Source organism: Flexivirga oryzae, assembly GCF_014190805.1.
Classification (GTDB): domain Bacteria; phylum Actinomycetota; class Actinomycetes; order Actinomycetales; family Dermatophilaceae; genus Flexivirga; species Flexivirga oryzae.
Genome location: NZ_JACHVQ010000003.1, coordinates 114,985 through 171,522, shown reverse-complemented (window position 1 = coordinate 171,522; position 56,538 = coordinate 114,985). Strand labels below are relative to the sequence as shown.

Here is a 56,538-nt window from a genome sequence, read left to right as displayed (position 1 = left end):
CTTCCCAGTGCCCGGCGACGGACCGGTCGGCGGGGTCGAAGCCGCGCTCGTGGACTGAGAGCATCGGCTGCGCGAAGCGGCGTCGCGCGCGGACCTGTCGTGCTTGCCCACGCCGGTGATCACGCCCGGTCCGCAGCGGCGAGGCAGCTGGCTTACGCGCGATCTCCGATCCCAGGCGGTAGATCGCCTGGTAGATTGTCTCGGTGGCGACGCGACGGCTCGGGTCGTCGGGATGTGCCCGTCGCAGTGCCCGGCTGATCTGCTGAGGACTCCACCGCTCCCTGAGCCGCTCGATGACATACGCTCGCAGGAGCCGGTCGGTTCGTAGCTTGAGCGGGTGTTTCCGGCGCCGGCGCGCAGCAGCCAGGGCGTGGGCGTGGAAGGGCCGGTACTGGCCCGAGGTGTGCAGGTTGCGTCGTAGCTCGCGGCTGATCGTCGACGGTGACCTGCCCAGCTCCTTCGCGATGGCCGCCGGACCCAGCCCGCGGCTGGCTAGCTCGGCGATCTGAATCCGTTCCTGCTCAGACAGGAGACGAGGTGAGATGGTGCGCGAGACGAGTGGTTCAAGCGGTGGCACGACCTTGACCGTGCCATCCTTGCGCCGCACGACCGTGCCGTTCTTCCAGACGTTGGCCGTCGACCTGCTGACACCAACTTCGCGATAGGCCGCGGCCACGCTCGAGCCTTGCGCGAGGAGCTCAAGGAACCGGCGCCGCTTCGCGGCCATCGGCCGACGACCTGGCCTCTTGGGAATGCGACGAGACGACATGCGAGGACTCCTTCGTGGTGGTCCTCGTTGCTATGGTCGCTGGAAACCACCCCGTTGCTATGGCCTCGTTTTCAAGAGTCGTCGACACTTCTCATGACCAGCGGGCGCACGGTCTGCCGCAGGACCTCAATGGGCTGATCCGATAAGTGCTGACCGGCCGCCCGTCACCAGAACCGAGACTGCCAAAAGTAGCCCGGCGAAAGCCATTAGATTCGGCTGACTTGCTCTCAGCGCGAACGTAACGCAGATGCCGCCGAGGTGCGGACCAGCCGCGTTCGCGCAGCCCTGGTTAAACTGGCTCGGCCGTCAAGCCATCTGCGGCAGTGGGGGCTTTAAGTCAGGCGCGGGCCTAACGGCGTTGGCGCAGCAGGGCGTCCGCCGGCGATGGAAGCGCCGGCGTCACGATAGGTACGTTGCGCTAATGAGGACGCCTCGTCGTCTCGGATGATGGTGCGGCAGGAGTTGATTGGTCGAACTGCGAGGCCAGGATGACGCCTGCATGCACGACGTGGGCCGTCATGGCCCTCGCTGCGGCCTCGCCGTCGCCGACGCGCAGCGCTTCGATGATGTCGCCGTGCTCGTTCACGGCGGCATTGGTCCATCCTGTGACCTGCGGGAAGAGCTGCCCCGGGGCCATGTGTGACACAGTCTTGAGGAACCAGCGCATCCGGGAGCTCGGGACGACGGTGGCGATGGCGTGATGAAACTGGAAGTTGAGTTCGGCGACGCGCTGGTGGTCTCTCTTGGCGCCCGCTTCCTCCAGTTCGGCCTGGATCGCGCTGAGCTCGTCGACACCGGAGGCGGCGAAGTGATCTGCGGCGCGCCGCGTGAGCTCCCCCTCGATCTGTCCCTGGACCCAGTACATGTCCGCGACATCTTGTGCTGAGAAGGCACGGACCATGAAGCCGCGCCGCGGGATGAGCTCGACGAATCCCTCGGCTTGGAGCGTGAGCAGCCCCTCTCGGACGGGCGTGATGCTGATGTTAAGCAACTCCGAGATGCGGTCGATGCGGATGAATTCCCCCTCCCGCACCTGACCCGTCAACACCAACTGTCGGACGTGGTCGGCCACGTCGTCGGGCAGGGTGCTCCGACGGGCGACGGATGCCGAGGTAACGGGCACGGGTCCTCCAGGGGCCGGTGATGACCGAGCCAGCATAACTGACGATTGATAATCGATCATGCATGATCTATGGTCTGTGACCGAGGACACCTGTCAGGGATCGAGGAGCTGATGAGACCACTACGCGACGAGTCGCGAAGTTTGACCGCGATGCTGGCCGCCTCCGTGGAGCGAGCAGGCGAGCGAACCGCGCTGATCGAGGACGGCATGCCCACCACGTACGCGGAACTCGCCGATCGTGCGCGTCGCCTCGCGGCCGGGCTGGGCCACGCGGGGATCGGGCGCGGCGACGCCGTCGCGGTCTGGCTCCCGAACCGGACCCAGTGGGCGGAGCTGGTCTTCGCCGCGGCCCATCTGGGTGCGGTCGCGGTCGGGGTCAACACCCGCTACCGCTCCCGAGAGCTGCTCCATGTCCTGAGGGAGTCGGGTGCTCGGGCCCTCGTCGTCGAGCCCGGATTCAAGGGCATCGACTTCGCTGGCATGCTGGCCGAGGCCGCCGCGGTCCTGCCCGACTCGCTACGCCTGCTGATCAGCGTCGGGGGAGGCTCCCTGCCTCCTGTCGACGCGGCTACCGCGGACTACGAGACGTTGTTCGACCCCGGTCTGCCGGATGCGCCGGACGTCTCGGCGCCGGGGCTGCCGGTCAGCGCATTCAACTCCTCGGGCACCACAGGCGCGCCCAAGCTGGTGATGCATACGCAGGGCGGAATCGTGGCGCACTCGGTGGCCGTCGCCGACGCCTTCGGCTACCGCGCCCCGGGCACCACGGTCCTGGCGGCGCTGCCGATGTGCGGCGTGTTCGGCTTCAACACGGTGCTGGCCGGGCTGGCCGCCGGCGCGGCCGTGGTCCTGCTGCCGGAGTTCAGCGCAGACGCGACGGTGGCGACGATGCGCGAGCACCACGTCACGCACGCCAACCTGGCCGACGAGATGCTTCGCCGGATCTTGGACGTGCCGGGGGCGCTCGCGAGGTTGCCCGAGTGGCGGGAGTGCGGGTTCGGCGCCTTCACCGCCCTCGACCCCCGCGCGTTGGCCGAGGCCGGCGAGGCCGCGGGCAAGAAGTTCTTCCAGACCTACGGCTCCAGCGAGGTGCTGGCCGTGATGACCTACCCCGCGCCCGGCGCCGACGTCGAGCGCCGCAGCCTGGGCGGAGGCGTGCCCTGTCATCTTGACGTCCAGGTGCGCGTGCGTGACGAGAACGGGCGTCTGTGCGGGCTCGACGAGCCCGGGGAGATCGAGATCAAGGGTCCCAACGTCACGTGTGGCTACTATGGCATCGACGGGATCCCGGATCTCGACGAGGACGGCTACTTCCACACCGGGGACCTGGGCAGGCTGGTCGCCGACCGAGACTTCGTCTACCTCGCCCGGGCCGGCGATGCCCTGCGCCTGGCCGGCTTCCTGGTGAGCCCACGCGAGATCGAGGCCTATCTCGAGGAGCAGGACGGCGTCGACGGGGCCCAGGTCGTCGGTGTCGACGTGGGCACGGACACCGTGCCGGCAGCCTTCCTGACCGCGCGACCGGGCGCCGAGATCGACGTCGACGCCGTGCTGGCGTCGGCCCGCCGAGACCTCGCCCGGTTCAAGGTGCCGAGGCTGGTGGAGGTGCTCGACGAGTTCCCGATCACCCGAGGCACCAACGGCGTCAAGATCCAACGTACGTCGCTGCGTGAGCGCGCGCGGCTCGCCTGGGAGACCCGCCGTGCGACGGAGACGGCCCGATGAGCACCATGATCGCCCACCGGATCACCGGCTTCGGGGGGCCCGAGGTCCTCGCCGAGCACCGGGTCGACGTCCCGCAGGTGGGGCCGGGCCAGCTGCTCGTGAAGGTCGCCTACTGCGGTGTGTGCCGTCACGACCTGCTCACCCGGGCCGGAGCGTTCCCCCGTGCCCTGGTGCCGGTCACGCTGGGTCACCAGGTGAGTGGCTGGGTCGCGGCCACGGGGCCCGACGTCCGTGACTTCGCGGTCGGAGATCGCGTGATGACGATGATCTTCACCGGATGTGGTCGCTGCCGCCGCTGTGCGGCGGGCGAGGAGGCCCTGTGCGAGGAGCAGACGCCCCAGTTCCTCGGCGAGGACCGCGACGGCGGCTATGCCGAGTACGTCGTCGTCGAGGCGCGCACGAGCCTGACGGTGCCCGCGACGATGCCGTTGGCCGAGGCCGCGATCATGACCTGCACCCTGGGGACCGCCTACCACGCGGTCGTCGGGCGTGGCGGCGTCCAGGCCGGCGACCTGGTCGTGGTCACGGGGGCCAGCGGAGGAGTCGGGGTCCACGCGATCGAGGTGCTCGCCATGCTCGGCGCCCGCGCCGTGGGCGTGGTGTCGAGCGGGGCCTCGGTCGGGCCGGTGCGTCAGGCGGGCGCCGTCGACGTGATCGTCTCTCCCGACCGACGGTTCTCCGGCGAGCTGCGCCGTCGGTACGGGCAGGCCGACGTCGTCCTCGACGTCGTCGGCGAGCCCACGCTCAACGAGTCGTGTCACGCCGTGCGCCCGGGCGGGCGGGTCGTGGTCATCGGGAACGTCAATGGTAGGCACGCGCGCATTCCTCCGGCGTACCTGATCCTCAAGGAGATCGCGTTGGTGGGCACCAAGTCCTGCAGCATCGCCGAGATGAACGAGGTGCTGAGCCTGGTTGCCGGGGGCTCGTTGCGCGCCCGCGTCGACACCGTCGTGCCGCTGGCGCAGTGCCGCGCGGTCCATGAGCGGATGGAGGCCGGCGAGAACCTCGGCCGCATCGTGCTCGAGGTGGCGGGGGAGCAGCGGTGAGCCTGTACTTCGAGGACCTCGAGGTGGGTCAGCGCTACGTCTCGCTGGCCCGCACGGTCACCGAGACCGACCTCACCGTCTTCTCGATGATGTCGGGTGACTGGAACCCGATTCACTCGGACGTCGAGTTCGCCCGCCGCACGCCTTCGGGCCAGCGCCTCGTCCATGGCGTGTTCGGCATCGCCCTCGTCACCGGCCTCATGGACCGTGCCGGCTGGTTCGCCGACTCGGCGGTCGCGATGCTCAGCATCGACGACTGGCGGTTCGTCAAGCGGTTGCTCATCGGGGACACGTTGCACTGCGAGATGGAGATCAGCTCGCTGCGGCTCACCTCCTCCGGGACCACCGGCGTGGTCGGACGCACCTTCCGGCTCATCAACCAGGACGACGACGTCGTCCAGGAGGGCCGTTGTCCGGCCCTCATCCGTCTTCGCGCGGCCTGAGGCCGCCGCCAGGATCCTCGAAGGAGAGGACAATGGAACGTCTGCAGAACTTCTTCACCGACATCATGCGGAAGTACATGCCTGACCCGCTGGTGCTCGTGATCGGCCTGACCTTCCTGACAGCCGTGCTGGCGATGGTCTTCGAAGGCACTGGGCCGCATCAGATCGTCACAGCCTGGGGTGACGGCTTCTGGAACCTGCTCGAGTTCGCCATGCAGATGGCCCTCGTCCTCGTCCTGGGCTATGTGCTGGCCAAGACGAGCGCGGTCGATCGGCTGCTGGAGCTGATCGCGTCGAAGGTTGACTCGCCGCGGGCGGCGATCGTCATCGCCACCCTCGTCGGCGGTATCGCCAGCTACCTCAACTGGGGCTTCGGTCTGGTCATCGGCGGGGTCATCGCCAAGAAGCTGGCAAGCCGGGTCAGCGGCGTTCACTATCCGCTCATCATCGCCTCGGCGTACAGCGCCTTCACGCTCTACGGACTCGGGCTGTCGGCCTCGATCCCGGTCGTCGTCTCCACGCCGGGTCATCCGCTCGAGAAGGAGATGGGCGTCCTGCCGCTGGCGAAGACCATCTTCTCCTGGCAGATGCTGACGCTGGCCGTCGTCGTTCTGATCGTGCTGATGGTCCTGATGCCGATGATGCACCCGCGCGACCCGCGCAAGATCGTCCCGATCGCCGAGGAGCAGCGCGACGACCGGCCGACCGGTGTGCCGCGTCCTCAGGGCCGGCTCGAGGTCGCCGAGCGACTCAACCACAGCCGGCTGGCGGGCTATGCGATCGGCGCGCTCGGGGTCGCCTACCTGGTCATGTACTTCGTCGACGGCGGCAATCTCAACATCAATACGGTCAACTTCACCCTGCTCTTCGTGGGCATCCTGCTGTGCGGGACGCCGGCGACGTACGTGGACAAGCTCCGCGATGGGATCACGACGGTGTCCGGAGTCGTGCTGCAATACCCGTTCTACGCGGGGATCATGGCGATCATGGCGGTCTCCGGCCTGGTCGGCTCGATCGCCAGCGGGCTGACCTCGGTCGCCAGCGCCGACACCCTGCCGGTCGTCAATCTGCTGGCCTCGTGGGTGATCAACTTCTTCGCGCCTTCCGCGGGAGGGCACTGGGTGCTGCAGGGGCCCTTCGCGATCGAGGCCGCGCACCAGCTGGGCAGCCCCGTGCCGGTGAACACGATGGCCGTCATGCTCGGCAACGCCTGGAACGACATCATCCAGCCGTTGTGGCTGATCCCCGCACTGGCACTGTCCAGGCTGCGGCTGAAGGACATCATGGGCTACCTGGTCATCGCGATGATCGTGGTCGGGGTCCTCTACGCCGCAGGCCTGTTCCTGTGGAGCATGGGGAGCTGAGGGGCCATGACCATCCGACCTCAGGGAGCTGCGCCGGCGGCCTCAGCGAACACCGTTCCGGATCGACACGGACCGCTCAGCGGCCTGCGGGTCGTGGAGATCTCCAGCTATGTTGCGACACCCCTGTGCGGCATGACCCTGCATCAACTCGGGGCCGACGTCATTCGGATCGAGCCGTTGGGTGGCGCGCCCGACCGCACGCGGCTGCCCCGCTCCGCTCAAGGCGCCAGCCTCTACTGGAACGGGCTGAACCAGGGCAAGCGGGCGTTGGCCGTCGACATGAGCCGGTCGCAGGGCCGTGAGCTGGTGCGCGACCTGATCTGTGGCACCGGAAGCTCTGTCGACGACCCTGGCGGCGCCATCGCGCTGGCGAACTCCGAGCGCTACCACGACCTCACTTACGACGGGCTCGTCGAACGCCGCCCGGATCTGGTCTACGCGTTGTTGAGCGGGCGCCGTGACGGTGGCTCGGCCGTCGACTACACCGTGCAGGCGAGCACCGGATTCCCCACGCTGACCGGACCCAAGGACTCGGTGGTGCCGAGTAACGGGGTCATTCCGGCGTGGGACATCGCTGCTGGGCTCTACCTCGCGACCGGCATCTTGGCCGGCGTGCACGGCCGCCGCGAGACGGGACGTGGCCGGCATCTCACGATCGCCTTGGAGGACGTCGCGCTCTCCTTGGCCGGTGCGCTGGGATACATCGCGGAGTCCCAGCTGAGCGGGGTCCAGCGCGGCCCCTCGGGCAACGACGTCTTCGGCACCTTCGGTCGGGACTTCATCACCGCCGACGGCGTGCGCTTCATGGTGGTCGTGCTCACCGACCGGCATTGGCACCGGCTGCTCGACGGGATGGGACTCGTCGATGCGATGACTGCCGTGGAGAAGGCGGTCGGCGCGGACTTCAGCGAGGAGGCGGAACGCTACCGCTGCCGACAGGTCATCGGCGCGCTGCTCGGGGACTGGTTCGAACGGCACTCCTGGAGCGAGGCTCAGGTGGTGCTGTCTACCTCTCGTGCCCTGCATGCGCCCTACCGGAGCTTCGACGACCTGGCCGCGGACGGCGCCGCGTTGCTGCGTGCGAACCCGCTCTTCGCCGAGCTGGAGCAGCCGGGCGTCGGCCGTTACCTCGCGCCCGGCGGGCCCCTGCGCATCGATGATCGGCAGGTGCCACCCGCGCCCGCGCCGCGCGTCGGCGAGCACTCCGACGAGGTGCTCGCCGGTCTGGGCCTCGACCCCGATCGACTCGCCGCACTGCATCGCGACGGGGTGATCGGTTGATGAGCAGGCTGGACAGCGGCCGGACCTTCCTCTTCGTGCCGGGTGATCGGCCCGAGCGCTTCGCTAAGGCTGTTGCCGCTGGGGCGGACGTGGTGGTGGTCGACCTGGAGGACGCGGTGGCGCCCGAGGCGAAGGAGAGCGCTCGGGCGGCGGTGGTCACCTGGCTGGGGTCGTTGTCGTCAGAGGCGGCTGCGGCCGTCGTCGTACGGGTGAACGCGGCGGGCACGCCGTGGCACGAGGCCGATCTGGAGGCCGTCGCGGGTCGGGCGGGCGCGGTGATGATGGCTAAGGCGGAGGCCGGTACGCCGCTCGCCGCGGCGGGCCGCCGCGTGCCGGTGATCGCGCTGATCGAGACCGCGACCGGGGCCCTGGACGCCCGGGCGATCGCGGCGACCGAGGGCGTGGTGCGGCTGGCGTTCGGCAGCTTCGACCTAGCTGCCGAGCTCGGCATCGACCCGCTCGACGCGCAGGCACTCGTGCCCAGCCGCGGCGCGCTCGTGCTGGCCAGCGCCGCCGCCGGGATCGCCGGTCCGATCGACGGCGTGCACGCCGCGATCGACGACGTCGAGGCGCTCACCGCCGAGGCCGACGCCGCTCGCCGGCTCGGGTTCGGGGGCAAGCTCTGCATCCATCCGAGGCAGGTGGCCGTCGTCGATGCTGTGCTGCGTCCGAGTGCGGCCGACGTCGCCTGGGCCAGGTCGATCCTGGACGCCACCGCCGTCGCACACGAGGGTGGCGTCGCGACCGTCGACGGGCGGATGGTGGACAAGCCCGTGATCGACCGGGCCACCCGGATCATCGCCGCCGCCGCGCGGAAGGAGGACGCATGAGCCAGCTCACCGCCGACGAGGAGCAGATGGTCGCCCTCGTTCGGGAGTTCGTGGACGAGAAGGTCAAGCCGAATGTCCGCGGCTTCGAGGAGAGCGACACCTATCCGGAGGCCTTCATCGAGGAGATGAAGGAGTTGGGCTTCTTCGGCCTCCTGGTGCCGGCCGAGTATGGCGGCGTCGAGGTGAGCATGGCGGCGTTCGCGCGGGTGACCGCGGAGCTGGCGCGGGGCTGGATGAGCCTGGCCGGGGCGATCGGCGGGCACGCGGTGATCACCTATCTGGTCAAGACGTTCGGCACGCCCGAGCAACAGGCCGCGTATCTGCCGCGGTTGGCGAGCGGCGAGCTCCGCGCGACGATGGCGCTGACCGAGCCCGGGGGTGGCTCGGACCTGCAGAGCATGAGCACCTACGCCACCCGCGAGGGTGACGACCTGGTCATCAACGGTGCGAAGACCTGGATCTCGAACGCCGCCCACTCCGGCCTGCTCGGGCTGCTGTGCAAGACCGATCGTGACGCGAGCCCTGCCCACCGGGGGATGAGCGTGATCCTGGTCGAGACGGGCGGCTGGGAGGGCGAGCACGGGCCCGACCCGGCCGGCTATGAGGTGTCGGCGAAGATCCCGAAGCTGGGCTACAAGGGCGTCGAGGCCTGCACGCTGTCCTTCGACGGCATGCGGGTGCCGGCCGCCGCCGTACTCGGGGGCGAGCCGCACCAGGGTTGGCGCCAGATGATGCGCGGCCTCGAGGTCGGCCGCATCCAGGTCGCCGCCCGCGCCCTCGGCGTCGGCCAAGCCGCGCTGGAGTCCGCGGTTGCCTACGCCCAGCAGCGAGAGTCGTTCGGGAAGCCGATCTGGAAGCACGAGAGCGTGGGCAACCTGATCGCGGACATGGCGACGAGGATGCGTGCGGCCCGACTGCTGACCCTGGACGCGGCCGAGCGGCTCGATGCCGGCAAGCGCGCCGACCTGGAGGCCGGGATGGCGAAGCTGTTCGCCTCCGAGACCGCGATGCAAGTCGCGCTGGACGCGATGCGGGTGCACGGCGGCTACGGCTATTCACGCGAGTTCGACGTCGAGCGCTACTTCCGCGACGCCCCGCTGATGATCCTCGGCGAGGGGACCAACGAGATTCAACGCAACGTGATCGCGGCGCAGGTCATCGCCCGCGCCGCCAAGAAGGAGAGCTACTAGAGATGGGTGCAGGCATGGGTTTGCTGGAGGGCCGGACGGCCGTCATCACCGGCGGCGCGCAGGGCCTCGGGCTGGCGATCGCGAAGCGGTACGTCGAGGAGGGCGCCCGCGTGGTGCTCGGCGACCTCGACCTGGCCGCCACCGAGGCCGCCGCCAAGGAGCTGGGCGGAGACGACGTGGCCCGGGCGGTACGCTGCGACGTCACCGACTTCGGCCAGGTCAAAGCGTTGCTGGAGGCTGCGGTAGATGCCTTCGGATCGCTGGACATCATGGTCAACAACGCCGGCATCACTCGCGACGCGACGATGCGCAAGATGACCGAGGACGAGTTCGACCAGGTCATCTCGGTGCATCTGAAGGGGGCCTGGAACGGCACCAAGCTGGCCTCACTGATCATGCGCGAGCAGGAGCCGGTCGACGGGCGCAGGGGCGTGATCGTCAACATGTCCTCGATCTCGGGCAAGGTCGGGATGATCGGACAGACCAACTACTCCGCTGCCAAGGCGGGCATCGTCGGCCTGACCAAGGCCGCAGCCAAGGAGCTCGCCCACCTCGGAGTGCGGGTCAACGCCATCCAGCCCGGGCTGATCCGCAGCGCAATGACCGAGGCAATGCCGCAGAAGGCTTGGGACTCCAAGCTGGCCGAGATCCCGATGGGTCGCGCCGGGGAGCCGGATGAGATCGCCACGGTGGCGCTCTTCTTGGCCAGCGACCTGTCGTCGTACATCACCGGCACCGTCACCGAGGTCACCGGCGGGCGGCACCTCTGACATGGGCGGCACCGGAGCCGCGCACGGGTGGCGCCCCCACGTCGTCACCGACGAGGCAGTGGCTGAGGCTGCGCCGGTCGCGGCCTTTCAGGCACTCCTCGATGACGGGCTGCCGCTGCTGCGGGCCGGGGATCCGCTGCCGCCGCTGTGGCACTGGCTGGCGCTGCCTATCTGGCCCCGGTCCTCGGCCCTCGGGGCGGACGGTCACCCTCGGCGCGGTGGTTTCCTGCCTCCGATCGAGCTGCCGCGGAGGATGTTCGCCGGCGGGGAGATCATCCTGCACGCGCCGATCCCGATCGGCTCCTCTGTACGTCGGGGGGCCGAGGTCATCGGTGTGGAGCACAAGCAGGGCCGCTCGGGGGCGTTGGCCGTGGTCACGACCCGGACCCGGCTCCACGTCGGCGACACGCTCTGCCTCGAGGAGCGACAGGACCTGATCTACCGCTCGGCGCCGCCGCGCGATCCGGATGTGCCGCCCGCGCAGCCGGCCCCGCCGATGCCGGTCGAGCCGGTCGTGCCCGCTGCACCACTGGAGAAGGTGGCCGAGCACGACGGCGGGGGAGAGTGGGTGCTGCGGACCGACCCAACGCTTCTGATGCGGTTCAGCGCCGCCACCGCGAACCCCCATCGAATCCACTACGACTGGCCCTACGCGACCGGAGTCGAGGGCTATCCCGGCTTGGTGGTGCAGGGTCCGCTGATGACGCTGCTGCTCGCCGAGGCTGCACGCCTATCGGGTTTGGCCGACGTACGCAGCCTGACGCACCGCAACGTTGCGCCGCTCTTCTGCGGCGATCCGGGCCGGCTGTATCTGGCCGCAGACCCGGACGCGCCGGGGACGCATCTTGCTCACCTGGTCTCCGCGGAGACCGTCCGAACCAGCCTGTCCATCGCGACCGGCTCCTGAGGAAGGAACACCCATGAACGGCATTCGCGACGTCGTGATCTGCGAGCCGATCCGCACCGCCATCGGCGGTTACGGCGGCATGTTCATGTCCGTCACCGCCACCCAGCTCGGCGTGGCCGCGCTGAGGGGCCTGCTCGAGCGCACCCAGCTGCCGCCCGACGAGATCGACGACGTCATCCTCGGGCACTGCAACCCCAACGCCGAGGCGCCGGCGATCGGCCGCGTGGTCGCGATGGACGCCGGTCTGCCCGTCACGGTCGGCGGCCAGCAGGTCGACCGGCGCTGCGGCTCGGGCCTCCAGTCGGTGATCAACGCGGTCATGCAGGTCGCCTCCGGCGGCAGCGACCTCGTCATCGCCGGCGGCGCCGAATCGATGAGCAACGTCCCCTTCTACTCCCTCGACATGCGCTGGGGTGGCGCCCGCACCGGCGTGAGGATCCACGACGGCCTGGTCCGGGCCCGACAGACCGCGGGCGGCGAGGCCTATCCCGTCCCCGGCGGCATGCTGGAGACCGCGGAGAACCTGCGCCGCGACTACGGCATCACCCGCGAGGAGCAGGACGAGTTCGCGGTGGCCTCCCATCGCAAGGCCGTCGCCGCACAGCGCTCTGGCGCGCTCGCCGAGGAGATCGTCCCGGTGACGGTGAGGACGCGGAAGGGCGAGGAGGTCATCACCATCGACGAGCATCCCCGCGCGGAGGCCTCGGTCGAGACTCTCGCGAGACTGAGGCCGGTGCTGCTGAAGAGCGACCCGGAGGCCACCGTCACCGCCGGCAACGCCTCCGGTCAGAACGACGCCGCCTCGATGGCGGTCGTCACCACCGCCGAGAAGGCCGAACGTCTCGGCCTGAGCCCGTTGGTGCGCCTGGTCAGCTGGGGCCTGGCCGGGGTCCAGCCCAACCGCATGGGCATCGGCCCGGTGCCGGCGACCGCGGGCGCACTGGACCGCGCCGGCATCACGCTGGACGAGCTCGACGTGATCGAGCTCAACGAGGCCTTCGCCGCTCAAGCCCTCGCCGTGCTGCGGGAGTGGAAGATCGACGTAGCCGACGAGCGGCTCAACGCCCGCGGATCCGGCATCTCCCTCGGTCACCCGGTCGGGGCGACCGGCGGCCGGATGCTCGCCACCCTGGCTCGCGAGCTGCACCAGCGCCAGGGCCGCTACGGCCTGCTGACCATGTGCATCGGCGGCGGTCAGGGTCTGGCCGGCGTCTTCGAGCGGGTCTCCTGATGGGTGCCCGTGTGATCGGATCGGTAGCCGAGGCCAAGGCACTGGTCGGCCAGCCGCTCGGCACCAGCGCGGGGCTGCTGGTCGACCAGGCCCGCATCGATGCCTTCGCCGAGGCCACCGGTGATCACCAATGGATCCACGTCGATCCCGAGCGGGCCGCGTCCGGGCCGTTCGGGACGACCATCGCGCATGGCTACCTCACGCTCTCGCTGGTCCCGGTACTCGCGGCGGAGATCTACTCCTTCGGCTTCGGCTCGGCCCGGCTCAACTACGGCAGCGACAAGGTCCGCTTCCCGCAGCCCGTAGCGGTCGGCTCGACCCTGCGCGCGACCGCCGAGTTCACCGAGGTACGCCGAGGGCCGCAAGGCACTTTCATCACCACCCGATCCACCGTCATCGCCGACGGCGCCGTGAAGCCCGCCTGCGTGGCCGAGACAGTCACTCTGGTCGTGGGAGACGCCTGATGGTGCTGCACGTCGAAGACCAGGCAGGCGTCCGCACGTTGACGCTCGACAGCCCGGGAAAGAAGAACGCGTTGGACGCCTCGACGCTGCTGACGCTGCGCGATGTGCTCCTGGAGACCGGAGCCGACGAGAGCGTCCGGGTGGTGCGTCTGCAGGGCGCCGGGGAGGACTTCTGCTCCGGATCCGATATGACGGAGGCCCGCGCCGCACACCCCCTGCGGAGGCTGCGTCGGTTCAACGAAGCAGTGGAGGCGCTCGTCGACCTGCCGCAGCCGGTGGTGGCTCGAGTGGACGGCGTGGCCGTCGGTGCGGGGCTCAGCCTGGCCTTGGCCAGCGACCTCGTCGTGGCGTCGAAGCGCGCCCGGTTCTGCGCCATCTTCACCCGTCGTGGGATGTCGCCTGACGCCGGCTGCTCGTGGTTACTGACCCATACGGTGGGGCTGCTTCAAGCCAAGCGGCTGACCCTCCTGGCCGACATGGTGGGTGCACAGGAGGCTCTCGCACTGGGACTGGCCACCTATGTGGTGGAGCCGGCTGACCTCGACCTCACCGTCGAAGAGTTGTGCGGGCGGTTGGCCGCTGGGCCGCCGATCGGGCTGGCCCAGAGCAAGGCGCTGCTGAATCGGTCCGCCCACGGGAGCTTGCACGACGTCTTATGGCAGGAGGCTGCAGCTCAGACGGTCAACTTCGCCACCGACGCACCCGACGCCATCGCCGCATACCGGAATCGCACCGAGCCCAGCTTTGGAGGCACCTTCCGTGTCGACCAGACCCAACCCTGAATCAATAGGCGCTACCAGACGTAGGAGAGGAAGCTATGACCCGTCTTGCTCAGACCGAGGATCTCACTGATATTCAGCAGGAGATCCTCAAGGCTGTCCACCAGTTCGTCGAGGACAAGATCATCCCTGTCGCGCAGGAGCTGGAGCACTCTGACACCTATCCGCAGGAGATCGTGGATGGTCTGAAGGAGCTGGGTGTCTTCGGTCTGACGATCCCGGAGGAGTACGGCGGCCTGGGTGAGTCGCTGCTGACCTATGCGTTGGTGGTCGAGGAGATCGCCCGCGGCTGGATGAGCGTCTCCGGCGTCATCAACACGCACTTCATCGTCGCCTACCTGCTGATGCAGCACGGCACCGAGGAGCAGAAGAAGAAGTACCTGCCCCGGATGGCGACCGGCGAGGTGCGTGGCGCGTTCTCGATGTCGGAGCCCTCCCTGGGCTCGGACGTCTCGGCCGTCTCCACGAAGGCGACCAAGCAGGACGACGGCTCGTATGCGATCACCGGCCAGAAGATGTGGCTGACCAACGGCGCCTCCTCGACGCTGGTCGCGTTGCTGACCAAGACCGACGAGGGTGCTGAGTCGGTCTACAAGAACATGACGACCTTCCTCGTCGAGAAGGAGGCCGGGTTCGGCGAGACCGCCCAGGGCGTCACCGTGCCGGGCAAGATCGAGAAGATGGGCTACAAGGGCGTCGAGACGACCGAGCTCATCCTCGAGGGTCACCAGATCGCCGCCGACCAGATCCTGGGCGGGACCCCGGGCAAGGGCTTCTTCCAGATGATGGACGGTGTCGAGGTCGGCCGGGTCAATGTCGCCGCCCGCGCCTGTGGTCTCGCGATCCGCGGCTTCGAGCTCGGGATTGCTTATGCGCAGCAGCGCAAGACGTTCGGCAAGATCATCGCCGAGCACCAGGCGATCTTGTTCCGGCTTGCGGAGATGGCGACCAAGGTCGAGACCATCCACGCGATGATGGTCCGTGCTGCTCGCCTCAAGGACAGTGGTGGCCGGGTCGATGTCGAGGCAGGTATGGCGAAGATGCTGGCCTCGGAGTACGCGAACGAGGTGGTTGAGGACTCCTTCCGCATCCACGGCGGCTACGGCTATTCCAAGGAGTACGAGATCGAGCGGCTGATGCGTGAGGTCAAGTTCATGCTGATCGGTGAGGGCACCTCCGACATCCAGAAGATGATCATCGGCCGCCAGCTGCTCAAGGAGTACAAGGCCTGACCACCGGCCAGATGGGGGAAGCGTCAATGCGCAGAAAGGCCCCGAACCGGACCGTCTTCAAAGCGAGGCGGTCGGGTACCAGACATCGTCTGGCGTCCGCCGGTGAGACGCCGGCCAGCGGGCCTGCCTATGCCGTCGCGGGCAGGCACCGGTAGACTGAGATGGCCGGTTGGAGGCGACTCAGACGGCAGAGGGGGAGCAACTCCCCCTTGAATAAGTTCGGCGGAAGATCTAGGGGCTCCACCCCGGATCAGTCGAATCAGACAACAACAGTCGTGGTGCCCACCAAGGTGGCACACCCCTGGCGAGACGGCGTGCAACGGGAGCCAACGGGACCTCGGATTCACGCTCAGAACGGCGAATTCCGCCGGTCTGAGCGTGCAAATCCACTGGTTCAAATCCCCCCTCGCGCACGTTTGGTCCCGGGTCGAGACATCCATCGGATGTCACGACTCGGGACTTTTTGTATGTCGTGCCGCCACTTCCCGACCGCTCCCGTTTCGGCGATCCGGGCAAGGTGTCGGCATACGCGACTGCCGCGCTGCGGCGACAACTCGAGCGGGACGGCGTCGAGGACCTCATCGACGAGTTGGTCGAGGTCAACGGACCGTTGGACGCAGCCGCGATCGCTCGGTACGTCGATCAGTGGCGTTGAGCCGATGGCTCGAGCCCTGATCCTGGACTCCGAGGCTGTCGCCGCCCTGGCCCAGCGACGTCAGGGTATGGCGGAACGGCTCGCGGCCGCGCAAGAAGCCGATCATCGCGTGGTGATCCCCACGGTGGTGCTTGCCGAGGTCGCCACGGGCGCGCTGACGGATGCTGCGATCTGGCACGTGCTCGGCAAGATCCCCACGGTCGACCTGCCCGAAAGCGTTGAGATGCGTGCTGGCACGCTGCGCTCCCGCGCCGAGCGCACCCGTCGCAAGAAGCGTGACCTCACGGTCGACGCGATCGTCGCTGCAACCGCGGTCGAACTCGCACCGTCGGTCGTCCTCACCGCGGACAGGTCCGACCTGGAACTCCTGACCGATGGATTCGACGTGAAGGTCTCGCCTGTGTGATTCAGGCGCCTTCGGGTGCCAGCACGATGTCGAAGCGCACCCGGCTCCAGGTGCCGTCGACGTCGCGGCCGTCGGGGGTGGGGGTGCCGGCGGGTTGGGTCGCGAAGTCCTTGATGAGGGAGTCCTTGACGCCGAAGACGGTGTCCTTCTTCCCGATCGGGTCGCCGGTGGGGAAGATGTGGGTGACCAGGGTGCGGTGGCCGTCGTGGGTGACCATGAAGTGCAGGTGGGCTGCGCGCAGCGGGGAGCGGCCGACGGCGGTGAGCATCTGCCCGACCGGGCCGTCGTCCGGGATGGGGTATGGCGTGGGCGTCAGCCCCCAGAACCGGTAGGACCCGTCGGGTTCGCTGAACAGGTGCGCCCGGGCGGCACGCTTGCCGACGTCGTACTGCACGTCATACATGCCGTCCTCGTCGGCCTCCCAGACCTCGATCTTCGCCCCGGCCAGCGGGTTGCCGGTGGTGTCGGTGACGGTTCCTTCGACCCAGCACGGTTCGCCGGGTGCGCCGAACGACATGTCCTCGCCGTTGTTGATCTCCGGTGACCCGTCGACGAAGAACGGTCCGAAGACCGTTGCCTCGGTGGCGTTCTCGTAGGCGGTGTTGTTGATGTTGATGGTCTGCATCGACGCACCCAGCACGTCCGAGAGCAGGATGAACTCCTGCCGCACGTCGTCGGTGATGTGCCCGGCGCGGGTGAGGAAGTCGATCGCGGCCGACCACTCGTCATCGGTCAGCCGCACGTCCCGGATGAACGCGTGCAGGTGCCGCACCAGCGACACCATCACCTGCTGCAGCCGCGGGTTGCCGCACTCGTCGAACGACGAGACGACGTTGCGGACCAGCCGGTCCTCGACGGCCTGCTGTTCGGGGCTGATCGGTGCGTGCTCGGTGGTGGTCATGCGCTCTTTCCTTCCCAGGCCGCGCGCAGCAGCGCGGTCAGGTTCTGTTCTCTTCGGTCAGGGGGGTGGGGTTGTTCGCGGGTGCGGCGGCCAGGATCGGCGCAACTGCCTTGGGTATGCCGTCCTGCGGCATCCCGTAGTCCCGCAACGCGGTGGGCGCGTCGACGGCGGCACGCAACGCGGCCAGTCCGGCGACCGCGGTATCGGTGCCGATCGCGGCGGCGATGCGCCGCTGCGCCTCGGGCGCGTTCGGTGCGTTGAAGGCCAGCACGTGCGGCAGCACCACGGCGTGGGTCTGCGCGTGCGGCAGGTTGAACATCCCGCCGAGCACGTGGCAGATCTTGTGGTGCAACCCGGATCCGGCGGACGCGAACGCCACCGCGGCCAGGTACGCCCCGTACAGGGTGTTCTCGACACCCGCCACGGACGCGCCGTCGCGGGCCACGACAGGCAACCCGTCGGCCAGGCCGCGGATGCCCTCGCCGGCCAGCGCCGCGTCGATCGGGTCGGCGCGCGGCCCCCACATCGCGTCCACGCCGTGCGCCAGCGCGTTCAGCCCGGAGGCGACGGCCAGGTCGGCGGGAAGGGAAGTGAGCAGGCTCGCGTCATACACGATCGAGCGCGGCAGCACCCGGGCGTCGACGCCGGTGGTCTTGGTCTCGCCCTCGGTCAGCCCCCACACGTTGGTGGCCTCCGACCCGGCGTACGTGGTGGGCACGGCCACGATCGGCAGCCCGGTGGCCAGCGCCACCGCCTTGCCCAACCCGGTGGTGGATCCGCCGCCGACCGTCACGATCGCGTCCACTCCGGCGTCGGCCGCGGCGGCCCGGGCGCGCTCGCCGACCGGCACCGGCACGTGCATCACCACCTCGTCGTGCCGCACCGCGACCGGGATCCCGGCCGCGATCGGGTCGGCCAGCACCGCCTCCCGCGCCGACGCGATCAACATCACCCGCGAAGCCTCCAGCGCCGCCACCTCCGCAGCCACCGCAGCAGCCGCATCCGAAGGCGCGAAAACCACACGCTGACCGAGTGATTCGTGCGTGAACCGCAGCATCAGGACCTCCCCAGCAACATCCGGAGCGCGGAGCCCAGCTCGGCCGCCGGGTCGTCCGGCAGGCTCATCGCCCGCCACGCCACGTGTTTGTCCGGCCGCACCAGCAACACACCGCTCTCCTCGATCTCGCGCAGCTTGGACCAGTCGTAGTAGAGGTCGGTGACCTCGCGACCGGGGCCGATCAGCACTGTTTCCAATGTGATCCCGAGCTCCGCCGCTACCTTCGCGGCCGCGTCCGCCCAGGCCTGACCGGCAACGCCGGTCAGCAACGTCCACCGGCTGTACGGCGCCAGGTCGAGCAGCGCCTTCTTCTCCACGTTGTTGCCGACCCAGGCGTGCGGCAGATGCGCACCCGGTGACGTCGACATCCGGTAGTAGAGGTCCGCGTCGTCGGTCGGCGCCGGTCGGGTGCCGTCGGAGACGATCGCGCCAGACTCGTAGAACTGACCGAGTTCGACTCCGTGCGCGTTGAATTCGTAGTTCTTGGTGTCCATCGCCTTCACGAGCGCGGCCCGCTTGGCGGCGCCCTCGGGGGTGTTGGCCTTGCGCTCCTCGATCGCCGCGGCCATCTGCTCGCCCGCCAGGCCGACGACACCCAGCGCTTCGAAGATGTCGACGAACTCCCGTGCGGACTTGTTGGCACGCGTCACGATCCGCCGGGCGACGGGGGCACGTTCGGCCGAATACGACTCCAGTAGCGTGGGATCCGCTTCTCCGCGCAGGACCGCGGCGATCTTCCAGGCCAGGTTGTAGGAGTCCTGGACCGAGGTGTTGGAGCCCAGTCCGTTCGACGGCGGATGCCGGTGTATGGCGTCACCGGCCGCGAACACGCGCCCCCGCTGCAGGTGCGTCGCATACATCTCGTTGACGCCCCACAGCGAGTAGCCGGTGATCTCCGGCTCCAGCTCCGGCATACCCAGCAGATCGCGCACGATCTTGGTGGCGGCCGCGTCGTCCAGCGTCGGCGGCTCCTCGTTGATGTCGTAACCCCAGACGATCAGCCACTCGTCCCACGGCCGCACCATCCGGACCAGGCCGGTGCCGATGCCGCCGACGTTCGACCCCGGCTGGATCACCCAATACAGCACGCTGGGGCGGTGATCCACGAGTGCGGAGATGTCCGCCTTGAAGGTGATGTTCATCGATCCGGCGATGTCCATCCGGCCCTCGTAGGGCAGGTCGATGTCCGCGGCGACCATCGAGCGGGCTCCGTCGGCGCCGATCAGGTAGCGCGACCGGATGCTGTACTCCTGCCCGGTCAGCCGGTCACGCACCCGGGTGGTGACACCGTCGTCGTCCTGGGAGTGCGACAGGTATTCGGTGGAGAACCGGCTCTGCGTGCCGCGCACCGTGGCGTTGCGCACCAGGATCGGCTCCAGGTAGGTCTGCGGGATGTCGACGGTCAGGCACGGGCTGGCGAGGCGGTAGTCCGCCTCACGGTCCGGCCGGGTGCCCCAGGTGTGGATGCGCCCGATCTCCTCCCCGGCGATCGCGGTGCAGAAGACGGTGTCGCCGACCAGCTCGTGCGGTGTCGCGTCGGCGAGCACCTGGTCCTCGATGCCCATGTCCCGGAAGATCTCCATCGACCGCTGGTTGGTGATGTGGGCGCGCGGTGTGTTCGCGGTCCAGCGGTACTTGGTGATCATGATGTTCGCGACCCCGAGCGTGGACAGGAAGAGCGCCGCCGAGGAACCCGCCGGACCGGAGCCGACGATCAGGACGTCGGTGTCGACCACGTCGGAGTCCGGCAGGTCCGTCGCGGCCAGGCCGTCATCGAAGGTGGGCATTCGTCATACCTTCCGATCCGCGCCGGGCCGGTGCCCGGGCTGTACTCCGAAGTGTGCTGTGTCACAGACGTGGTCGGCGAGGACTACGAGCAGGTATGGCGGAAACGGGAACCTCAGTCCCCCGCAGTCCGCCGGACCGAGCCGGCGGAGACGCCGAAGCGCTTCTGGAAGGCCTGCGAGAAGTGCGCCGGCGACGCGAACCCCGCGGCGCGGGCGGCATCAGTCGTGGAGTGCACCGAGCCGGCGACCAGGATGCTGCGGGCCAGCTCCAGCCGCCTTCCGCGGATGTACTGCGGCAGCGAGACCCCGGTGGCTGCGAAGATCCGGGACAGCTGGCGCTCGCTGATGCCCGTTGCCGCGGCCACGGTGCCGGCGGACAGGGCCCGGTCGGCCAGGTGCTCCTCGATGTGGGCGCGTGCCATCGCCCGGTGCCGGACCTCCGGCGCCGTCGCGTCACCGGCCGCGAGCAGGCCGACCAGCTCCAGGACACCCAGCTCGTCGACCGACCTGCTGCCCGCGGTGCGGATCGCGGCGACGGCGGTGCGGGTGAGGGCGTGCGCGGCGGGGTTGTCCCGCGCGCTCAGCAGCGACACCTCGCCCGCGACCTCGACACCGAGGGACTCGCGCAACTCCGACCGGCTCACTTTGACCGCGAATTCGCTGACCCCGTGGCCGAGTTCGCGCTCGAAGGGTTGGTCCGCGTCGCACACGATCACGTCGCCGCGCCGGATGATGCCGCGGTGGCCGTTGCTGGTGAACCTGTTGTCGGCGCCCAGCCCGACATACACCGCGATCGAGTCCGTGGGGAAGCGCTCGACGAGCTCAGCCGACCGCGACACGTGGTGCGGGCTGCCGGTGATGGTGGCGATCTGCAGGCGCGGCAGCACCAGGTTGGTCTGTTTCGCGCGCAGCGGCTCGGTGTCGCGGACCTCGCAGGCGAGCGCGATCAGTGACTCGGCGTTGTAGGCCTCCCAGCGCCGAACCTCGTCGCCGAACCCGGACGCGGCATACGATCGGAACGTCTGCCTGGGCGCCGCCGGCACACCACGCGTGCTCATAGGTTTTCAGGGTCGCACATGCGACCGGGGTGGACCAGGTCGCCGACCGGCGGCCAGCCGTATGGCGGAAGGATCGACGTGATGTCCGACTCGACCTACAGCGGCGGGGAGCAGGCCGAGGTCGACCTCGACGCACTCACCAAGGACCGCGAGCGCATCAAGCGCCGGTTCCTGCAGGAGAACCCGCCGCAGACCCGGGGACGCGGCAATCACCACACGGCACAGATCAGTTCGGACGTCGAGCGCACCTGCGCCTTCTGGCAGGACCTGCTGGAGATGCCGCTGACCGAGATGTTCGAGAACCGCGACCTGCCCGGCTCGACGCACTTCTTCTTCGACATCGGCGCGGGCAACCTGATCGCCTACTTCGACCTGCCCGGCGTCGACGTCGGCGCCTACCGCGAGGTCCTCGGCGGCCACCACCACATCGCGATCTCGGTCACCAAGGAGAACTGGGACTACCTGCGCGCCAAGCTGGACGACGCCGGGGTGCCCTACCAGGTGGCGTCGCGGGACTCGATCTACTTCCGCGGTCCGGACGGCGAGCGGCTGGAGTTGCTGGCCAACCGGCTCGGGGAGATGTACGGCACGAAGGTGCTGTGAGCAGTCGCTGACCGGATGATTGCAGAGCTGCTAACCGGATGTTTGCAGGCTGTTCAGCGCTGCTGGATCGGCTCGGCTGAGCGGGCGCGGCTCCAGGCACACACGCACAGGGCGCCGACCGCGCGCAGGTAGGTGATGGTGAGCGGACCGAAGGGTTCGTCGGAGTGCCGGTGCAGGCCCATCGCCCCGACGACGGCGTCCCCGCTGCGCAACGGGACGAACAGGTAGGTGCCGGGCAGCTCGGCCCGCGTCAGCTGCGCCGTGCCGGGGAAGCGCGGCGCCCGCGCCGGGCGCAGCTGCAGCGGCTCGGTGGAGCCGAGCGCGCGGACGGCGCCATACCCGGAGTCGACCAGCTGCAGCTCCCGCGCGGCGTCCTCCCACGCGGCGCTGAAGCCGCGGTGCGCGACCAGCTGCAACCGGTCGTCCCGCAGCAGGTGCAGGCCCGCGGCGTCCACCGTGCCCTCGGTGATCAGTGACTCGATGACTCGCTGGGCGGCCTGCGCGGCGTCCGGCGCGGACGCCAGCTCCTCGCATCGGCGGGCGAGCCGTTCGGCGAGCAGCAGGTCGCTGCTCGCGTCCGCCGGCGGCCGGTCCTCGCGCTCGCCGAGCTCGGTGACCTGCGCCCCGAACCGGTAGCCGGTGCCGCGCACCGACACGATGAGCCGTGCGTCCGTGGCGCGCTCACCGAGCTTGCGGCGCAGCCGCATCACGTTGATCCGCAACAGGTTCGGCCCGGCATCGTCACCGGCCCAACCCCACACCCGGGCGACGATGCGGTCGCTCGGGACGGCCCGCCCGTCGGCCTCCATCAGGCAGACCAGCAGTTTGAACTCGGTCGCCGTCAGCGCCAGCGGCTGCTGGTCGAGGGCGGCCTCGTGCTGCCACAGGTCGATGCGCAACGGCCCCGCGGCCAGGTAGCGCGCACCGCTGTCCGAGCCGCCCGCCGCCCGGCGGACCAGGGCGAGCAGCCGACCGCCGAGCTCGGCCGGCCGGATCGCCGGCGCGGCCACGGTGTCGGCGCCGGCGCGGAGCAGGGCGATGGTCCGATTCGCGCTGAAGGCGCCCAGGACGAGGACCGGTGCCCGGGTTGCCGCCCGGACCCGCTCGATCAGCTCCGGGTCGGGCGGGGCGGCTGTCGAGCCCACCACCGCGACCGCGGCCGGCCGGTTGACGGTCAGCGACCAGGCCAGCTCTGCCGCGCTGCTGACCGCGAAGGTGGACCAGGCCAGCCCCGCGGCCGCCTGCTCCACCAGCAGCTGGTGCGTCGGCACGACCCCGGCGTGTGCGTGCGGCCCGCGCAGCGCCACGATCGCCAGCCGCCGGTCGGGCACCGGGAAGACCGACACCGATCCCCTCGCGTCAGGCATGCCGCACCGTCCCTTCGCGTCAATTATGTCATTCACATGTCATAACCGGGTGATTCCGGCTGTATGACGCGGAGTATTCCTAGCCTGACGTGTCAGGAACACCCGCCCGTGCCCTGCTCGAAAGGACCCATCGATGCCGTATTACCGCTCCGTCGGTTCCGTGCCACGGACCCGCCATACCCAGCACCGCGCCGCCGACGGCTCGCTCTACTACGAGGAGCTGATGGGCGAGGAGGGCTTCTCCTCCGACTCCTCGCTGCTCTACCACCGCAGCATCCCGTCGTCGGTCCGGGAGTTCCGCGTCTGGGAGCTGCCCGACCAGAGCCTGGTCCCCAACCACCCGCTGAAGCCGATGCACCTGAAGCTGCACGAGCTCTTCCCCGCGGGCACGACCGGTGTCGACGCGGTGACCGGGCGCCGGCTGGTGCTGGGCAACGGCGACGTGCGCCTGAACTACGTGGTCGCGGATACGCCGAGTCCCCTCTACCGCAACGCGATCGGCGACGAGTGCCTGTATGTCGAGGAGGGTGACGCGGTCGTCGAGACCGTCTTCGGCGACCTGGACGCACACCAGGGCGACTACATCGTCATCCCGCGTGCGACCACGCACCGCATCGTGCCGCGCGGCACGGTCCGGATCTACGCGATCGAGGGCAACAGCCACATCGGCCCGGCCCGGCAGTACCTGTCCAAGCACGGGCAGCTGCTGGAGCACGCCCCCTACTGCGAGCGCGACCTGCGCGGGCCGGGTGAGCCACACCTGGCGGAGGCCCCGACGGGCTCGACCACCGAAGGCGTCGAGGTCTACGTCAAACACCGCGTCGAGGGGCTGCCCGGCGGCATCGGCGGATCCGTCCACGTGGTCCCGGACCACCCCTTCGACGTGGTTGGCTGGGACGGTTGTCTCTATCCCTTCGCCTTCAACGTGGAGGACTTCATGCCGATCACCGGCAAGGTGCACCAGCCGCCGCCCGTGCACCAGGTCTTCGAGGGTTTCAATTTCGTGGTCTGCAACTTCGTGCCGCGCAAGGTCGACTACCACCCGCTGTCGATCCCGGTGCCCTACTACCACTCCAACGTCGACTCCGACGAGGTCATGTTCTACTGCGGCGGCGACTACGAGGCGCGCAAGGGCTCCGGCATCGGCAACGGCTCGATCTCGCTGCACCCGGGCGGCCATTCGCACGGCCCGCAGCCGGGCGCGTACGAGCGGTCCATCGGCGTGGAGTACTTCGACGAGCTCGCCGTCATGGTCGACACGTTCCGGCCGTTGCTGCTCGGCGAGGGTGCGCGCGCCGCCGACGACGGCACCTACGCCTACTCGTGGTCGCAGGGACAGCAATGAGCATCTTCGACCGGCTGCTCGACGACGCCGCGGTCTTCCCGCCCGGGAATCTCCCTCTGGCGGAAGCAGTTCCGGCACACGGGCGCCACGAACACGCACCGTATGCCGGGGTCGTCGGCGCCTTCGTGCTCGCGGCCCGCGACCTGGATGCGCTCGCGGCGTGCACGGCGTCCCTGCCGCCCGGATCGCTGCCCCTGTCGATGACCGTGCCACTCGCCGGCGTGGGTGCCGCGCTGGCGCGGGCCGCCGCGATCCCCGCGGTCCGGTTGGTGGGGCTCGAGGTGGCGCTCGGCGGAGGCGATGCAGCATCGGCTGTCGTCGGTGCGCTGTCCGGCGTCCCCGACGACCTCGAGGTGTATGTCGAGCTGCCGCGTGACGCACGCCGTGACGCCGTCGCCGCGGTGCTGTCCGGGACACGCCTCCGCGCCAAGCTGCGCACCGGCGGCGTCCGCGCCGAGCTCTACCCGGACGAGGCCGAGCTGGCCGAGACGATCGCCTCCGTCACGCGGAACGGTCTGTCGTTCAAGGCAACTGCCGGTCTGCACCACGCATTGCGCAACACCGACCCGGATACCGGTTTCGAGCAGCACGGTTTCCTCAACGTGCTGCTGGCCGCCGACGCGGCACACCGGGAGGCGTCCGTCGACGAGATCGCCGGCCTGCTCGCACAGCGGGATCCGGCCGTCGTGGCGAGCGGCATACAAGAGCTGGGGCCGGGTGTGCGGCAGACGTTCCGCTCCTTCGGCACCTGCTCCGTCGCCGACCCCGTCGATGAACTCGTCGACCTCGGGCTGCTGCCCGAGTCCCACCGCACCCGCACCCAGGAGACCGCATGACCCGCCTGACCGTCCCGGCCGACTCGCTCTTCGGCCTCGCCAACCTGCCCTATGGCGTCTACCGGGTTCCAGGCGGAACATCCCGGATCGCAACACGTTTCGGCGACGACGTGGTGGACCTCGGGCTGCTGCTCGGCACCGAGGGCGACGACGCCGTCTTCGCCGAGCCGACGCTGAACGCCTTCATGGCGCAGGGCTACGACCGCTGGGTGTCGGTGCGCGAGCGGATCGCGGCGGGGCTGGCCGGGGACATACCCGACGACGCGGTGCACGCGACGGGCGACGTCGAGATGCTGCTGCCGTTCGAGGTCGCCGACTACGTCGACTTCTACGCGTCCGAGCACCACGCCTCCAACCTGGGCCGGCTCTTCCGGCCGGACAACCCCGAGCCGCTGATGCCCAACTGGAAGCACCTGCCGGTCGGCTACCACGGGCGGGCCGCCTCGGTCGTGGTGTCCGGCACCGACGTCGTGCGCCCGAACGGCCAGCGCAAGGGCCCGGACGACCCGGCACCGGTCTTCGGGCCGAGTACCCGCCTGGACATCGAGGCCGAGCTGGGTTTCGTGGTGGGGACCGGTTCGGCGATGGGCACGTCCGTGCCGGCCGGCGCCGCGGACCGGCACATCTTCGGGGTCGTGCTGTTCAACGACTGGTCGGCCCGCGACATACAGGCCTGGGAGTACGTCCCGCTCGGACCCAACCTGGGCAAGTCGTTCGCGTCCACCATCAGCCCCTGGGTGGTGCCGCTGCTCGCACTCGACGCCGCCCGCGTCGACACGCCCCCGCAGGACCCGAAAGTGTTGCCCTACCTGGCGATGGACCGCACCTGGGGACTCGACATCGACCTCGAGGTCGTGTGGAACGGCCAGGTCGTCTCCCGCCCGCCGTACGCCGCGATGTACTGGTCGCCCGCGCAGATGCTGGCCCACCAGACGGTGAACGGTGCCCCGTCACGCACCGGCGACCTCTTCGCGTCCGGCACGATCTCCGGGCCGGACAAGGACCAGCGCGGCGCGTTCATCGAGCTGACCTGGGGCGGCGCCGAGCCGGTCACCGTCGGGGACGAGACCCGCACCTTCCTGCAGGACGGTGACGAGATCGTGCTGCGCGCCACCGCCCCGGGGGCGGGCGGCTCGCGCATCGGGTTCGGCGAGGCGGCCGGCCGGATCGTGCCCGGTCCGGCCGCATAGCCCCGACCCGTGTTGAATGGCGGTATGACGCTGCTGCACGTGCTGAAGGTGTTCGTCGGCGACGACGGTCGCGGGGGCAATCCGCTCGGGGTGTTCCTCGACGCCGCGGACCGGCCGGCCGACCGGCGGCAGGCCGTCGCCGCCGAACTCGGCTTCTCCGAGACCGTCTTCGTGCGTGACGCCGCGCGCGGCGAGGTCCGGATCCACACTCCTGCGGTCGAGTTGCCGCTCGCCGGTCACCCGCTCGTGGGCACCTCCTGGCTGCTGCACCGCGAGGGTTTCGAGGTATCGACGCTGCATCCGCCCGCCGGCGACGTCCCGGCCTGGGTCGACGGCGACGACACCTGGATCAGCGCCCGGCCGGAGTGGGCGCCGGAGTTCGACATGCACCGGCTCGGCTCGGCGGCGGAGGTCGAGGCCCACCCGGGCGCCGGACCCGGCGAGCACCTGCACGTGTGGGCCTGGATGGACGAGGCGGCCGGGGAGGTCCGGGTGCGTGTCTTCCCGACGCGGATGGGCATCGCCGAGGACGAGGCGACGGGTGCGGCCGCCATCCGGCTCGGCGCGCTGCTGCAACGACCGCTCACCATCCATCAGGGGGTCGGGTCGCGCATCGTCGTCCGGCCGCAGGACGACGGGACGGTCGCGATCGGTGGTCGCGTCGAGTATGTCGAGGGCAGAACGTATTCCGAGGTATGACGGTCTCGGTCGCTGCCGGGCCGTCGGCTGGTATGGCGGAGCCGGTGCAACCGAAGTCGCCATACCGGACGTCAACTCCTCTGACAGGTTCACCGGTGGGAGGAGACGGGTTCGTGCGACGTGCGACAGCGGTGCTGGCGGCGGTGATCGCGACCGCGGCGCTGGGGGCGTGCAGTTCATCGGGTTCGTCCGGGGCGTCGACGTCGCCCGGGGGGACAGCGGCCCGGACTGCCCCGACGAGTACCGCTGCCGTGGCACCGACCGACGCGCAACTGTGGAAGCGCAGCATCTGCAACAGGATCGACGTCGGCAAGGTGGCGGAGACCGCCGGTCCCCACTACCGGGCCGCCGCTCCCCGCCGGACGGTGCGCAGCGACGTCGGCCGGCCGGCCATCGACTACTGCGCGGTGACGCTGAAGAACAGCGCCGGGACGGATCCGGCGACGATGTACTTCGGGGTCTCGGCGGCCACCTGGAGCGCGACCCAGTGGGACACCTATGTGCGGGCCAGGGTGAACGGCGACTACGTCACGCAGGATGCGCGCTACGGCGAACGCCTTCGCGTCGATGGCCAGGACATGCTGGTCGAACGCGGACCCGGTGCCACCCGGGTGTTGCTGCACGTCGGCGATCGCATCCTCGCCGTTGCGGACAGCACAGTGGGTCTGACCTCCCACCAGCTCGGTGCGGAGCTCGACCTGGCGCTGCCGCTCGCCGACACGGCGGATGCGTGGCCGGCGCAGATCGTGCAGCCGGGTTGCACGGCCGCCGACACCGCAGCGGCTGCGGCGCTCGGAGCCGCTCCGACGATCCGCCGTGACCAGGATATCGACGGTGAGCAGACCTGCCGGTGGGCGACCCGGGGCGAGTACGTGACTGTCGAGGGCGACGACGGCCCGGCGAACTGGCCGGTGGTGGTGCGCTCCATGCAACGGCGATGGCCGAACGCCCAGCGGGTCGAGGGCGTGGGTTCCGCGGCGGTGTTCACCGGCCGCAGCAACGGTGAGCCACCGACCCTGCGCATAGCGACCGAACATCATCTGGTCCTCGTCCGGGGCTTCGGTGGCCACGTCGGCAAGGCGACGCTGACGGCCGTCGGCAAGGCGATCGTGGGCAACTACTGACGTGGCGCGTCGCGCTCGTCGCGCTCGCGAAGGCGTTGGCGCCCAACTACTGATCCGCGTGCCGCTTGACCGGCCGGGCACCCGCAGGATTCAGTGCTCGGTATGACGTCCGGGCGGCTCGAGCGAGCGGTGGAGGTGCTGGAGGCGTTCCGTCCCGGCGAGAACGCGCTGCGGTTCGCCCAGTTGCAGCAGCGCACCGGGATGCCGAAGGCGAGCCTGCACCGGCTGCTCACGGAGCTGACCCGGCTGCGGCTGCTCGACCTGCACGGTGACGAGGGCTACGTCCTGGGCGGACGCCTCTTCGAGCTGGGTATGCGCGCGTCGGTCGAGCGGGACCTGTTGGAAGTGGCCACACCGTTCCTGCAGGACCTCTACGAACGCACCCACGAGATCGTGCACCTGGGCGTGCGTGAGGGCGTCGAGGTCGTGTATGTCGCCAAGCTCGGCGGGCACCGCCAGGCGCGCATGCCGTCGCGGCTGGGTGGCCGGATGCCGTTGCACGCCACGGCGATCGGGAAGGTGCTGCTCGCGCACGCGCCGGACGACATACAACGAACAGTGCTGGCGGGTCCGCTGCGGCGGCTCGCGCCGCGCACGATCACGGCACCCGGGCGGTTGCGGGCCCAACTGGAGTCCGTGCTCGCGACCGGGGTCGCCTACGAGATCGAGGAGTCCTCGGTCGGCACCGTCTGTGTGGGGTCGGCGATCGTGAGCGACCCGGACGACGTCGTCGCCGCCGTCAGCGTCAGCGGACCGGCCACTCGCTTCAAACCGCAGCAGCACGCGTCGAGCGTGCAAGCAGCGGCCGCGGGCATCGCGGCCACCCTGGCGAGGCGCCGGGAGCTGGCGGAAGCGACCCGCCGGGCCGACTGACACCGAGAGTTCCGATGAGCGGAACCAAACCCTCGCGTGTGGTGGTGCCGGGCCAGCACAGTGGATGGCATGAGCGAAACCACCACCGACACCGTGCACGCCGCGGCGGACCGCCTGAAGCAGGCGGCCGCGCAGCTCGCGCCCTGCGCCCCGGTCCGTGACCTCATCGGCGCGGACGACGTCGAGGCGGCGTATGCCGTGCAGGCGCTGCTCACCCGGGACCGGCTGGCCGGCGGCGCCACCATCGTCGGCCGCAAGATCGGTCTGACCTCCCCCGTCGTCCAGCAGCAGCTCGGCGTGGACCGCCCCGACTTCGGCGTGCTCTTCGACGACATGCAGGACACCGGCGCGGTCCCGACCGACCGGTTGCTGCAGCCGAAGGTCGAGGCCGAGATCGCGTTCGTCCTCAAGGCCGACCTGGCCGACGGTGACCTCGACCTGGAGCAGGTGCGGGCCGCGGTCGACTACGGCGTGGCCGCCCTGGAGATCGTCGACAGCCGGATCGCCGGCTGGGACATCACCTTCGGCGACACGGTGGCCGACAACGGCTCGTCCGCACGCTTCGTGCTCGGTGAGAAGCACTGCAGCCTGGACGAATTCGAGCCGATCAAGGTCTCGATGGAGATGACGCTCGACGGCGACGTCGTGTCGACCGGCGACGGCGCCGCCTGCCTGGGAGACCCGCTGATCGCCCTGCAGTGGCTGGCCCGCACCGCGCGTGACATGGGCGACCCGCTGCGCGCCGGACAGGTGGTGCTCTCCGGCGCACTCGGACCGATGGTCGCGGTGCAGGCCGGGTCGAGCGTGACCGCACGGATCGAAGGACTTGGTGAGGTCACGGCGACCTTCACCCCGAAGGAGACAAGCGAATGAGGAATTCCCCCGGCGCCACCAAGGTGGCCATCATCGGGTCCGGCAACATCGGCACCGACCTGATGTTCAAGGTCATGCGACTGTCCGAGACCCTGGAGGTTGGTGCCATGGTCGGCATCGACCCGGAGTCGGACGGCCTGGCGCGCGCGGCGCGGCTCGGCATACCCACGACGGCCGAGGGAGTCACCGGCCTGATCGCGATGGACGGCTTCGACGAGATCGAGATCGTCTTCGACGCGACCTCCGCCGGTGCGCACAAGGCCAACGCCGCGGCGCTCGCGCCGTACAACAAGCGACTGGTCGACCTGACCCCTGCCGCGATCGGCCCGTTCGTGGTGCCGGCGGTCAACATGGCCGAGCACCTGGACGCGCCCAACGTCAACATGGTCACCTGCGGCGGGCAGGCGACCATCCCGGTCGTGGCCGCGATCAGCAAGGTCGCGCCGGTGCCGTATGCCGAGATCGTCGCGTCGATCGCGTCCAAGTCGGCCGGGCCGGGCACTCGCGCGAACATCGACGAGTTCACCGAGACCACCAGCCACGCCATCGAGCAGGTCGGCGGTGCAACCCGCGGCAAGGCGATCATCATCCTGAACCCGGCCGAGCCGCCGCTGATCATGCGTGACACCGTGCTGGCGCTGGTGAACGCCCCCGACGAGCAGACCCGCGAGGCGGTGCGGGCCTCGATCGCGCAGACCATCGACGCGGTCGCGAGCTACGTGCCGGGCTACCGGCTCAAGCAGCAGGTGCAGTTCATCGAGATCCCCGAGGACCAGCCGGTCCACACGCTCGCCGACGGCGCCGCCGCGGCGACCCATCAGGTGTCGGTCTTCCTCGAGGTCGAGGGGGCCGCGCACTACCTGCCGGCGTATGCCGGGAACCTGGACATCATGACCTCGGCGGCGATGCGCGTCGCGGAGGCGATCGCCGCGGGTGACGGTGCCGTCGCCGCGCCGGCCGACGCGGAGCTGGAGGGCGCGCGATGAGTGAGACGACCAAGATCTTCGTGCAGGACGTGACCCTGCGCGACGGCATGCACGCGGTGCGGCACCGGATCACCCCGGACAACGTGGGTCGCATCGTGGCCGCGCTCGACGCCGCGGGCGTCGACGCCATCGAGGTCGCCCACGGCGACGGCCTGGCCGGTGGGTCCCTGAACTACGGGCCTGGGTCGCACTCGGACTGGGAGTGGATCGAGGCGGCGGCCGACAACATCAAGAACGCACGGCTGACCACCCTGCTGCTGCCCGGCATCGGCACCATCGAGGAGCTGAAACACGCCTACCAGCTGGGTGTCCGCTCGGTCCGCGTCGCGACGCACTGCACCGAGGCGGACGTCTCGGCGCAGCACATCTCGGCGGCGCGCGAACTGGGCATGGACGTGTCGGGCTTCCTGATGATGAGCCACCTGAACGACCCGGCCGGTCTGGCGCAGCAGGCGAAGCTGATGGAGTCGTACGGCGCCAACTGCGTCTACGTCACGGACTCCGGCGGCCGGCTCACGATGGCCGGCGTGCGCGAGCGGGTCCGTGCCTACCGGGACGTGCTGGACCCGTCGACCGAGCTCGGCATACACGCTCACGAGAACCTGTCGCTGTCCGTGGCCAACTCGGTCGTGGCGGTCGAGGAGGGCGTCTACCGGGTGGATGCGTCGCTCGCGGGGCACGGCGCCGGTGCGGGCAACTGCCCGATCGAGCCGTTCATCGCGGTCGCGAACCTGCAGGGCTGGCAGCACGGCTGCGACCTGCACGCGCTCGAGGACGCCGCCGACGACCTGCTGCGTCCGCTGCAGGACCGCCCGGTGCGGGTGGACCGCGAGACGCTGACCCTCGGGTATGCCGGGGTCTACTCCAGCTTCCTGCGGCACGCCGAGGTCGCCGCGCAGCGCTACGGCATCGACGTGCGGACCATCCTGATGGAGGTCGGCCGGCGCGGTCTGGTCGGCGGCCAGGAGGACATGATCACCGACGTCGCGCTCGACCTGGTCGCGCAGCAGGAGCAGCAGGTGCCGGAGAAGGTCGCCGGCTGACGCGGTCACACTTCCGGTGGGCCGTTCGTCACCATGACGAACGACCAATCGAGAGGGAGACCAACCATGAAGACGATGACCTGCCGGCAACTCGGCGGACCCTGCGATCTGGAGCACCGCGGGGACACCGCGGATGAGGTGATCAAGGCGCAGGACCAGCACCTCAAGGACGCCGAGCAGGCCGGAGACGCCACGCACCTCACGGCCCGCAAGGAGATGAAGGGCCGCTGGTTGCACCCGAAGAAATCGATGGGCTGGTACCGCGAGATGAAGCAGAGCTTCGCGGACCTGCCGGAGGGCTGACGGCTCGACAACACGTGCAGCAACCCCGACGCCCCGGTGAGTGAGAACTTGCCGGGGCGTCGCCGCGTCACACTTTTGCGGGTCGCCTGTCTCTATGTATGGGGGCGGCGGTCTCAGGGGGACCGCTGCCCCCAAAAAACCGCGCTATTCCGCGGTCGTGGTGTTGTCCGGCGCTTTCACCGTGAGCTTGAGCGCGCTGCTCGGCGGATCCTGGCTCACCAGCGTGGCCCGGCCCGTCGGGAAGTCGGTGGGGATGCGGATCGTGGTGCGGAACGTGCCGAGCTCGCCGTGTGACTGCACCGATCCCAGTCGCACGGTGCGCGTGCCGTGCCGCAGCACCAGGTGCGCCGCCACCGGCTTGGGCGCCGGGCCGAGCGACGGGTTCGTGTCGTTGCAGGTGTCGAGGAAGTAGCGGCCGGTTACTGTCACCGTCTCGCCGGGATGCACAACCGGGAGGTTCGTCTTCGAACCGGGCAGCAGCACCTGCGGTGCCGCGCACGACGCGGCGATCCCGCCGTGGCCCTGCCCCGGGTGGGAGGCGTTGTGTATGGCGAACCCGGCGACCGCCCCGCCGCCGACGACCACCACCGCTGCGGCGGCCGCGAGGGCCAGTCGCCGTGGTGTCGCGGGTGCGTGTCGCGGTCGCAGCGGCTGTCGTCCGCCGTCCGCGTCGACGTGGTCCCGCCATACCTCGCCGGTGTGGCGCAGGCGGTCCTCAATCGTGGGCATAGGAGTCTCCTAACGCTTGCTCCAGTGCGCCGCGGGCGTCGTGGAGCTGGGACTTGACCGTGCCGGGCGCGCAACCGAGCAACTCGGCGACGTCGGCGAGCGGCAGGTCGACGAAGTAGTGCAGGACGACCGCTGCGCGCTGCCGTGCCGGGAGTGCGTCGATGGCTCGCAGCAGGTCGACGGTGGCCGTGTCGGAGGCAGGTATGACGAGCGCCTCCGGGTGCAACTCCTGCCACGCAGGCTGCGGTCGGCGCCACCGTTGCCGTGCCTGGTCGGCCACGATCGCGAGCAGCCACGCCTGGGCGCTGCCACGTCCGGGGTCGAACAGGCGTTGCTTGCGCCAGGCCCGCTCCGCGGCGTCCTGGACCAGATCGTCCGCCTGGTCCGGCCCCACCAGTGTGTAGGCGAACCGGCGCATCGCAGGGCGGCACGCTGCCAGCGCCTGCGCCAGCTCGCCACCCGTCCGTTTCGAGCGCACCCCGCCTCCCTCCGTCGAGTGCTGTCATGAGGTCTACTGCACGAGGGCACCGTTCGGTTGGGTTTCGCGCGCCGCGATCGACATCCGGTGACGGTCTTTCCCGCCGTTGACGGCTGAAATCGCCGTTGACCCCGCAATTGCGCCGTCAACCGGTAGTTCGACCGTCAACGGCCGAGCGAGGCCCGGCCGCGCCGCGCGAAAAGGTATGAAGTTCGACCATTGACCAAACGGGGTGGCCTGCGCCACACTGACGCGTCCGCACTTTCCGGTCCGGCAGTACTGGGAGCCAGTTGTGAGCCACGAAAACCCTTCCACCCACGAACATCTCGACGACGACGCCCGCCTGCTGGCGGAGATGGGCTACAAGCAGGAGCTCCATCGCGGCATGTCGGGCTTCTCGAACTTCGCGGTGTCGTTCTCGATAATCTCGATCCTGGCGGGCTGCATCACGTCCTACGCGATCGCGCTCAACTCCGGCGGTCCGGCGGCCATCACCCTCGGGTGGCTGATCGTCGGCATCTTCGTCATCTGTGTCTCGATGGCGATGGCCGAGGTGTGCTCGGTCTACCCGACGGCCGGCGGCCTGTACTTCTGGGCCAGCCGGCTCGCGCGCCGCAACAACCGCCAATGGGCCTGGTTCGTCGGATGGTTCAACTTCATGGGCGAGGTCGCGGTCACCGCGGCCATCGACTTCGGCTGCGCCACCACGTGGATGGCGTTCATGAACCTCACCTGGGGCACCAGCGTCACGGCCGGCCACACGTTCCTGCTGTTCGTCGGGATCATCGTGGTGCACGGACTGCTCAACACCTTCGGGGTGAGTCTGGTCAGCCTGTTGTCGATGGTGTCCGCCTGGTGGCACGTCGTCGGCGCGCTCTTCATCGTCGCCGTGCTGTGGATCCTGCCCGACCACCACCAGTCGGTCGGCTGGACCCTGACCGAGACCCACAACGCCACCGGCTGGAGCTTCGGGCCCTACGTCTTCCTGATGGGTCTGCTGATGGCGCAGTACACCTACACCGGGTATGACGCCTCCGCCCACGTCGCCGAGGAGACCAAGGGCGCAGCGACCGCCGCCCCGCGCGGCATCGTGATGAGCGTCGTGATCTCGGTGATCGGCGGCTTCCTGCTGCTCTTCTCGATCACCGCCGCGATCCAGAACGGCTCGTCGGCCGGCCTGGACAAGCTGGCGGGCAGCGACACCGGCCTGCCGCCCGCACAGGTCTTCCTGGACGCGCTGAACAACCCGTTCATGGCGAAGTTCCTGCTCTTCATCGTCTGTATCGCGCAGTTCTTCTGCGGCATGGCGTCGGTGACCGCGAACTCCCGTATGACCTATGCGTTCTCGCGTGACGACGCGTTGCCCGGCTCGAAGCTGTGGGCGAAGGTCAACCCGCGCACCGGCACACCGACCAACTCGATCTGGTTCTGCATCGTGCTGTCGATCATCCTGACCTCGCCGGCGCTGTTCAGCACCACGGCATACCTCGCCGTCACGTCGATCGCGGTCATCGGCCTCTACATCGCGTATGTCGTGCCGGTCTTCTCTGCGCCGCCGGCAACCCGACTTCACCCCCGGCCCGTGGAACCTCGGCAGGTGGAGCCCGCTGATCGGCTGGGTGGCCGTGGTGTGGGTGGTGTTCATCTGCATCCTGTTCATCCTGCCGCCGGCGTCGCCGATCACCGTCGACAACTTCAACTACGCGCCGATCGCCGTGATCGTGGTCGCTGCGTTCGCGATCATCACCTGGTTCGCCGGGGGCCGAACCCACTTCATGCTCAAGACCATCGAGCCGGAGGATGATGTGGAGAAGGAGCCGGAACCGGCGTCGTGACGAGGGGACCCGAGATGAATGACACGACCGCGGGTGAGCGGCTGGACCGGGTGGTGCTGCGACCGATCCACGCGCACCACGCCTTCGAGGCGTGCGTCGAGCAGCTGGCGATCGCCATCCGGCTGGGCATCTATCCTCCCGGCAGCATGCTGCCGCCGGAGCGCGACCTCGCCGAGCTGCTCGCGGTGTCCCGTGCCACCCTGCGCGAGGCGATCACCGCACTGCGGTCGGCCGGTGTCGTGCAGACCCGTCGTGGCCGCGGCGGTGGCACGGAAGTGCTCAACGTCATGCCGGTGCAGCGCAACCGGCCGGCCATCGCCGGCCGACAGGAGGACCTGCGGGATGCGTTGGAGTTCCGGGCGATCGTCGAGCCCGGAGCGGCCGGCCTGGCAGCGGCCAGAAGCAGCCGCGACGAGCTCACCGGCGACGACCGTGCCGCGCTGGAGGCGGCGCTCGAGACCGTCGAGCATGCGCCGGACGAGGCGATCCACCGCCGGGCCGACAGCATCCTGCACCTGACCATCGCACGGCTGTCCGGCTCGCCACGGCTGATCACCGCGGTGACCGACGCCCAGGATGACCTGCACACGATGCTGCAGGCGATCCCGGTCCTGCCGCGCAACATCAAACACTCCGCAAGCCAGCACCGGGCGATCGTCACGGCGATCCTCGCCGGCAACGAGTCACGGGCCAATCGCGTGATGCACCAACACTGTTCGGACACCGCGGCTCTGCTGCGCGGCCTGCTCGGCTGACCACTCGCCGCCACCAGAAAGGACATCATGGCCTTACGCAACGAACGTCACCTGACGCAGGAGCAACTGCGTCAGCTCATCGAGGCGGGTGAGATCGACACCGTCGTCACCGCTTTCACCGACATGCAGGGACGCTTGCAGGGCAAGCGGTTCCACGCGAAGCACTTCCTCGACCACGTCGCGACCGACGGCACCGAGGGCTGCGACTACCTGCTGGCCGTCGACGTCGACATGAACACCGTCGACGGTTACGCCACCAGCGGGTGGGACAAGGGCTATGGCGACATGGAGTTCGTCATCGACTGGGACACCGCCCGACGGGTGGCGCACCAGCCGGGCACCGCCATGGTGCAGTGCGATCTGATGTGGCCGGACCACCGCACGGTCGCGGCATCGCCGCGCGGCATACTCCGCCAGCAGCTGGACCGGCTCGCCGAGCACGGCTGGAAGGCATACGCCGGAACGGAATTGGAGTTCATCGTCTTCGAGAACTCCTACGAGGACGCTCTCAACCGCGACTACCACCGGCTGACCCCCTCGAACCAGTACAACGTCGACTACTCGCTGCTCGGGACCGCCCGCATCGAGCCGCTGCTGCGCGAACTGCGCAACAGTCTCTACGACTCCGGGCTCAACGTGGAGTCGGCCAAGGGCGAGTGCAACTTCGGGCAGCACGAGATCGGCTTCCTGTACGACGAGGCGCTGGTCACCGCGGACAACCACGCCTTCTACAAGAGCGCGGCCAAGGAGATCGCCGCCCAGCACGGCAAGTCGCTGACCTTCATGGCGAAGTATGACGAGCGCGAGGGCTCGTCGTGCCACATCCACCTGTCGCTGCGCGGCGCGGACGGGTCGCTGGTCTTCACCGATCCCGACCGTTCGGACGCGGACGGCCGCAGTGTCCTGTACGAGAAGTTCGTGGCGGGCGTGCTCGCCACGACGGCCGAGTTCACCCTGCTCTATGCCCCGAACATCAACTCCTACAAACGGTTTGCCGACGGGTCGTTCGCGCCGACGACGGTCGGCTGGGGCCAGGACAACCGGACGTGCGCGGTGCGGCTGGTCGGTCACGGTGCCGCCGCCCGGATGGAGCTGCGGGTGCCGGGCGCGGATGTGAACCCCTACCTCGCGCTCGCCGCGATGATCGCCGGCGGTTTGCACGGCATCGAGGAGGATCTGCCGCTGCCGCCGCCGGTGTCGGGCAACGCCTACCTGAGCGACCTGCCGCGGGTGCCCGGCAGCATGGCCGCCGCACGGGACGTCTTCGGCTCGTCGAAGGTCGCGCGGGCCGCCCTGGGTGACGAGGTCGTCGACCACTACACGAACATGGCGGATGTCGAGCTCGCGGCATTCGGTGCCGCGGTCACCGACTGGGAACGTCGCCGTGGCTTCGAGCGGCTCTGAAACTGAAAGGTCCTGAACACCATTGACCACTCACACCCTGATCAGCCCGGTCACCGGCGACGCGTTCGGCGAGGTCGAGCTGCTCGACGTCGCGGGCACGGATGCGGCCATCGAGCGGGCGCACGACGCGTTCGCGTCCTGGCGCGCCGTGGCGCCGGGCGAGCGTGCGCGCCTGCTGCGTTCGTTCGCGGCCGTCGTGGACGCGCATCTGGAGGAGCTGGCACAGCTGGAGGTGCGGAACGCCGGGCACACGATCGGCAACGCCCGCTGGGAGGCCGGCAACGTCCGGGACGTGCTCAACTACTACAGCGCGACGCCCGAGCGGCTCTTCGGCCGGCAGATCCCGGTGCCCGGCGGCGTCGACATCACCTTCCGGGAGCCGCTCGGCGTGGTCGGCATCATCGTGCCCTGGAACTTCCCGATGCCCATCGCCGGCTGGGGACTCGCGCCGGCGCTCGCGGCGGGCAACACGGTCGTCCTCAAACCGGCGGAGCTGACTCCGCTGACCGCCATCCGGCTCGGGAAGCTGGCGCTCGAGGCGGGTATCCCCGAGGGCGTGTTCACCGTCCTGCCCGGAGCGGGAAGCGTTGTGGGAGAACGCTTCGTCACACATCCGCTGGTCCGGAAGGTGTGCTTCACCGGGTCCACCGCGGTCGGCAAGAAGATCATGGCCGGCTGTGCGGAGCAGGTGAAGCGGGTGACTCTCGAGCTCGGCGGGAAGAACTCCAACATCGTCTTCGCCGACGCCGACATCGCGGCGGCCGCGGCCGCGGCGCCATACGGGGTCTTCGACAACGCCGGTCAGGACTGCTGTGCGCGGTCGCGGATCCTGGTGCAGCGCAACGCGTATGACGAGTTCATGACGCACCTGGAGCCCGCGGTCCGCGGCGTCCAGGTGATCGACCCCGCCGACGAACGCTCCGAGATGGGGCCGCTGATCTCCGCCGCACACCGCGACAAGGTGCAGTCGTATGTCGACGGTGCGAACGTCGTCATCCGAGGTGACGCGCCCAACCTGGGTGGGTTCTGGATGCCGGCCATGGTCGCCGAGGCGCGGTCGACCGACGAACCTGCCTGGTGCGAAGAGGTTTTCGGACCCCTCGTATCGGTGATGACCTTCGAGGACGAAGAGGAGGCGATCGCGCTGGCGAACGCTACGGCATACGGGCTGTCCGGGTCGATCCACACGCGAGACCTGGGCCGGGCGCTGCGCGTGGCACGCGGTGTCGAGTCCGGCAACCTCTCGGTCAACAGCAACTCCGCGGTGCGCTACTGGACCCCGTTCGGCGGCTTCAAGCAGTCCGGACTCGGCCGCGAGCTCGGTCCGGACGCCGCCGACGGCTTCACCGAGGTCAAAAATGTTTTCATCAGCCACTGATCGCCGAGAGGACACGAAATACCCGAGCGGACACGAAAATAGGGCCCGGAACGGCCAACTTTCGTGTCCTCTCGGTGCCGTAAGTGTCCTCTCGGCAAATCACCCTTTCATCGAATCGAGGACTTCAGACCATGACAGGACGCATTGACGGCAAGGTCGCCGTCGTCACCGGAGGCTGCTCGGGGATCGGCCTGGCGACCGTGCGGCGCTTCGTCGCCGAGGGCGCGAAGGTCGTCATCGGGGACATCGCCGACGACGCGGGCGCGAAGGTCGTCGCCGACCTCGGTGGCGCCGACGTCGCGACCTACGTGCACGTCGACGTGACCGACAAGGACCAGGTCGACGCGTTGTTCAAGACCGCCAAGGACACCTACGGGTCGGTCGACATCGCGTTCAACAACGCCGGCATCAGCCCGCCCGAGGACGACTCGATCCTGGACACCGACCTGGACGCCTGGCGGAAGGTGCAGGAGGTCAACCTCACCTCGGTCTACCTGTGCTGCAAGGCCGCCCTGCCGTACATGCTGGAGCAGAAGTCCGGCTCGATCATCAACACCGCGTCGTTCGTCGCCGTGCTGGGCGCGGCGACCTCGCAGATCTCCTACTCGGCGTCCAAGGGTGGTGTGCTCACCATGAGCCGCGAACTCGGTGTGCAGTTCGCCCGCGAGGGAGTCCGGGTCAACGCGTTGTGCCCCGGACCGGTCAACACGCCACTGCTCCAGGAGCTCTACGCCAACGACCCGGAGAAGGCGGCGCGTCGCCTGGTGCACATCCCGATGGGCCGCTTCGGCGAGCCGGATGAGATGGCAAGTGCCGTCCTCTTCCTGGCCTCCGATGATGCGAGCTTCATCACCGCCACCACGTTCCTGGTGGATGGCGGCATCGCCGGGGCTTACGTGACTCCGTTGTGAGCCAACGTTATTCACCGCCCGTGGTCGGTATCAGCACCTACCGGGAACAGGCCTCCTGGGGTGTGTGGCACCAGGTGGCCGACCTGCAGTTCGCACAGTATGCCGACGCAGTGGTCGCGTCGGGCGGTGTGCCCGTGCTGCTCACCCCGGCGCCGGTGGGCGGCACCGATGTCCGAGCCGCGGCCGATGTCGTCGTGACCCGGTTGGACGGGCTGATCATCGCCGGTGGTGCGGACATCGACCCGGCACGGTATGGCGAGCAGGCGCACCCAGAGACCGCGGCGGTCCGGCCGGACCGGGACGCCTGGGAGCTCGCGCTGCTGGATGCGGCCGACGCTCACGGTGTGCCGACCCTGGGGATCTGCCGGGGCATGCAGTTGATGGCCGTGCACGGCGGCGGCACTCTGCAGCAGCACACCCCGGACGCGGTCGGGCACACCGATCACTCCCCCGGCGGTGACGTCTTCGGGAACACCGCGATCTCGCTCGAGCCCGGCTCGCGGCTGGCGGTCGCCGAGGGGGACGCGGTGGTCGGGCCCTGTCATCACCACCAGTCGGTGGCGACGCACCCCGGGTTCGTCGCCACCGGGCGCTCGGCCGACGGGACGGTCGAGGCGATGGAACGCGTTGTCTCCGAAGGCGATCCGTCGCGGTTCTGTGTAGGTGTCCAGTGGCACCCGGAGATGGGGCCGGACCGGGCACCCATCGAGGCGCTGGTCCGCGCCGCGCGCCATACCGTGGGCGATCCCGGTCAGGAGGACGTGCGCCCGTAGAACAGCTCGGACGTCAGGTCGTTGAGCTTCATGTCGGGGCGCTCGCCATACGTCAGCACCGAGTTGATCCGCGGCGTGTCACCCTCGATCGGTGTGACGTGGTGCAGCGCGTGCTCGCCGCGGAAGAAGGCGAGCGAGCCGGGCGAGGACGGCAGCACCTTCAGCCCACTGGTGTCGCCGGCCAGCACTTCCGCGACGCCGTCGTAGTTCTCGTCGTCGTCGGTGCGCAGCCCTGGCGCGTAGAGGAACTCACCACCGGAGTCGGCAGGCTGGTACATCACCGTCATCGAGAACTCGCTGCGGTCGAAGTGCCAGCCCAGCTCCTCGCCGGGGTAGAAGGTCGTCACCTGGAAGGCGTCCAGCGGGTCGGCGCTGCGATACAGCTTGTCCTTGCCGAGCACGGCCGCGATGAAGGCGGTGAGGTCATCCGACTCGTAGAGCCGGCGCACCGGCGCATCCTCGGGGAGGTAGTCGTAGGCGATGCCGTGCTTGGCCGAACGCACCTCGTGCCGGCGCGGATCCGACTCGGGCACGCTCTCGTCGGGCTTCTCGAAGTAGACCGTGTGGGTCCGGTCCATCGGCCACGCCTTGTCCGCGAGCTCTCCGGCGATCTGCACCATGGCGTCGACAGCCTCCGGGCGGATGAAGCCGACCAGGTTGCAGACGCCGGTGGCGTCCATCTCCGCCTTGCAGCTCGCGACGAACGCCCGGCCGCGTTCCGAGCCGAGGTCGTGGATCGGGTAGCGCTCCAGATCGACGAAGTCGGCATAGGCGACGGGGGCAGTGGTCGTGTCGGACATGGTTCCTCCTTCGGTGGCGGTCTACTGAATACATTGCATGCAATGGATTCAAAACGCAAGACGGGCTACGGTGACGCCATGGCAGCAGGTGTTCGGACGGTCGGGCGATCCGCCGCAGACGCGGTCTATCAGCGCATCCGGGACGGGATCGTCGACGGGCGGTTCGAGCCCGGCCGGAAACTGGTGCAGGAGCAGCTGGCGGGGGAACTCGGCGTCTCCCGCACGCCGATCCGTGAGGCGTTGACCGCCCTCAACCGGGAAGGTCTGGTCCGCGCGGTGCACGGCAGCGGGTATGTCGTCAGCGACCTCTCGGATCAGGACATCGCCGAGGTCAGCCAGGTGCGGGAACGCCTGGAGACGATGGCGCTGGAGCAGGCCTGCGGCAGGCTCTCGCCGTTGCAGCGTGTCCACGTCGAGGCCGCCATCGAAGAGATGGCGGCAGCCGACCCCGGGGACGCTGCGCTGCAGTTCGAGCTCAACCGGCGTTTCCACCAGGCGCTGATCGCGCCGTGCGGCAACCACTTCCTGCTGACTTTGATCGACCAGCTGTGGGATCACCCGGTCAACCGGCGCATCACCAGGTCCTACATCCACGGCGACGAGGACGTCACGACGATGGTCACGGAGCACCGCGAACTCCTGCAGGCCTCCCTCGACGGCGACCCCGCGAAGCTGTTGGGTATGGCGACCGAGCACCTGCGGTCCGGCTACCGCCACGCGCTCGATGGCACCGCGGAGCGGTCGGCGCCGTGACGACGGGTGTCGAGCACCCTTCCGGGACACGTGTTTTCACCGCGCGGCGCATCCTCGCCATGGACGGCACCGAGCCGGAGGCGTTCGCGGTCGCCGATGGCCGGGTCGTGGCGACCGGAGCGCTCGCAGCACTCGCCGACCGCTACCCGCGCGCCACGACGTTCGGGCTGCCAGGCGCACTGATCTGCCCCGGGTTCAACGACGCGCACTGTCACACCTCCCAGGCCGCGCTGCAGCGGGTGCGGGTCGATGTCGGCGGTGCCGCGTCGGTGGACGACGTGGTCCGGTTGCTGGCGCGACGCGCGCGCCATACACCGACCGGGCGGTGGGTGGTCGGGCAGGACTTCGACGAGCACACGGTCGACGGACGCGTGGATCGTCATACCCTCGACCGGGTTTCGACCGATCACCCGGTGCTGGTCATCGAGCACACCTTCCACCGTGCGGTCGTCAACTCGGCCGGCCTGCGTGCACTGGGTTACCAGCGGACCGAGGATGCCCCACCCGGGGGTCAGCTGCTGGCGGGTTCCGACGGGGCGCCGGACGGATGGCTGCTGGAGCGGGCATGGCTGGATCCGTGGCTGCCGGGCAACGGGCGTCCGTCGATCGCGGATCCGGGCGCGATCGCCGATCAACTGCTGGCGCTCGACGAGGTGCACGAGGAGCTGCACGCCCTCGGGCTCACGTCGTACTGCGACGCGATCGTCACCCCGGTCGAGGAGGAGCTCTATCGCGCGGCACTGGCCTCGGGCCGGTTGACGCCACGGGTCGGAATGCTGCAGTGGCACAGCTATGCGGACCCGAACGACCGCTCTCCGTGGGCCGACGACGGCGACAGGCTGCGCCGCGTCGGCGTCAAGATGATGCTGGACGGGGCGCTGTCCGGCGGCACCTGCCTGTGCCACGACCCCTACCCGAGTGCGACAGGTCGCGACAACGGGCTGCAGATCCTCGACGACCAGGAGTTCGCCGGGCGCTTCGGGGAGTTCCACGAGGCCGGGCGGCGGGTCGCCGTCCACGCGAACGGCGACGCGGCGATCGCGAAGGTCCTCGACCGGATCGAGCAGCTGCCGTCGCGAGGGGTCCGGCATCGCATCGAACATTGCAGTGTGGTGACGCCGGAGCTGCTCCGGCGCATGCGTCGATCTGGAGTGATACCAGTGCCGTTCGGTCCATTCGTCGGGCTCTTCGGCGACCGGTTGCTCGAACTGTACGGACCGGATCGTGCCGAGCTGATCTGCGCGCACCGCGCGATGCTCGAGGCGGGCCTACCGGTCGGAGGATCCTCGGACTACCCGATCGTCTCGAACAATCCACTGCTCGCCGTGCAAAGCATGGTCACCCGGCGCAGCGCATCCGGCACGCTCGTCGGTGGCAGCCAGCGAATCGACCCGCTCACCGCCCTCTCGGTCTACACCAAGGGATCGGCCGCGGCGACCGGCGAGGAGCACCGCAAGGGGCAGCTGGCCGTCGGGCAGTTGGCGGACTTCGTGGCGCTGGAGGAGGACGTCATGACGGTCGAGCCGGACCGTATCGGCGAGGTGCGGGTGCTGTCGACCTGGGTCGGCGGCGAGTGCGTCTGGCAGGCACCTGCGGAGAGCGGAGAGTGACGGACGGCGGCAGTTGTGACGCGAGCGTCCTGCTCCTCACTGTGCGGTCGTCGAGGTATCGTCGCGATGCTGTCGGAGGAGCCAGGCGATGATGCCGATGAGCAGGACGAGGATGAGCGCGCCGATGACGATCAGCGCGATCGCCCAGGCCGGTATGCCGCGGTCGGGTAGGTGTGCGTACGCGCCGTTCCCGACGCGAACGGTCGTGGTGTGTTGACCGCCGGGCACGGTGAGCGTGCCCTGCCAGGTGGTGGCTCCGCCGGCATACGCAAGCCTGATGACGCAGCTCATCGTGATGCCCGGCTTGAGCCCGGTCGCGTTGATCGGGAGGGCGGCACCGTCGCCGGGCAGGATCGTGTCGGAACGGACCGGATAGCTGTGTCGGGTGTGCCCGGTCTCGCAGGTGGCCCTGCCGCGTGCCTTGCTGAACGTCTGCCCCGTGTTGCGCACGTTCACGGTGATGCGCGGTAGGTCCTGCAACATTCCGGCGTGCGCGGAGTCGATGTGCAGACGGGTCGTCAGCGTGTTCAGGGCGCCCACGGTGACGGCAACACCGACGGTCGCCTGGTGTATGACGACGACGCCGACGGACGCCTTGCCGTTCTTGCCCACGACCTTGCGGTGTGACGGAGTGACGGGCTGGACGGTGATGCCGGCGAGGTACTGCCCGCGCGGAGTGCGGGCGGGCACATGGACGGTGAACCCGACGGCGGTGCGGGTGCCGGCGGGGACCGTCAGGGTGGTGGGTAGTCCGGTGACCCAGCAGCCGACTCCGGCGCATCGGGAGGTCTTGGTCGTGAAGGCACTGCCGGAGTTGGTGGCCGTGGTCCCGGTGGAGGGCATCACCCGCAGTTTCTCGGCGTGCTTCGCGCCGTTGGCGATGACGACGGTGTCCCGTGCGGTGTGCCCGGGCGCGACGTCGAGCGAGAAGTACGGCCTCGCCTTCTGGTCCTGACCGGGCACCGGGGTGACGCTGAACGGCCCGAACGAGTTGCCGTCGTCACCGGCGGCGGCTGCCGGCCGCGCTCCGCCGATTCCGATGAGCGCGAGGGCGAACAGGGCTACGGCCACACAGGTCAACATCCGCCGTGCCGCGAGGCGGCCGGCCCGCCGGGAACAGGGCAGCATCGCAGGTGCGCTCCTCGGGTATGTCGTCATGGTCCGGACACCGTGGCGATGGTCATGGTGGTCGTGTAGGTGCCGACATACGCGTTGCCGGGCACCCTGATCCACCAGCCGAACGGGTTGGCTGCGCTGTTGCCGCCCAGCCGGATCTGCCCGCGTCCCGTGCCGGCCGCGGCGGTGTAGATGGTGACCGGGGTCGGAGAGGTTGCTGTCGGGATGGTCACCGGGTAGGTGGTGGTGTTCGTCGGCAGCGTGCAGGTGGTGACGCACGAGGCGCTGGGTGCGCTGGTCGACGCGCTGGCCGTCAGGCTGCCGTTGACCAGTAGACCGCCGGCGATGGAGTGACGGCCGCTGGTCGGGGTCGTGGCGGCTGCGGTGATGTGCCATCCGCTGCCGGATCCGGTGTTGTCGTTGGCGGTCAGGTGCTGGTCGGTCGCCCGGGTGTCGCCGATCGTCTGGTCGGTCCCGGTCAGGGTCGCCGCCCAGGCCAGGGACGCGGGCGAGGTCACCGACAGGGTTCCGGCGAAGGTCAGTGCCGGGGTGGTGCCGCTGTCCACGGTGGTGCCGAGCAGCGAGCGGGTGGTGACGGTGGAGGTGTAGGAGCCCGCGGTCGCGGTGTTGGTCAACCCGGTGATCTGGATGGACACAGCGGTGCTGACGAGCACCAGGCTCACGGTGGTGTACGTCAACGTGTTGCCGGACAGTGTCACGGTGCCACCGGCGAGCGAGGTCGGGCTCACCGAGCCGACCGCCGGTGTGCCACTGGTGCCGGGCGGGACCGTCATCGTCACCGACGTCACTGCGAGCGAGAGCGCGCCCGTGGTGAACTTGTAGGTGTAGCTCACCCCCGTCGCACCAGTGACCTGTGATGACGCGGTCCAACTCATGCTGCTCAGCGTCGCGGCAGGAATCGGGCCGGCCGTCCGTGTTGCTGCGTGCGCGCCCGGCACGGTGACCAGCAGCAGGACCGACGCGAGTGCGAGACCCAGGCGCAATCGTCGCACCGGTCGGTGATGTCGCACGTCACGCCGCCGCCGATGCCACGGGTACGGTGAGCGCCGATCCTTACGGCGCAGAGACAACCGACATCGTGACGGTCGAGGTGTACGCACCGGAGAACACGTTGGAGGGCACGTTCAGCCACCATCCCAGCGGATTCGCGGCTCCGCTGCCACCCAGGACGATCTTGCCCATCCCGGTGTTCGCGGCGGCGTTGTAGAGGGTGACCGCAGGTGGTGCCGTTCCGGCGGTGGTCACTGCGACCGGATAGGTCGTGGAGTTGGTCGGCAGGGTGCAGGTGGACCCGGTGGCGCAGGCCGAGGACGGTGCGGTCGTGGCCGACGCCGAGGTGAGGCTGCCGCTGGCCAGGAAGGTGCCGGTGTTCGGCAGGGTGTGCGTGCCGTTGGTGAAGGTGGTCGCCGACGCGGTCACGTGCCAGCCGGCCGCTGTCCCGGTGGCATCGTTGACCGTCAACTGCTGGTCCGCCGCCTGGGTGTCCACCACGGACTGGTCGGCGCCGGTCGCAGCCGCCGCCCACGTCAGCGACCCGGGCGACACGAGCGACAGGGTGCCACCGGTGACGTTCAACGTGCCGGTCAGTGTGCAGTTCGACCCTGCGGGCACGGCGCTCCCGCAGGTCGCAGCCGATGCGGAGCCGATCGGGCCGGCGCCGGCAACCATGCCGCCCGCCATGCCGAGTGCCGCCAACAGTCCACCGGTCCGGCACACTTTTCGTCCCCGGGAGCGAGTCCCCGGCCTTACCCCTGACGCACTGTCCATCGCGGGCTACCTCCCAATACACCAACAACGCGAATGACGCTGCTTTTTTGCAGCTACTCGCCACGATAGGCAATAAATCACGTCGGGTGTGCTGCGGTGGTCGATCGGCTTGCGAGGGTGCTCACTGCCCGGTGCGGCCGTCGATGCATTCGCGCAGCAGATCTGCGTGGCCGGCGTGCCGCGCATACTCCTCGACCATGTGCACCAGCACGTCCCGGATGCTCGCCTTGTCGTCCTCGTCCTTCGGGAAGCGGAGTTCTTCCCCGAGCCGGTCCTCGCCCAGCGCGTCGAGCCACTGCTCCGCGGAGGCGATCTGCCGCTCCCAGGCGGCGAAAGCGTCGTCCACGCATTCCTGGGTGCCGACGGCGCCGGTGAAGTCGAGGTCCGGCTCGTCCGCGGTCTTGTAGAGCCGCGGCTGATCCCACTGGCCCTGCAGGAACCAGGTGAACCACGCGTGTTCGACGCGGGCGAGGTGCCGGATCAGCCCCAGCAGGCTCAGGTTGCTGGGCGGGACGCTCCGGGCTGCGAGTTGCTCGGGTGTCAGGCCGTCGCACTTGAGCCGCATCGTCAGCCGGTAGTTGCGTAGATACTCCCGGTATGTCGCCAGCTCGCCCTGCGGATTGCCTTGCACCCGTGGGTCGTCCGCGATCGGGAGCCACATGCCGTCATACCCGGTGGAGTTCGTCATGGTGACCAGTCAAGGAGGCCACGGCGAGATCCGCCACTGGTTTCCACCATCGAGTGTCATGTAACATTGCACTGAGCTGAGAGCAGTACCTGCGAGGAGGCCATGTGCACGTCGTGATCGTGGGCGCCGGCATCGTCGGCGCTGCGTGCGCGCGGCGCCTTGTGGCCGATGGCCACGACGTGACGATCGTGGACCGTGCCGGGACCGCAGGCGGCACGTCCGCGTCCGGCGAGGGGAACCTGCTGCTGTCCGACAAGGGGCCAGGCCCCGAGTTGCAGTTGGCACAACTCTCGGCACGGATGTGGAGTCGCACCCCGGCCGCGCTCGCCGAGGAGATCGGTCACGACCCGGCGATCGAGTACGACGCCAAGGGCGGCCTTGTCGTCGCGCTCACCGACGAGGGCGGGCACACGCTCGCCGAGTTCGCGAGCGGGCAGACCGCTGCCGGTGTCGACGCCCGGCGAATCTCCCCGGACGAGGCGCGGAGCCTCGAGCCGTGGCTGACCGAGCAGGTGGCGGGGGCCGTCCACTACCCGCAGGACGCCCAGGTGCAGCCGGTGGCCGCCACACTGGCCTTCCTCGAATCGGCCGGCCGGCGCGGTGCCCGCATCCTGCAGGGCCAGGAGGTGCTCGGGGCCCTGCTCGATGCTTCGGGCGGGTTGCGCGGGGTGCGCACCTCGCACGGCGAACTGCGCGCCGACCGTGTCCTGATCGCGGCCGGCCCGTGGTCGGCGACCGTCGCGGAGCGATTCGGGGTCCACCTCCCGGTGCTGCCGCGTCGTGGGATGGTGCTGGTCACCAGCCGGATGCCGCACCGCGTCTTCCACAAGGTGTATGACGCCGACTACGTCGGAGCGGTGGCGTCCGGTGACGCGGAGCTGCAGGTGTCCAGCGTCCTCGAATCCACCGCCGCCGGAACGGTGTTGATCGGGTCGTCCCGTCAGCGCGTCGGTTTCGACGACACGCTGCAGGTGGACGTGCTGCGCCGGATCGCGGCGCGCGCCATACGACTCTTCCCGTTCCTTGCCGACGTCCCGATGATGCGTGCGTACGGCGGCTTCCGCCCCTACATGCCCGACCACCTGCCGGTCATCGGCCCGGACCCACGGTTGCCCGGGCTCTGGCACGCCACCGGGCACGAGGGCGCGGGCATCGGATTGTCCCTGGGCACAGCGGAACTCGTCGCCGACCTGATGGCCGGCCGGGAGTGCGCGATCGACCCTACGCCTTTCGCGGTGGATCGGCCGAGCCTGCGAGCCCATTTGGAGACGGAGGCGGCCTCATGACGTCGGAGCAACTGTCGATCACGCTGGACGGCACGCGCTACGTCGGCGTCACGGGCCAGACCCTGGCCGGTGTGCTGCTCGGTGCCGGCTGCCGGAGCTGGCGGACGTCGTCGGTGAGCCGGAAGCCCCGCGGCGTCTTCTGCGGGATCGGCGTCTGCTTCGACTGCATCGCGACGGTCAACGATGTCCGCGACGTGCGGCTGTGCCAGCGGCGTGCGGTCGACGGTGACGTGGTGGTGAGCCAGCGGGATGCGTTGCCCGGTCTCGATACGGACCTCCCCCGCTGCGCTCCTCCGGCTCTACTCGACCCGCAGGGTGATGGTGTTCCTCCGGCTCTACTCGACCCGCGGGGTGATGGCGTTCCTCGGGCTCTGCTCGACCCGCAGGGTGGTGCCGATGACTGAGGTGCTGATCATCGGGGCCGGCCCGGGCGGGCTGCACGCGGCACGCAGCGCGCTCGACGCGGGCGCTCAGGTGACTTTGCTCGACTCGCACGACCTGGTCGGCGGCCAGTTCTGGCGGCACCTGCCGCCGGAGCGGGCAGCAGCACACCAGGAACGGCTGCACCATGGCTGGAAGACGTTCCAGCGGCTACGATTTCGGCTGGAAGCCGACCTGCGTTGCCGGATCCTCACCAGCACGGAGGTCTGGGCGATCGAGCCCGGCACTGATGGAGCGGCGGCGCGGGTCCACGCGCTCACCGGACCCTCCGGTGCGCTGCACCGCGAGGAGGTCGTGCTCACCCCGGACCGGCTCGTTCTGGCCACCGGCGCCCACGACCGGGTGCTGCCGTTCCCGGGCTGGGAGCTGCCCGGCGTCTTCAGCGCCGGCGCTGCGCAGGCGCTCGCCAAGGGCGAGCGCGTCGCCGTGGGTGACCGCGTGCTGGTCGCCGGTGCCGGTCCCTTCCTGCTTGCGACCGCAGCCTCGCTCGTCGCAACCGGAGTGACCGTCCTCGGTGTGCACGAGGCTGCGGGTGCCCCTGCACTGCGGCGCGGATGGCTCTCTCGTCCCTGGGAATTGGCACGATCGGGCAGCAAGCTGAAGGAGTTCACCGAGTATGCCGGACTGCACCTGCGGCACCGCATTCCGTACCTCACCGGGAGTGCGGTGATCGCTGCCCAAGGGGACGGCCGGGTCGAGTCGGTGCGCGTCGCCCGGCTCGATGACGAATGGCAACCGATCAGCGGCACCGAGCGCGACATCCCCGTCGACGCGGTTGCGGTCAGCCACGGCTTCACCCCGCGCCTCGAGCTCGCCATCGCCGCAGGTTGCCGGATCACCGCGCACCGGTTCGTCGAGATCGCCGATGACCAACGCACCACCGTCCCCGGTGTGTATGCCGCCGGGGAGCTCACCGGCGTCGGCGGTATGGCGCTGTCCGCCGCCGAAGGCGCCATCGCCGGTTACGCGGCCGCCGGCGGCGCCATACCGGAGCAGTTGCTGAGCGAGCGGGCCCGGCACCGCGCCTTCGCCCTGCGCATCGAGAGGGCGCACGGCATCCGGCCCGGCTGGACCGACTGGCTGACCGACGACACCACGATCTGCCGCTGCGAGGACGTCCCCTACCGCGACCTGGCGCTCGACGACGTGCCGAGCAGGTCGCTGCGCGCCTCCAAACTCGCGACCCGCGCCGGGCTCGGCATCTGCCAGGGACGCACCTGCGGGCGCACCGTCGAGGACCTGCTCGGCCGCGGACCCGGGCTGCTCGGCACCACGACCACCGACCGACGACCCATCGCGGCTCCGGTCCGACTGGGCGAATTCGCCCGTGACTGAACGGCATCCACCAGACCATCCCCGGAAAGGAAAGCACCATGTCCCAGGACAAGTTCGACCTCGGCGGCGTCGTCGTCGCGACCGCCCTCGCCTTCACCGAGGACGCATCGGCACCCGCCGGCCTCGCGGTGGACCACGAGAAGTACGCGGCCCACTGCAAGTGGCTGATCGACAACGGTTGCCGCGGGGTCGGGCCGAACGGGTCACTGGGTGAGTACTCCTCGCTGACCGACGAGGAACGCCGTCAGGTGGTGCGCACGGCCGTCGGTGCGGTCGCCGGGCGCGGTCTGGTGGTCGCCGGCGTGCACGGTGTCGGCTCGCACCAGGCGGTGCACTGGGCGCAGTGCGCGAAGGAGGACGGCGCCGACGGTGTGTTGCTGCTGCCGCCGATCGTCTACCGCGCCAACCGCAGCGAGATCCTCGACCACTACAAGGCGGTCAACGAGGTCGGCCTGCCGATCATGGTCTACAACAACCCGTTGGACACCAAGGTCGACCTGACGCCCGACATCATCGCCGAGCTCGCCCGGTTGGACAACGTGGTCGCCGTCAAGGAGTTCTCCGGCGACGTCCGACGGGTGCTGGAGATCAAGGAGCTGTGTGACATCGACGTGATCGCCGGTGCCGACGACCTGCTCTTCGAGTCGCTCGTCGCCGGGGCGGTCGGCTGGTTCGCGGGCTATCCCAACGCCTTCCCGCGCGAGGCCGTCGAGCTCTACGACCTGATCACGAGCGGCCAGATCGACGAGGCCCGTACGCTGTACGAGCACCTGGTGCCGATCTTCCGATGGGACTCGCGCACCGAGTTCGTCCAGGCGATCAAGCTGTCGATCGACGTCGCCGGCGAGAGCTACGGCGGCCCGACCCGCCCGCCGCGCGGTCCACTGTCGGCCGAGCAGGCGCAGATCGTGCGCCGGGACACCCAGCGGGCGCTCGACTACTGCGCCGGCCGCAACTAGCAACGTCAGGAGGCCTCGCTCATGCGAACCAGCAGGATCATCAGTGCTGTCGACTCGCACACCGAAGGTATGCCGACCCGCGTCGTCACCGGCGGACTCGGGGTCTTTCCGGGCGCGACGATGAACGACAAGCGGCTCGGCTTTATCGCCGAGCACGACGACCTGCGCCGGCTGCTGATGACCGAGCCGCGCGGTCACAACGCGATGAGCGGCGCCATCCTGCAACCACCGACCCGGCCGGACGCCGACTGGGGTGTCATCTACATCGAGGTGTCCGGCTGCCTGCCGATGTGCGGACACGGAACCATCGGAGTGGCAACGGTGCTCGTCGAGACCGGCATGGTCGAGGTCGTAGAGCCGGTCACCACCATCCGGCTGGACACGCCCGCCGGCCTGGTCACCGCCCGCGTCGCCGTGACCGACGGACACGCCGACTCGGTGACGATCGAGAACGTCCCCAGCTACACCGACCGGCTCGACCGGACCATCGAGGTGCCGGGCCTCGGGGAGGTCCCGTACAGCCTGGCGTTCGGCGGCAACTTCTATGCGATGGTCGACCTGGACTCCGTCGGGTTACCGTTCGACCGCTCCCGCAAGGACGACATCCTGCGTGCCGGCCTGGCGATCATGGACCGGATCAACGCGGAGGCGCCACCGGTGCACCCGACCATCGACGGCGTGAACCACTGCCATCACGTCGAATTCATCGCACCGGGATCCACCGCCCAGCACTCGCGGCACGCCATGGCCATCCATCCGGGCTGGTTCGACCGGTCACCGTGCGGCACCGGCACCTCGGCGCGGATGGCGGAGCTGTGGTCTCGAGGCCAGCTGCCGCTGAACACCGACTTCGTGAACGAGTCGTTCATAGGCAGTCGTTTCGTGGGCCGCCTCGTGCGGGAGACTGAGATCGGCGGCCGGCCGGCCGTCATACCCACCATCACCGGGCGGGCCTGGGTGACCGGCATCGGGCAGTACCTGCTCGACCCCACCGACCCATTCCCATCCGGTTTCGAATTCTGAGCGGCATCAGCCTGTTTGACGAAAGGAGCGCGGTGAGCACCACGGACATCGAGGACATCGCACGACGCACGCAGGAGGCTCACGCGGTCTTCTCCAGGACGGCGCCGGAGGCACGCGCCCGCGCGCTGACCGCGGTGGCGGACGCCCTGGAAGCAGACGGGGAGGTGGTCGCGATCGCCCAGGCCGAGACCGGCCTCACCGAGGCCCGCCTGGCCGGCGAGATCAAGCGCACGGCATACCAGCTGTGGGCGTTCGCCGAAACGGTTCGCGACGGGGAGTACCTGGACGCGCGCATCGACACCGCCGACCCGGACTTCCCGCTCGGCCCGCGCCCGGATGTCCGGCGCTGCCTGCTGCCGGCCGGCCCGGTGCTCAACTTCGCGGCCAGCAACTTCCCGTTCGCGTTCTCGGTGCTCGGTGGTGACACGGCCGCGGCGCTGGCCGCCGGCTGCGCCGTCGTCGTCAAGGCGCACCCCGGCCATCCCCAGTTGTCCGATCGGTGCGCCGCACTGGCGTCGCGCGCGTTGACCGGGGCCGGCATGCCGCCTGACACCCTGCAGTTGGTCCACGGGCAGGACGAGGGCGTCGACCTGCTGCGGCACCCCGCGATCCGGGTCGCAACCTTCACCGGCTCGGTCCGCGGCGGTCGGGCGCTCGCCGACATCGCCGCCGCCCGCCCCGATCCGATCCCGTTCTTCGGGGAGCTGGGCAGCCTCAACCCGGTCGTCGTCACCCCGGCCGCGCTGCGCGAGCGGGCCGACGACATCGTCAGCGGCTACGTGACCAGCGTGAGCGGCTCGGCCGGTCAGCTGTGCACCAAACCCGGCTTCCTCTTCGTACCGGCGGGCCACGGTCTGGACGACGCGCTGCGTGGCGCCGCGGAACGGGTCGCCGAGCACCGACTGCTCAACCCCTCCATCTCGCAGGGCTACCAGCAACGCCGCACCCAGGTGCTGGATGCCGCGGCCACAGTGGTGGCCGAGGGTGCGGTGCGGGTCGATGAGAACGACAACGCCTGGGCCACACCGACATTGGTGCGTGTCACGCTCGACGAGCTGATCGCGCACCGTGACGAACTGCTCGAGGAATCGTTCGGACCCCTCTCCGTGGTGGTGGAGTATGACGAACTCGGCGCTCTTGTCCCCCGGCTGGCGGAGCTGTTCCCCGGCAACCTCACCGCGACCGTGCACTGCGCGTCCGACGAGGTGTCCGACCCGCAGATCGCGCAGTTGGTGCAGCTGTTCGCCCAGCACGCCGGACGGGTGCTGATCGGCGGCTGGCCGACCGGCGTCGCCGTCACGGCCGCGATGCAGCACGGCGGGCCGTGGCCGTCGACCACCAACGACACCAACACCTCCGTCGGCAGCGCCGCGATCACCCGGCTGCTACGCCCGGTCGCGTTCCAGTCGGCGCCGCAGGAGTTGCTGCCGGAGCCGCTGCGCGACGACAACCCCTGGGGCGTGCCGCAGCGGCGCGATCTGCCCTGATGCGCCGCTGCCGCCGAGAGGACACCCAACACACTCAGGGGATACCGAATTCCCGGAGAACCGGGTCGTCGTTCGTGTCCGGTCGAGGTGTTTCGTGTCCGCTCGGCGATGGGGGCCGCGCCGCGACCGATACCTACGATGTGTGACATGTCAGAGCACGTGCAGCCGCTGCAGAAGGGCCTGCTCCGCGAGGACGTCACCAACGCCCTGCGCGCCGCGATCATCAGCGGCGAGCTGCTGCCCGGCGTGCTCTACTCCGCGCCGTCGCTCGCCGAGCGCTTCGGGGTCTCGGCCACGCCGGTGCGTGAGGCGATGCTCGATCTGGCCCGCGAGGGCCTCGTGGTCACGGTGCGCAACAAGGGCTACCGCGTCACCGAGATCGGCGACGAGCAGCTGGACGAGATCACCGAGCTGCGGCTGCTCGTCGAGCCGCCGCTCGTGGCTCGCGCGGCCGGGCGGGTGCCCGAGGCCGACTTTCCGGAGCTGCGACGCATGGCCGACGCCATCGTCCGCGGCGCCGAGCGCAGCGACCTCATCGACTACACCGAGAGCGACCGGATCTTCCACCTGCGGTTGCTGGAGTATGCCGGCAACCGGCGCGCGACCGGGCTCATCTCCGAATTACGCGCGCACACAAGGCTTTACGGCCTGACAGCGATCATCGAGGATGGGCAACTCGTCGAGAGCGCGGCTGAACACCACGCGATCCTGGACGCCATTGAGCAGCGGGACAAGCGCCTGGTGACGCGGCTGATGAAGCGGCACATCGCCCAGACCCGCGGCCGCTGGGCCGGGCGCGCGCCCGCTGACGCTCAGAACGGCGAATGACGGCGCAATCTCGGGGTCAGCGGGCGTTTCGAGCGTCAATCGGCGAGCCGCGCCCGGTCAGTGGAGCAGGTCGGCGTACCGCGACCGGTGCTTGGGAGCAACGATGCCGCGCAGCGCGAGCGCCAGCTGCGAGGAGATGTAGGACTCCAGGTCCCGCGTCTTGGTGAAGTACCACGACTTCAGCGCCCACGCGTGCGCCATCAGGATCAGGTCGTAGGCGACCAGTTCGGCGTCGTCGGTGACCAGCAGCCCCTCGGAGACCCCGTCCCGCAGGCTGCCCATCAGCGGCTGCGCGGTCTCCAGCTCCAAGTCCTTGATCCGCTCCCGGCGCTCGGCGTCCAGCGACTTGGACTCGCGGTAGGTCAACAACGTGGAGTGCCGGTGACTGTCGATGACCGTGCAGTATGCCGTGAAGGTGGCCGCCAGGCGGCGCACCGGGTCCTGCGGGGCGTCCTCGAGCGCGGCCGGTAACGCAGTGGCCAGGGCGTCCAGTACGTCGACGATGACGGCATACAGGACGTCCTCCTTGCTGCCGAAGTAGCGGTAGATCAGCCCGACGCTGACCCCTGCCTCGGTGGCCAGCGCCTGCATCGAAACCGCCTCTGAGCCTTCACGTTCCATCAATGTGGCGGCAGCGTCGAGCAGCTGCCGCGAGCGGTGCTCGACCAGCGCCCGCCGCGCTGCCTGCTGCGGGTGGTCGATCGACTCGGTCTGTGTCATGGAGGTCCTCCCAGCGGTGAATCGAAATTCATTCTAGGGCAGAACGTCGCGCGAACCTGTTGACAGGGCACCGGAGTGAATATAGATTCATTCGTGTTGAACCAATATTCATTCACCCCTCAGACCGGAGCTGATGACGCCGTGGACTTCCAGAACTATGAGCAGTTGACCTTCGCCCGGCACGACAACGGTGTCCTGCTGATCACTATGAACCGACCGGAGAAGTACAACGCGACCGACGAGCAGATGCACGGTGAGATCGCGCGCGTCTTCCGCGACGTGTCCGACGACCCGGAGACGCGGGTCGCCGTCATCACCGGTGCGGGCAAGGCGTTCAGCGCCGGTGGCGACCTCGCGATGGTGGAGCGGATGGCCGGCAACCACGAGCGCGTCGACCACATGCTGCGCGAGATGAGCGACATGGTCTACAACATCGTCAACTGCGAGAAGCCGATCGTCGCCGCGATCAACGGCGTCTCGGTCGGTGCCGGCACCGTTGTCGGGATCCTGTCGGACATCTCGATCATGGCCGAGGACGCCAAGCTCGGCGACGGTCACGTCAAACTCGGCGTCGCCGCCGGCGACCACGCCGCGATCATCTGGCCGCTGCTGTGCGGCATGGCCAAGGCCCGCTACTACCTGATGACCGGCGACATGCTCACCGGGGCGGAGGCGGAGCGGATCGGCCTGATCAGCAAGGCGGTTCCGCGGGACGAGGTCCTCGACGAGGCGATGCGCGTCGCCCAGGTGATGGCCACCGGTGCGCAGCAGGCGATCCGGCTCACCAAGCGGACGCTGAACAGCTGGGTCCGTCAGGCCGCGCCGATCTTCGACCAGTCCGCCGCCTACGAGATGCTCTGCTTCATGGCGCCCGACGTGGTCGAGGGCTACACGGCACTGCGCGAGAAGCGCGCCCCCGCCTTCCCGTCGGCAAGCTGAGGCGAGACCGATGCACTACGGCTTCGACGAGGTCGAGGAGACCTTCGCGGGTGAGATCGGCCGGTGGGCCCAGAAGGTCCTCGCGCCGCACTACCAGTCCGACGACAAGGCAGCGACCTTCCGTCGCCAGCAGGCGCTCGACATGGCGCAGATGGGGCTCACCAGCCTGCGGATCCCCGAGGAGTATGGCGGGCAGGACGCCTCCGCCGTCATCGCGGGCATCGCCGCCGAGCAGGTCGGCC

The 56,538-nt window shown here is 69.4% G+C and carries 57 protein-coding genes and 2 pseudogenes (2 of these 59 cut by a window edge); 44 read left to right on the top strand and 15 right to left on the bottom strand.

From position 1 onward, the window contains the following. Positions 1–769: pseudogene (locus FHU39_RS17785) on the bottom strand (IS30 family transposase) (it extends 450 nt beyond the left edge of the window). 418 nt (positions 770–1,187) lie between these two features. Further along, positions 1,188–1,841: an FCD domain-containing protein gene (locus FHU39_RS17780; RefSeq protein ID WP_183322062.1), complete on the bottom strand. Its 654-nt coding sequence runs from the start codon at positions 1,839–1,841 to the stop codon at positions 1,188–1,190. Between the two features lie 120 nt (positions 1,842–1,961). On the opposite strand from FHU39_RS17780, the pseudogene FHU39_RS17775 reads away from it, so the two are divergent. From FHU39_RS17775 to FHU39_RS17705, 16 genes and pseudogenes are all read left to right on the top strand, one after another. Then, positions 1,962–3,152 (top strand): annotated as a pseudogene (locus FHU39_RS17775) (AMP-binding protein); the annotation flags it as partial. Positions 3,153–3,296: 144 nt separating this feature from the next. Continuing rightward, positions 3,297–3,617 (top strand): AMP-binding enzyme, encoded by a 321-nt coding sequence (locus FHU39_RS25250; protein WP_425484798.1) that lies wholly within the window; start codon positions 3,297–3,299, stop codon positions 3,615–3,617. Next, positions 3,614–4,663: an alcohol dehydrogenase catalytic domain-containing protein gene (locus FHU39_RS17770; protein ID WP_183322060.1), complete on the top strand. Its 1,050-nt coding sequence runs from the start codon at positions 3,614–3,616 to the stop codon at positions 4,661–4,663. Before FHU39_RS25250 ends, FHU39_RS17770 begins: the two co-directional genes overlap by 4 nt. Further along, positions 4,660–5,106, top strand: coding sequence for a MaoC/PaaZ C-terminal domain-containing protein (locus FHU39_RS17765; protein WP_183322059.1), 447 nt, complete (start codon positions 4,660–4,662; stop codon positions 5,104–5,106). The genes FHU39_RS17770 and FHU39_RS17765 overlap by 4 nt, the downstream gene beginning before the upstream one ends. Before the next feature lie 32 nt (positions 5,107–5,138). Beyond that, a complete protein-coding gene (locus tag FHU39_RS17760; protein ID WP_183322058.1) occupies positions 5,139–6,470 on the top strand; it encodes a short-chain fatty acid transporter in 1,332 nt (443 codons plus the stop codon). A gap of 6 nt (positions 6,471–6,476) precedes the next feature. After that, positions 6,477–7,751: a CoA transferase gene (locus FHU39_RS17755; RefSeq protein ID WP_183322057.1), complete on the top strand. Its 1,275-nt coding sequence runs from the start codon at positions 6,477–6,479 to the stop codon at positions 7,749–7,751. Further along, a complete protein-coding gene (locus tag FHU39_RS17750; protein WP_183322056.1) occupies positions 7,751–8,581 on the top strand; it encodes an HpcH/HpaI aldolase/citrate lyase family protein in 831 nt (276 codons plus the stop codon). Before FHU39_RS17755 ends, FHU39_RS17750 begins: the two co-directional genes overlap by 1 nt. Further along, the gene (locus FHU39_RS17745; protein WP_183322055.1) at positions 8,578–9,771 is read left to right on the top strand and encodes an acyl-CoA dehydrogenase family protein; all 1,194 of its coding nucleotides are present in this window, start codon (positions 8,578–8,580) and stop codon (positions 9,769–9,771) included. Before FHU39_RS17750 ends, FHU39_RS17745 begins: the two co-directional genes overlap by 4 nt. Before the next feature lie 2 nt (positions 9,772–9,773). Continuing rightward, positions 9,774–10,541, top strand: coding sequence for a 3-oxoacyl-ACP reductase FabG (gene fabG / locus FHU39_RS17740; protein WP_246336700.1), 768 nt, complete (start codon positions 9,774–9,776; stop codon positions 10,539–10,541). A 1-nt stretch (position 10,542) separates the two neighbouring features. Further along, positions 10,543–11,448 carry an HTD2 family dehydratase gene (locus FHU39_RS17735; protein ID WP_183322054.1) on the top strand — a complete coding sequence of 302 codons (906 nt, stop codon included), beginning with the start codon at positions 10,543–10,545 and terminating at the stop codon, positions 11,446–11,448. Between the two features lie 13 nt (positions 11,449–11,461). Then, on the top strand, positions 11,462–12,679 hold the full coding sequence (locus FHU39_RS17730) for an acetyl-CoA C-acetyltransferase (protein ID WP_221185661.1): 1,218 nt from the start codon (positions 11,462–11,464) through the stop codon (positions 12,677–12,679). An 11-nt stretch (positions 12,680–12,690) separates the two neighbouring features. Beyond that, positions 12,691–13,143: a MaoC family dehydratase gene (locus tag FHU39_RS17725; RefSeq protein ID WP_343065976.1), complete on the top strand. Its 453-nt coding sequence runs from the start codon at positions 12,691–12,693 to the stop codon at positions 13,141–13,143. Beyond that, positions 13,143–13,925, top strand: coding sequence for an enoyl-CoA hydratase/isomerase family protein (locus FHU39_RS17720; protein ID WP_183322052.1), 783 nt, complete (start codon positions 13,143–13,145; stop codon positions 13,923–13,925). Before FHU39_RS17725 ends, FHU39_RS17720 begins: the two co-directional genes overlap by 1 nt. A 35-nt stretch (positions 13,926–13,960) precedes the next feature. Then, positions 13,961–15,154 carry an acyl-CoA dehydrogenase family protein gene (locus tag FHU39_RS17715; RefSeq protein ID WP_183322051.1) on the top strand — a complete coding sequence of 398 codons (1,194 nt, stop codon included), beginning with the start codon at positions 13,961–13,963 and terminating at the stop codon, positions 15,152–15,154. Between the two features lie 472 nt (positions 15,155–15,626). Continuing rightward, positions 15,627–15,809, top strand: coding sequence for a hypothetical protein (locus FHU39_RS17710; protein WP_183322350.1), 183 nt, complete (start codon positions 15,627–15,629; stop codon positions 15,807–15,809). 4 nt (positions 15,810–15,813) lie between these two features. Further along, positions 15,814–16,215 (top strand): type II toxin-antitoxin system VapC family toxin, encoded by a 402-nt coding sequence (locus FHU39_RS17705; protein WP_183322050.1) that lies wholly within the window; start codon positions 15,814–15,816, stop codon positions 16,213–16,215. Between the two features lies 1 nt (position 16,216). Here the strand turns inward: FHU39_RS17705 and FHU39_RS17700 are convergent, their stop codons facing one another. The 4 genes from FHU39_RS17700 to FHU39_RS17685 all read right to left on the bottom strand — a co-directional run bounded on the left by FHU39_RS17700 (position 16,217) and on the right by FHU39_RS17685 (position 21,018). Next, positions 16,217–17,116 (bottom strand): dioxygenase family protein, encoded by a 900-nt coding sequence (locus tag FHU39_RS17700; RefSeq protein ID WP_183322049.1) that lies wholly within the window; start codon positions 17,114–17,116, stop codon positions 16,217–16,219. Between the two features lie 37 nt (positions 17,117–17,153). Then, positions 17,154–18,173 (bottom strand): maleylacetate reductase, encoded by a 1,020-nt coding sequence (locus tag FHU39_RS17695; RefSeq protein WP_246336699.1) that lies wholly within the window; start codon positions 18,171–18,173, stop codon positions 17,154–17,156. Further along, positions 18,173–19,960 (bottom strand): FAD-dependent oxidoreductase, encoded by a 1,788-nt coding sequence (locus FHU39_RS17690; RefSeq protein WP_183322048.1) that lies wholly within the window; start codon positions 19,958–19,960, stop codon positions 18,173–18,175. Before FHU39_RS17690 ends, FHU39_RS17695 begins: the two co-directional genes overlap by 1 nt. A 113-nt stretch (positions 19,961–20,073) precedes the next feature. Then, positions 20,074–21,018, bottom strand: coding sequence for a helix-turn-helix domain-containing protein (locus FHU39_RS17685; RefSeq protein WP_183322047.1), 945 nt, complete (start codon positions 21,016–21,018; stop codon positions 20,074–20,076). Between the two features lie 81 nt (positions 21,019–21,099). On the opposite strand from FHU39_RS17685, the gene FHU39_RS17680 reads away from it, so the two are divergent. Then, on the top strand, positions 21,100–21,621 hold the full coding sequence (locus FHU39_RS17680; RefSeq protein ID WP_183322046.1) for a VOC family protein: 522 nt from the start codon (positions 21,100–21,102) through the stop codon (positions 21,619–21,621). 53 nt (positions 21,622–21,674) lie between these two features. On the opposite strand, the gene FHU39_RS17675 is transcribed toward FHU39_RS17680, so the two are convergent. Continuing rightward, a complete protein-coding gene (locus FHU39_RS17675) occupies positions 21,675–22,988 on the bottom strand; it encodes a winged helix-turn-helix domain-containing protein (RefSeq protein ID WP_183322045.1) in 1,314 nt (437 codons plus the stop codon). A gap of 133 nt (positions 22,989–23,121) precedes the next feature. On the opposite strand from FHU39_RS17675, the gene FHU39_RS17670 reads away from it, so the two are divergent. From FHU39_RS17670 to FHU39_RS17625, 10 genes are all read left to right on the top strand, one after another. Then, complete coding sequence (locus FHU39_RS17670; protein WP_183322044.1) at positions 23,122–24,333, top strand: homogentisate 1,2-dioxygenase; 1,212 nt, start codon at positions 23,122–23,124, stop codon at positions 24,331–24,333. After that, entirely contained in the window at positions 24,330–25,169 is an 840-nt protein-coding gene (locus tag FHU39_RS17665; RefSeq protein ID WP_183322043.1) for a hypothetical protein, read from the top strand. Before FHU39_RS17670 ends, FHU39_RS17665 begins: the two co-directional genes overlap by 4 nt. Beyond that, positions 25,166–26,359, top strand: coding sequence for a fumarylacetoacetase (fahA, locus tag FHU39_RS17660; RefSeq protein WP_183322042.1), 1,194 nt, complete (start codon positions 25,166–25,168; stop codon positions 26,357–26,359). The genes FHU39_RS17665 and fahA overlap by 4 nt, the downstream gene beginning before the upstream one ends. 24 nt (positions 26,360–26,383) lie before the next feature. Next, positions 26,384–27,058, top strand: a complete 675-nt coding sequence (locus FHU39_RS17655) for a PhzF family phenazine biosynthesis protein (protein WP_183322041.1) — start codon at positions 26,384–26,386, stop codon at positions 27,056–27,058. Positions 27,059–27,171: 113 nt separating this feature from the next. Next, complete coding sequence (locus tag FHU39_RS17650; protein WP_183322040.1) at positions 27,172–28,182, top strand: hypothetical protein; 1,011 nt, start codon at positions 27,172–27,174, stop codon at positions 28,180–28,182. Between the two features lie 102 nt (positions 28,183–28,284). Further along, positions 28,285–29,055, top strand: coding sequence for an IclR family transcriptional regulator (locus tag FHU39_RS17645; RefSeq protein WP_183322039.1), 771 nt, complete (start codon positions 28,285–28,287; stop codon positions 29,053–29,055). A gap of 69 nt (positions 29,056–29,124) precedes the next feature. Continuing rightward, a complete protein-coding gene (locus FHU39_RS17640) occupies positions 29,125–29,928 on the top strand; it encodes a 2-keto-4-pentenoate hydratase (protein WP_183322038.1) in 804 nt (267 codons plus the stop codon). Continuing rightward, positions 29,925–30,914 (top strand): acetaldehyde dehydrogenase (acetylating), encoded by a 990-nt coding sequence (locus FHU39_RS17635; protein WP_183322037.1) that lies wholly within the window; start codon positions 29,925–29,927, stop codon positions 30,912–30,914. Before FHU39_RS17640 ends, FHU39_RS17635 begins: the two co-directional genes overlap by 4 nt. Then, positions 30,911–31,957 carry a 4-hydroxy-2-oxovalerate aldolase gene (gene dmpG, locus FHU39_RS17630; RefSeq protein WP_183322036.1) on the top strand — a complete coding sequence of 349 codons (1,047 nt, stop codon included), beginning with the start codon at positions 30,911–30,913 and terminating at the stop codon, positions 31,955–31,957. Before FHU39_RS17635 ends, dmpG begins: the two co-directional genes overlap by 4 nt. Before the next feature lie 66 nt (positions 31,958–32,023). Next, complete coding sequence (locus FHU39_RS17625) at positions 32,024–32,260, top strand: DUF1059 domain-containing protein (RefSeq protein WP_183322035.1); 237 nt, start codon at positions 32,024–32,026, stop codon at positions 32,258–32,260. A 144-nt stretch (positions 32,261–32,404) separates the two neighbouring features. On the opposite strand, the gene FHU39_RS17620 is transcribed toward FHU39_RS17625, so the two are convergent. Both FHU39_RS17620 and FHU39_RS17615 read right to left on the bottom strand, forming a co-directional pair. Then, positions 32,405–32,989, bottom strand: a complete 585-nt coding sequence (locus FHU39_RS17620) for a hypothetical protein (RefSeq protein ID WP_183322033.1) — start codon at positions 32,987–32,989, stop codon at positions 32,405–32,407. Further along, entirely contained in the window at positions 32,976–33,467 is a 492-nt protein-coding gene (locus tag FHU39_RS17615; RefSeq protein WP_183322031.1) for a sigma-70 family RNA polymerase sigma factor, read from the bottom strand. Before FHU39_RS17615 ends, FHU39_RS17620 begins: the two co-directional genes overlap by 14 nt. 292 nt (positions 33,468–33,759) lie before the next feature. On the opposite strand from FHU39_RS17615, the gene FHU39_RS17610 reads away from it, so the two are divergent. From FHU39_RS17610 to FHU39_RS17585, 6 genes are all read left to right on the top strand, one after another. Next, entirely contained in the window at positions 33,760–35,271 is a 1,512-nt protein-coding gene (locus FHU39_RS17610; RefSeq protein WP_343065973.1) for an amino acid permease, read from the top strand. Positions 35,272–35,316: 45 nt separating this feature from the next. Beyond that, a complete protein-coding gene (locus tag FHU39_RS17605; protein WP_183322029.1) occupies positions 35,317–36,057 on the top strand; it encodes a FadR/GntR family transcriptional regulator in 741 nt (246 codons plus the stop codon). 27 nt (positions 36,058–36,084) lie between these two features. Further along, on the top strand, positions 36,085–37,461 hold the full coding sequence (locus FHU39_RS17600; RefSeq protein WP_183322027.1) for a glutamine synthetase family protein: 1,377 nt from the start codon (positions 36,085–36,087) through the stop codon (positions 37,459–37,461). Between the two features lie 22 nt (positions 37,462–37,483). Continuing rightward, entirely contained in the window at positions 37,484–38,839 is a 1,356-nt protein-coding gene (locus FHU39_RS17595) for an aldehyde dehydrogenase family protein (protein WP_183322025.1), read from the top strand. A gap of 131 nt (positions 38,840–38,970) precedes the next feature. Then, on the top strand, positions 38,971–39,750 hold the full coding sequence (locus FHU39_RS17590; RefSeq protein ID WP_183322022.1) for a 3-oxoacyl-ACP reductase: 780 nt from the start codon (positions 38,971–38,973) through the stop codon (positions 39,748–39,750). Then, the gene (locus tag FHU39_RS17585) at positions 39,747–40,523 is read left to right on the top strand and encodes a gamma-glutamyl-gamma-aminobutyrate hydrolase family protein (RefSeq protein WP_183322019.1); all 777 of its coding nucleotides are present in this window, start codon (positions 39,747–39,749) and stop codon (positions 40,521–40,523) included. The genes FHU39_RS17590 and FHU39_RS17585 overlap by 4 nt, the downstream gene beginning before the upstream one ends. Here the strand turns inward: FHU39_RS17585 and FHU39_RS17580 are convergent. Further along, positions 40,502–41,323, bottom strand: a complete 822-nt coding sequence (locus FHU39_RS17580) for a HalD/BesD family halogenase (RefSeq protein ID WP_183322017.1) — start codon at positions 41,321–41,323, stop codon at positions 40,502–40,504. The two genes, FHU39_RS17585 and FHU39_RS17580, sit on opposite strands and share 22 nt — an antisense overlap. Before the next feature lie 78 nt (positions 41,324–41,401). On the opposite strand from FHU39_RS17580, the gene FHU39_RS17575 reads away from it, so the two are divergent. Both FHU39_RS17575 and FHU39_RS17570 read left to right on the top strand, forming a co-directional pair. Further along, positions 41,402–42,076 (top strand): GntR family transcriptional regulator, encoded by a 675-nt coding sequence (locus FHU39_RS17575; protein ID WP_183322015.1) that lies wholly within the window; start codon positions 41,402–41,404, stop codon positions 42,074–42,076. After that, the gene (locus FHU39_RS17570; protein WP_183322012.1) at positions 42,073–43,686 is read left to right on the top strand and encodes an amidohydrolase family protein; all 1,614 of its coding nucleotides are present in this window, start codon (positions 42,073–42,075) and stop codon (positions 43,684–43,686) included. The genes FHU39_RS17575 and FHU39_RS17570 overlap by 4 nt, the downstream gene beginning before the upstream one ends. A gap of 36 nt (positions 43,687–43,722) precedes the next feature. Here the strand turns inward: FHU39_RS17570 and FHU39_RS17565 are convergent, their stop codons facing one another. The 4 genes from FHU39_RS17565 to FHU39_RS17550 form a co-directional block, all read right to left on the bottom strand. Then, on the bottom strand, positions 43,723–44,844 hold the full coding sequence (locus FHU39_RS17565; protein WP_221185660.1) for a WxL protein peptidoglycan domain-containing protein: 1,122 nt from the start codon (positions 44,842–44,844) through the stop codon (positions 43,723–43,725). After that, positions 44,841–45,815, bottom strand: coding sequence for a hypothetical protein (locus FHU39_RS17560; RefSeq protein ID WP_183322009.1), 975 nt, complete (start codon positions 45,813–45,815; stop codon positions 44,841–44,843). Before FHU39_RS17560 ends, FHU39_RS17565 begins: the two co-directional genes overlap by 4 nt. A gap of 61 nt (positions 45,816–45,876) precedes the next feature. Next, on the bottom strand, positions 45,877–46,518 hold the full coding sequence (locus FHU39_RS17555) for a WxL domain-containing protein (protein WP_183322007.1): 642 nt from the start codon (positions 46,516–46,518) through the stop codon (positions 45,877–45,879). A 193-nt stretch (positions 46,519–46,711) separates the two neighbouring features. Beyond that, positions 46,712–47,278, bottom strand: a complete 567-nt coding sequence (locus tag FHU39_RS17550) for a DinB family protein (protein ID WP_246336698.1) — start codon at positions 47,276–47,278, stop codon at positions 46,712–46,714. A gap of 104 nt (positions 47,279–47,382) precedes the next feature. Here FHU39_RS17550 and FHU39_RS17545 point away from each other — a divergent pair, with 104 nt between their 5' ends. The 7 genes from FHU39_RS17545 (at position 47,383) to FHU39_RS17515 (ending at position 54,637) form a co-directional block, all read left to right on the top strand. Then, positions 47,383–48,564: an NAD(P)/FAD-dependent oxidoreductase gene (locus tag FHU39_RS17545; RefSeq protein WP_343065972.1), complete on the top strand. Its 1,182-nt coding sequence runs from the start codon at positions 47,383–47,385 to the stop codon at positions 48,562–48,564. Beyond that, on the top strand, positions 48,561–48,968 hold the full coding sequence (locus FHU39_RS17540; RefSeq protein WP_183322006.1) for a (2Fe-2S)-binding protein: 408 nt from the start codon (positions 48,561–48,563) through the stop codon (positions 48,966–48,968). Before FHU39_RS17545 ends, FHU39_RS17540 begins: the two co-directional genes overlap by 4 nt. Beyond that, the gene (locus FHU39_RS17535; RefSeq protein WP_183322004.1) at positions 48,961–50,340 is read left to right on the top strand and encodes an FAD-dependent oxidoreductase; all 1,380 of its coding nucleotides are present in this window, start codon (positions 48,961–48,963) and stop codon (positions 50,338–50,340) included. Before FHU39_RS17540 ends, FHU39_RS17535 begins: the two co-directional genes overlap by 8 nt. A gap of 38 nt (positions 50,341–50,378) precedes the next feature. Further along, on the top strand, positions 50,379–51,299 hold the full coding sequence (locus FHU39_RS17530; RefSeq protein WP_183322002.1) for a dihydrodipicolinate synthase family protein: 921 nt from the start codon (positions 50,379–50,381) through the stop codon (positions 51,297–51,299). 21 nt (positions 51,300–51,320) lie between these two features. After that, entirely contained in the window at positions 51,321–52,322 is a 1,002-nt protein-coding gene (locus FHU39_RS17525; protein ID WP_183322000.1) for a proline racemase family protein, read from the top strand. A 32-nt stretch (positions 52,323–52,354) separates the two neighbouring features. Further along, positions 52,355–53,809, top strand: a complete 1,455-nt coding sequence (locus FHU39_RS17520; RefSeq protein ID WP_343065970.1) for an aldehyde dehydrogenase (NADP(+)) — start codon at positions 52,355–52,357, stop codon at positions 53,807–53,809. 147 nt (positions 53,810–53,956) lie between these two features. After that, positions 53,957–54,637 (top strand): GntR family transcriptional regulator, encoded by a 681-nt coding sequence (locus tag FHU39_RS17515; protein WP_246336697.1) that lies wholly within the window; start codon positions 53,957–53,959, stop codon positions 54,635–54,637. A gap of 57 nt (positions 54,638–54,694) precedes the next feature. Here FHU39_RS17515 and FHU39_RS17510 read toward each other — a convergent pair whose 3' ends face one another. Next, the gene (locus FHU39_RS17510; RefSeq protein WP_183321996.1) at positions 54,695–55,357 is read right to left on the bottom strand and encodes a TetR/AcrR family transcriptional regulator; all 663 of its coding nucleotides are present in this window, start codon (positions 55,355–55,357) and stop codon (positions 54,695–54,697) included. A gap of 141 nt (positions 55,358–55,498) precedes the next feature. Here FHU39_RS17510 and FHU39_RS17505 point away from each other — a divergent pair, with 141 nt between their 5' ends. Together FHU39_RS17505 and FHU39_RS17500 are read left to right on the top strand one after the other, a co-directional pair. Next, positions 55,499–56,296: an enoyl-CoA hydratase/isomerase family protein gene (locus FHU39_RS17505; protein WP_183321994.1), complete on the top strand. Its 798-nt coding sequence runs from the start codon at positions 55,499–55,501 to the stop codon at positions 56,294–56,296. 10 nt (positions 56,297–56,306) lie between these two features. After that, positions 56,307–56,538, top strand: partial view of an acyl-CoA dehydrogenase family protein gene (locus FHU39_RS17500; protein WP_183321992.1) — the start only. 1,022 nt of this gene lie beyond the right edge of the window; 232 of the gene's 1,254 nt are visible here — the first part of the coding sequence; it begins with the start codon at positions 56,307–56,309; the stop codon falls past the right edge of the window.

Coding starts and splice junctions, on each gene's coding strand:
- FHU39_RS17770 (WP_183322060.1), top strand. CDS start 3,614: ATGAGCACCATGATCGCCCACCGGATCACCGGCTTCGGGGGGCCCGAG.
- FHU39_RS17760 (WP_183322058.1), top strand. CDS start 5,139: ATGGAACGTCTGCAGAACTTCTTCACCGACATCATGCGGAAGTACATG.
- FHU39_RS17755 (WP_183322057.1), top strand. CDS start 6,477: ATGACCATCCGACCTCAGGGAGCTGCGCCGGCGGCCTCAGCGAACACC.
- FHU39_RS17750 (WP_183322056.1), top strand. CDS start 7,751: ATGAGCAGGCTGGACAGCGGCCGGACCTTCCTCTTCGTGCCGGGTGAT.
- FHU39_RS17745 (WP_183322055.1), top strand. CDS start 8,578: ATGAGCCAGCTCACCGCCGACGAGGAGCAGATGGTCGCCCTCGTTCGG.
- fabG (WP_246336700.1), top strand. CDS start 9,774: ATGGGTGCAGGCATGGGTTTGCTGGAGGGCCGGACGGCCGTCATCACC.
- FHU39_RS17735 (WP_183322054.1), top strand. CDS start 10,543: ATGGGCGGCACCGGAGCCGCGCACGGGTGGCGCCCCCACGTCGTCACC.
- FHU39_RS17730 (WP_221185661.1), top strand. CDS start 11,462: ATGAACGGCATTCGCGACGTCGTGATCTGCGAGCCGATCCGCACCGCC.
- FHU39_RS17720 (WP_183322052.1), top strand. CDS start 13,143: ATGGTGCTGCACGTCGAAGACCAGGCAGGCGTCCGCACGTTGACGCTC.
- FHU39_RS17715 (WP_183322051.1), top strand. CDS start 13,961: ATGACCCGTCTTGCTCAGACCGAGGATCTCACTGATATTCAGCAGGAG.
- FHU39_RS17705 (WP_183322050.1), top strand. CDS start 15,814: ATGGCTCGAGCCCTGATCCTGGACTCCGAGGCTGTCGCCGCCCTGGCC.
- FHU39_RS17700 (WP_183322049.1), bottom strand. CDS start 17,116: ATGACCACCACCGAGCACGCACCGATCAGCCCCGAACAGCAGGCCGTC.
- FHU39_RS17695 (WP_246336699.1), bottom strand. CDS start 18,173: ATGCTGCGGTTCACGCACGAATCACTCGGTCAGCGTGTGGTTTTCGCG.
- FHU39_RS17690 (WP_183322048.1), bottom strand. CDS start 19,960: ATGCCCACCTTCGATGACGGCCTGGCCGCGACGGACCTGCCGGACTCC.
- FHU39_RS17685 (WP_183322047.1), bottom strand. CDS start 21,018: ATGAGCACGCGTGGTGTGCCGGCGGCGCCCAGGCAGACGTTCCGATCG.
- FHU39_RS17680 (WP_183322046.1), top strand. CDS start 21,100: ATGTCCGACTCGACCTACAGCGGCGGGGAGCAGGCCGAGGTCGACCTC.
- FHU39_RS17675 (WP_183322045.1), bottom strand. CDS start 22,988: ATGCCTGACGCGAGGGGATCGGTGTCGGTCTTCCCGGTGCCCGACCGG.
- FHU39_RS17670 (WP_183322044.1), top strand. CDS start 23,122: ATGCCGTATTACCGCTCCGTCGGTTCCGTGCCACGGACCCGCCATACC.
- FHU39_RS17665 (WP_183322043.1), top strand. CDS start 24,330: ATGAGCATCTTCGACCGGCTGCTCGACGACGCCGCGGTCTTCCCGCCC.
- fahA (WP_183322042.1), top strand. CDS start 25,166: ATGACCCGCCTGACCGTCCCGGCCGACTCGCTCTTCGGCCTCGCCAAC.
- FHU39_RS17655 (WP_183322041.1), top strand. CDS start 26,384: ATGACGCTGCTGCACGTGCTGAAGGTGTTCGTCGGCGACGACGGTCGC.
- FHU39_RS17645 (WP_183322039.1), top strand. CDS start 28,285: ATGACGTCCGGGCGGCTCGAGCGAGCGGTGGAGGTGCTGGAGGCGTTC.
- FHU39_RS17640 (WP_183322038.1), top strand. CDS start 29,125: ATGAGCGAAACCACCACCGACACCGTGCACGCCGCGGCGGACCGCCTG.
- FHU39_RS17635 (WP_183322037.1), top strand. CDS start 29,925: ATGAGGAATTCCCCCGGCGCCACCAAGGTGGCCATCATCGGGTCCGGC.
- dmpG (WP_183322036.1), top strand. CDS start 30,911: ATGAGTGAGACGACCAAGATCTTCGTGCAGGACGTGACCCTGCGCGAC.
- FHU39_RS17625 (WP_183322035.1), top strand. CDS start 32,024: ATGAAGACGATGACCTGCCGGCAACTCGGCGGACCCTGCGATCTGGAG.
- FHU39_RS17620 (WP_183322033.1), bottom strand. CDS start 32,989: ATGCCCACGATTGAGGACCGCCTGCGCCACACCGGCGAGGTATGGCGG.
- FHU39_RS17605 (WP_183322029.1), top strand. CDS start 35,317: ATGAATGACACGACCGCGGGTGAGCGGCTGGACCGGGTGGTGCTGCGA.
- FHU39_RS17600 (WP_183322027.1), top strand. CDS start 36,085: ATGGCCTTACGCAACGAACGTCACCTGACGCAGGAGCAACTGCGTCAG.
- FHU39_RS17590 (WP_183322022.1), top strand. CDS start 38,971: ATGACAGGACGCATTGACGGCAAGGTCGCCGTCGTCACCGGAGGCTGC.
- FHU39_RS17580 (WP_183322017.1), bottom strand. CDS start 41,323: ATGTCCGACACGACCACTGCCCCCGTCGCCTATGCCGACTTCGTCGAT.
- FHU39_RS17575 (WP_183322015.1), top strand. CDS start 41,402: ATGGCAGCAGGTGTTCGGACGGTCGGGCGATCCGCCGCAGACGCGGTC.
- FHU39_RS17565 (WP_221185660.1), bottom strand. CDS start 44,844: ATGACGACATACCCGAGGAGCGCACCTGCGATGCTGCCCTGTTCCCGG.
- FHU39_RS17550 (WP_246336698.1), bottom strand. CDS start 47,278: ATGACGAACTCCACCGGGTATGACGGCATGTGGCTCCCGATCGCGGAC.
- FHU39_RS17540 (WP_183322006.1), top strand. CDS start 48,561: ATGACGTCGGAGCAACTGTCGATCACGCTGGACGGCACGCGCTACGTC.
- FHU39_RS17535 (WP_183322004.1), top strand. CDS start 48,961: ATGACTGAGGTGCTGATCATCGGGGCCGGCCCGGGCGGGCTGCACGCG.
- FHU39_RS17530 (WP_183322002.1), top strand. CDS start 50,379: ATGTCCCAGGACAAGTTCGACCTCGGCGGCGTCGTCGTCGCGACCGCC.
- FHU39_RS17525 (WP_183322000.1), top strand. CDS start 51,321: ATGCGAACCAGCAGGATCATCAGTGCTGTCGACTCGCACACCGAAGGT.
- FHU39_RS17515 (WP_246336697.1), top strand. CDS start 53,957: ATGTCAGAGCACGTGCAGCCGCTGCAGAAGGGCCTGCTCCGCGAGGAC.
- FHU39_RS17510 (WP_183321996.1), bottom strand. CDS start 55,357: ATGACACAGACCGAGTCGATCGACCACCCGCAGCAGGCAGCGCGGCGG.